Annotated in this window: 53 protein-coding genes, 1 tRNA gene, 1 rRNA gene and 1 pseudogene (1 of these 56 cut by a window edge); 38 read left to right on the forward strand and 18 right to left on the reverse strand. The window is 62.5% G+C overall.

What is annotated here, in order from left to right:
• From rrf to AAZQ98_RS14370, 12 genes and pseudogenes are all read left to right on the forward strand, one after another.
• A 5S ribosomal RNA gene (rrf, locus tag AAZQ98_RS14315) occupies positions 1 to 90 on the forward strand; the annotation flags it as partial.
• A gap of 390 nt (positions 91 to 480) precedes the next feature.
• Positions 481 to 1635: pseudogene (locus AAZQ98_RS14320) on the forward strand (hypothetical protein); the annotation flags it as partial.
• A 105-nt stretch (positions 1636 to 1740) separates the two neighbouring features.
• On the forward strand, positions 1741 to 2601 hold the full coding sequence (locus AAZQ98_RS14325) for a hypothetical protein (protein ID WP_434693579.1): 861 nt from the start codon (positions 1741 to 1743) through the stop codon (positions 2599 to 2601).
• 48 nt (positions 2602 to 2649) lie between these two features.
• Entirely contained in the window at positions 2650 to 3657 is a 1008-nt protein-coding gene (locus AAZQ98_RS14330; protein WP_434693206.1) for an HAD-IIA family hydrolase, read from the forward strand.
• A 2-nt stretch (positions 3658 to 3659) separates the two neighbouring features.
• Positions 3660 to 3833, forward strand: coding sequence for a hypothetical protein (locus AAZQ98_RS14335; RefSeq protein WP_332487355.1), 174 nt, complete (start codon positions 3660 to 3662; stop codon positions 3831 to 3833).
• Positions 3830 to 4618: a TlyA family RNA methyltransferase gene (locus AAZQ98_RS14340; protein WP_400290589.1), complete on the forward strand. Its 789-nt coding sequence runs from the start codon at positions 3830 to 3832 to the stop codon at positions 4616 to 4618. Before AAZQ98_RS14335 ends, AAZQ98_RS14340 begins: the two co-directional genes overlap by 4 nt.
• A 74-nt stretch (positions 4619 to 4692) precedes the next feature.
• Positions 4693 to 5718 carry an NAD kinase gene (locus AAZQ98_RS14345; RefSeq protein WP_105659026.1) on the forward strand — a complete coding sequence of 342 codons (1026 nt, stop codon included), beginning with the start codon at positions 4693 to 4695 and terminating at the stop codon, positions 5716 to 5718.
• 117 nt (positions 5719 to 5835) lie between these two features.
• Positions 5836 to 7590, forward strand: coding sequence for a DNA repair protein RecN (gene recN, locus AAZQ98_RS14350; RefSeq protein ID WP_434693208.1), 1755 nt, complete (start codon positions 5836 to 5838; stop codon positions 7588 to 7590).
• A gap of 107 nt (positions 7591 to 7697) precedes the next feature.
• Entirely contained in the window at positions 7698 to 9377 is a 1680-nt protein-coding gene (locus tag AAZQ98_RS14355) for a CTP synthase (protein WP_332487349.1), read from the forward strand.
• A gap of 120 nt (positions 9378 to 9497) precedes the next feature.
• Positions 9498 to 10142 (forward strand): NUDIX domain-containing protein, encoded by a 645-nt coding sequence (locus AAZQ98_RS14360; RefSeq protein ID WP_434693210.1) that lies wholly within the window; start codon positions 9498 to 9500, stop codon positions 10140 to 10142.
• Positions 10139 to 11062 (forward strand): site-specific tyrosine recombinase XerD, encoded by a 924-nt coding sequence (gene xerD / locus AAZQ98_RS14365; protein WP_434693213.1) that lies wholly within the window; start codon positions 10139 to 10141, stop codon positions 11060 to 11062. The genes AAZQ98_RS14360 and xerD overlap by 4 nt, the downstream gene beginning before the upstream one ends.
• Positions 11062 to 11568: an 8-oxo-dGTP diphosphatase gene (locus AAZQ98_RS14370; RefSeq protein WP_434693216.1), complete on the forward strand. Its 507-nt coding sequence runs from the start codon at positions 11062 to 11064 to the stop codon at positions 11566 to 11568. Before xerD ends, AAZQ98_RS14370 begins: the two co-directional genes overlap by 1 nt.
• A gap of 14 nt (positions 11569 to 11582) precedes the next feature.
• On the opposite strand, the gene AAZQ98_RS14375 is transcribed toward AAZQ98_RS14370, so the two are convergent.
• From AAZQ98_RS14375 to AAZQ98_RS14400, 6 genes are all read right to left on the reverse strand, one after another.
• Entirely contained in the window at positions 11583 to 11795 is a 213-nt protein-coding gene (locus AAZQ98_RS14375) for a helix-turn-helix domain-containing protein (RefSeq protein ID WP_105659032.1), read from the reverse strand.
• Entirely contained in the window at positions 11795 to 12292 is a 498-nt protein-coding gene (locus AAZQ98_RS14380) for a DUF2975 domain-containing protein (RefSeq protein ID WP_105662543.1), read from the reverse strand. Before AAZQ98_RS14380 ends, AAZQ98_RS14375 begins: the two co-directional genes overlap by 1 nt.
• A gap of 180 nt (positions 12293 to 12472) precedes the next feature.
• Positions 12473 to 13612: a bifunctional 2-methylcitrate synthase/citrate synthase gene (locus AAZQ98_RS14385; RefSeq protein WP_434693219.1), complete on the reverse strand. Its 1140-nt coding sequence runs from the start codon at positions 13610 to 13612 to the stop codon at positions 12473 to 12475.
• A gap of 95 nt (positions 13613 to 13707) precedes the next feature.
• Positions 13708 to 14637: a methylisocitrate lyase gene (gene prpB / locus AAZQ98_RS14390; RefSeq protein ID WP_332487338.1), complete on the reverse strand. Its 930-nt coding sequence runs from the start codon at positions 14635 to 14637 to the stop codon at positions 13708 to 13710.
• Position 14638: 1 nt separating this feature from the next.
• Complete coding sequence (locus AAZQ98_RS14395) at positions 14639 to 16156, reverse strand: MmgE/PrpD family protein (RefSeq protein WP_434693221.1); 1518 nt, start codon at positions 16154 to 16156, stop codon at positions 14639 to 14641.
• The gene (locus AAZQ98_RS14400; RefSeq protein ID WP_105659037.1) at positions 16153 to 16806 is read right to left on the reverse strand and encodes a GntR family transcriptional regulator; all 654 of its coding nucleotides are present in this window, start codon (positions 16804 to 16806) and stop codon (positions 16153 to 16155) included. The genes AAZQ98_RS14395 and AAZQ98_RS14400 overlap by 4 nt, the downstream gene beginning before the upstream one ends.
• Before the next feature lie 187 nt (positions 16807 to 16993).
• Here AAZQ98_RS14400 and AAZQ98_RS14405 point away from each other — a divergent pair, with 187 nt between their 5' ends.
• Positions 16994 to 18910, forward strand: a complete 1917-nt coding sequence (locus AAZQ98_RS14405; protein ID WP_434693224.1) for an AMP-binding protein — start codon at positions 16994 to 16996, stop codon at positions 18908 to 18910.
• A 13-nt stretch (positions 18911 to 18923) separates the two neighbouring features.
• On the opposite strand, the gene AAZQ98_RS14410 is transcribed toward AAZQ98_RS14405, so the two are convergent.
• Positions 18924 to 19652 (reverse strand): response regulator, encoded by a 729-nt coding sequence (locus tag AAZQ98_RS14410; protein ID WP_434693580.1) that lies wholly within the window; start codon positions 19650 to 19652, stop codon positions 18924 to 18926.
• A 35-nt stretch (positions 19653 to 19687) separates the two neighbouring features.
• The gene (locus tag AAZQ98_RS14415) at positions 19688 to 21394 is read right to left on the reverse strand and encodes an ATP-binding protein (protein WP_434693226.1); all 1707 of its coding nucleotides are present in this window, start codon (positions 21392 to 21394) and stop codon (positions 19688 to 19690) included.
• Between the two features lie 167 nt (positions 21395 to 21561).
• Between AAZQ98_RS14415 and AAZQ98_RS14420 the strand changes: the two genes are divergently transcribed.
• From AAZQ98_RS14420 to AAZQ98_RS14430, 3 genes are all read left to right on the forward strand, one after another.
• Positions 21562 to 22860: a cation:dicarboxylate symporter family transporter gene (locus tag AAZQ98_RS14420; protein ID WP_434693228.1), complete on the forward strand. Its 1299-nt coding sequence runs from the start codon at positions 21562 to 21564 to the stop codon at positions 22858 to 22860.
• Positions 22861 to 22975: 115 nt separating this feature from the next.
• Positions 22976 to 23587 (forward strand): GDSL-type esterase/lipase family protein, encoded by a 612-nt coding sequence (locus tag AAZQ98_RS14425; RefSeq protein WP_434693231.1) that lies wholly within the window; start codon positions 22976 to 22978, stop codon positions 23585 to 23587.
• A 9-nt stretch (positions 23588 to 23596) separates the two neighbouring features.
• A complete protein-coding gene (locus tag AAZQ98_RS14430; RefSeq protein WP_434693233.1) occupies positions 23597 to 24040 on the forward strand; it encodes a cytidine deaminase family protein in 444 nt (147 codons plus the stop codon).
• A gap of 16 nt (positions 24041 to 24056) precedes the next feature.
• On the opposite strand, the gene AAZQ98_RS14435 is transcribed toward AAZQ98_RS14430, so the two are convergent.
• Positions 24057 to 24407 carry a VOC family protein gene (locus AAZQ98_RS14435; RefSeq protein WP_434693235.1) on the reverse strand — a complete coding sequence of 117 codons (351 nt, stop codon included), beginning with the start codon at positions 24405 to 24407 and terminating at the stop codon, positions 24057 to 24059.
• A gap of 284 nt (positions 24408 to 24691) precedes the next feature.
• Complete coding sequence (locus AAZQ98_RS14440; protein ID WP_434693237.1) at positions 24692 to 25072, reverse strand: hypothetical protein; 381 nt, start codon at positions 25070 to 25072, stop codon at positions 24692 to 24694.
• A gap of 186 nt (positions 25073 to 25258) precedes the next feature.
• On the opposite strand from AAZQ98_RS14440, the gene AAZQ98_RS14445 reads away from it, so the two are divergent.
• From AAZQ98_RS14445 to abc-f, 10 genes are all read left to right on the forward strand, one after another.
• A complete protein-coding gene (locus tag AAZQ98_RS14445; protein WP_013348536.1) occupies positions 25259 to 26155 on the forward strand; it encodes a ParA family protein in 897 nt (298 codons plus the stop codon).
• Complete coding sequence (locus AAZQ98_RS14450; RefSeq protein WP_434693238.1) at positions 26155 to 27057, forward strand: segregation and condensation protein A; 903 nt, start codon at positions 26155 to 26157, stop codon at positions 27055 to 27057. The genes AAZQ98_RS14445 and AAZQ98_RS14450 overlap by 1 nt, the downstream gene beginning before the upstream one ends.
• On the forward strand, positions 27050 to 27640 hold the full coding sequence (gene scpB / locus AAZQ98_RS14455) for an SMC-Scp complex subunit ScpB (RefSeq protein ID WP_434693240.1): 591 nt from the start codon (positions 27050 to 27052) through the stop codon (positions 27638 to 27640). The genes AAZQ98_RS14450 and scpB overlap by 8 nt, the downstream gene beginning before the upstream one ends.
• A gap of 101 nt (positions 27641 to 27741) precedes the next feature.
• On the forward strand, positions 27742 to 28863 hold the full coding sequence (locus tag AAZQ98_RS14460; protein ID WP_434693243.1) for a pseudouridine synthase: 1122 nt from the start codon (positions 27742 to 27744) through the stop codon (positions 28861 to 28863).
• A gap of 3 nt (positions 28864 to 28866) precedes the next feature.
• Positions 28867 to 29967 (forward strand): prephenate dehydrogenase, encoded by a 1101-nt coding sequence (locus AAZQ98_RS14465; RefSeq protein WP_434693245.1) that lies wholly within the window; start codon positions 28867 to 28869, stop codon positions 29965 to 29967.
• Positions 29949 to 30644, forward strand: coding sequence for a (d)CMP kinase (cmk, locus tag AAZQ98_RS14470; RefSeq protein ID WP_434693247.1), 696 nt, complete (start codon positions 29949 to 29951; stop codon positions 30642 to 30644). Before AAZQ98_RS14465 ends, cmk begins: the two co-directional genes overlap by 19 nt.
• A gap of 65 nt (positions 30645 to 30709) precedes the next feature.
• Positions 30710 to 32242 carry a ribosome biogenesis GTPase Der gene (gene der, locus AAZQ98_RS14475; RefSeq protein WP_105659051.1) on the forward strand — a complete coding sequence of 511 codons (1533 nt, stop codon included), beginning with the start codon at positions 30710 to 30712 and terminating at the stop codon, positions 32240 to 32242.
• Positions 32243 to 32343: 101 nt separating this feature from the next.
• A tRNA-Pro gene (locus AAZQ98_RS14480) sits at positions 32344 to 32417 on the forward strand.
• Positions 32418 to 32517: 100 nt separating this feature from the next.
• A complete protein-coding gene (locus AAZQ98_RS14485) occupies positions 32518 to 33360 on the forward strand; it encodes a PhzF family phenazine biosynthesis protein (protein WP_434693250.1) in 843 nt (280 codons plus the stop codon).
• A gap of 209 nt (positions 33361 to 33569) precedes the next feature.
• Positions 33570 to 35276: a ribosomal protection-like ABC-F family protein gene (abc-f, locus tag AAZQ98_RS14490; protein ID WP_434693253.1), complete on the forward strand. Its 1707-nt coding sequence runs from the start codon at positions 33570 to 33572 to the stop codon at positions 35274 to 35276.
• Here abc-f and AAZQ98_RS14495 read toward each other — a convergent pair.
• Together AAZQ98_RS14495 and AAZQ98_RS14500 are read right to left on the reverse strand one after the other, a co-directional pair.
• Positions 35269 to 36675, reverse strand: coding sequence for an FAD-binding oxidoreductase (locus AAZQ98_RS14495; protein WP_434693255.1), 1407 nt, complete (start codon positions 36673 to 36675; stop codon positions 35269 to 35271). The genes abc-f and AAZQ98_RS14495 overlap by 8 nt on opposite strands.
• On the reverse strand, positions 36672 to 37427 hold the full coding sequence (locus AAZQ98_RS14500; protein WP_434693257.1) for an SDR family oxidoreductase: 756 nt from the start codon (positions 37425 to 37427) through the stop codon (positions 36672 to 36674). The genes AAZQ98_RS14495 and AAZQ98_RS14500 overlap by 4 nt, the downstream gene beginning before the upstream one ends.
• 82 nt (positions 37428 to 37509) lie before the next feature.
• Here AAZQ98_RS14500 and AAZQ98_RS14505 point away from each other — a divergent pair, with 82 nt between their 5' ends.
• The 4 genes from AAZQ98_RS14505 (at position 37510) to AAZQ98_RS14520 (ending at position 41847) form a co-directional block, all read left to right on the forward strand.
• Positions 37510 to 37977, forward strand: a complete 468-nt coding sequence (locus AAZQ98_RS14505) for a MarR family winged helix-turn-helix transcriptional regulator (RefSeq protein ID WP_434693260.1) — start codon at positions 37510 to 37512, stop codon at positions 37975 to 37977.
• Between the two features lie 118 nt (positions 37978 to 38095).
• Entirely contained in the window at positions 38096 to 39037 is a 942-nt protein-coding gene (locus AAZQ98_RS14510) for an NADP-dependent oxidoreductase (protein ID WP_434693262.1), read from the forward strand.
• 24 nt (positions 39038 to 39061) lie between these two features.
• A complete protein-coding gene (locus AAZQ98_RS14515) occupies positions 39062 to 39745 on the forward strand; it encodes an NADPH-dependent F420 reductase (protein WP_434693265.1) in 684 nt (227 codons plus the stop codon).
• 212 nt (positions 39746 to 39957) lie between these two features.
• On the forward strand, positions 39958 to 41847 hold the full coding sequence (locus AAZQ98_RS14520; RefSeq protein ID WP_332487301.1) for an FAD-binding monooxygenase: 1890 nt from the start codon (positions 39958 to 39960) through the stop codon (positions 41845 to 41847).
• 237 nt (positions 41848 to 42084) lie between these two features.
• On the opposite strand, the gene AAZQ98_RS14525 is transcribed toward AAZQ98_RS14520, so the two are convergent.
• A complete protein-coding gene (locus AAZQ98_RS14525; protein WP_434693268.1) occupies positions 42085 to 42447 on the reverse strand; it encodes a DUF488 domain-containing protein in 363 nt (120 codons plus the stop codon).
• A 267-nt stretch (positions 42448 to 42714) separates the two neighbouring features.
• On the opposite strand from AAZQ98_RS14525, the gene AAZQ98_RS14530 reads away from it, so the two are divergent.
• The 4 genes from AAZQ98_RS14530 to AAZQ98_RS14545 all read left to right on the forward strand — a co-directional run bounded on the left by AAZQ98_RS14530 (position 42715) and on the right by AAZQ98_RS14545 (position 45356).
• A complete protein-coding gene (locus AAZQ98_RS14530; RefSeq protein ID WP_105659058.1) occupies positions 42715 to 43167 on the forward strand; it encodes an FHA domain-containing protein in 453 nt (150 codons plus the stop codon).
• Positions 43168 to 43241: 74 nt separating this feature from the next.
• Positions 43242 to 43997 carry a transcriptional regulator FtsR gene (ftsR, locus tag AAZQ98_RS14535; protein WP_434693270.1) on the forward strand — a complete coding sequence of 252 codons (756 nt, stop codon included), beginning with the start codon at positions 43242 to 43244 and terminating at the stop codon, positions 43995 to 43997.
• 40 nt (positions 43998 to 44037) lie between these two features.
• Complete coding sequence (locus AAZQ98_RS14540; RefSeq protein WP_434693272.1) at positions 44038 to 44520, forward strand: bifunctional nuclease family protein; 483 nt, start codon at positions 44038 to 44040, stop codon at positions 44518 to 44520.
• A gap of 242 nt (positions 44521 to 44762) precedes the next feature.
• Positions 44763 to 45356: a MerR family transcriptional regulator gene (locus tag AAZQ98_RS14545; RefSeq protein ID WP_105659060.1), complete on the forward strand. Its 594-nt coding sequence runs from the start codon at positions 44763 to 44765 to the stop codon at positions 45354 to 45356.
• Between the two features lie 93 nt (positions 45357 to 45449).
• Here the strand turns inward: AAZQ98_RS14545 and AAZQ98_RS14550 are convergent, their stop codons facing one another.
• A complete protein-coding gene (locus AAZQ98_RS14550; RefSeq protein ID WP_105659072.1) occupies positions 45450 to 46265 on the reverse strand; it encodes a ParA family protein in 816 nt (271 codons plus the stop codon).
• Positions 46266 to 46616: 351 nt separating this feature from the next.
• Here AAZQ98_RS14550 and AAZQ98_RS14555 point away from each other — a divergent pair, with 351 nt between their 5' ends.
• Both AAZQ98_RS14555 and AAZQ98_RS14560 read left to right on the forward strand, forming a co-directional pair.
• On the forward strand, positions 46617 to 50069 hold the full coding sequence (locus AAZQ98_RS14555) for a pyruvate carboxylase (RefSeq protein WP_133834490.1): 3453 nt from the start codon (positions 46617 to 46619) through the stop codon (positions 50067 to 50069).
• Positions 50070 to 50168: 99 nt separating this feature from the next.
• On the forward strand, positions 50169 to 50711 hold the full coding sequence (locus tag AAZQ98_RS14560; protein WP_434693276.1) for a hypothetical protein: 543 nt from the start codon (positions 50169 to 50171) through the stop codon (positions 50709 to 50711).
• On the opposite strand, the gene AAZQ98_RS14565 is transcribed toward AAZQ98_RS14560, so the two are convergent.
• The 3 genes from AAZQ98_RS14565 to AAZQ98_RS14575 form a co-directional block, all read right to left on the reverse strand.
• Positions 50684 to 52495 carry an AMP-dependent synthetase/ligase gene (locus tag AAZQ98_RS14565; RefSeq protein ID WP_434693278.1) on the reverse strand — a complete coding sequence of 604 codons (1812 nt, stop codon included), beginning with the start codon at positions 52493 to 52495 and terminating at the stop codon, positions 50684 to 50686. The genes AAZQ98_RS14560 and AAZQ98_RS14565 overlap by 28 nt on opposite strands.
• Before the next feature lie 113 nt (positions 52496 to 52608).
• Positions 52609 to 53043 (reverse strand): hypothetical protein, encoded by a 435-nt coding sequence (locus AAZQ98_RS14570; RefSeq protein ID WP_434693280.1) that lies wholly within the window; start codon positions 53041 to 53043, stop codon positions 52609 to 52611.
• Positions 53040 to 53813: an alpha/beta hydrolase gene (locus AAZQ98_RS14575; RefSeq protein WP_434693282.1), complete on the reverse strand. Its 774-nt coding sequence runs from the start codon at positions 53811 to 53813 to the stop codon at positions 53040 to 53042. The genes AAZQ98_RS14570 and AAZQ98_RS14575 overlap by 4 nt, the downstream gene beginning before the upstream one ends.
• A 135-nt stretch (positions 53814 to 53948) precedes the next feature.
• Here AAZQ98_RS14575 and AAZQ98_RS14580 point away from each other — a divergent pair, with 135 nt between their 5' ends.
• Entirely contained in the window at positions 53949 to 54620 is a 672-nt protein-coding gene (locus AAZQ98_RS14580) for a lysophospholipid acyltransferase family protein (protein WP_434693285.1), read from the forward strand.
• Between the two features lie 71 nt (positions 54621 to 54691).
• Positions 54692 to 56095 (forward strand): class II 3-deoxy-7-phosphoheptulonate synthase, encoded by a 1404-nt coding sequence (locus tag AAZQ98_RS14585; protein WP_105659067.1) that lies wholly within the window; start codon positions 54692 to 54694, stop codon positions 56093 to 56095.
• 71 nt (positions 56096 to 56166) lie between these two features.
• On the opposite strand, the gene AAZQ98_RS14590 is transcribed toward AAZQ98_RS14585, so the two are convergent.
• Positions 56167 to 56629, reverse strand: partial view of a protein kinase domain-containing protein gene (locus tag AAZQ98_RS14590; RefSeq protein WP_434693288.1) — the final stretch only. Its footprint extends 1754 nt past the window's final position; the window shows 463 of its 2217 coding nt (coding positions 1755-2217); the start codon falls outside the window, past its right edge; its stop codon occupies positions 56167 to 56169.

The raw sequence follows: 56629 nt of genomic DNA on the forward strand, positions 1-56629 counted from the left end.
CCCGGTCCCATACCGAACCCGGAAGCTAAGGCCCACTGCGCCGATGGTACTGCACTCGTGAGGGTGTGGGAGAGTAGGTCACCGCCGGACTTAACTTGAGTAGATGGTTTGAGGCCCTGGTACCGTTCGGTACCGGGGCCTCACCTGTTTAACCCGTCCCCTGGTAATCGACTTGCTACAGCCTATGGGTTCAGTTTCATGCTGGGCCCTTTTTGTCGTTAACCCCTTCTAGAAGAGTTGAATCTATCAAGAGGCTTCGATCGGCTACGCATGCGTCGATGGCTGGGGGACAACCTTAGGGCCGCCACTGAGTGTCTTGCCACATTGGACCCGTTTCCCTATGGTATGACTCGTGCCTCCCGTAGACTTGAATTTAGATGTACATGCCTCGAGGGCATGCTGAATAGTTAATAGTGAAGTGATTTGCAAAGGCAAACACGAAGGTTGCGGTATTGAGATAGCCGCTGAAGGGGACATTAGATGTCTAACGAATTCCGCCGTAACTCCGACAACGGACGAGGCGACTTCCGGAACTCAGATTCAAACCGCAACAACTCCCGCGATGGCTTCAAGCGTCGCGACGACCGTAGTGATTTCAAGCGCAGCGACGATAACCGTGGTGGCTTCCGCGGTGACCGTAATGCTGACCGCGGCGGTGACTTCAAGCGCGACGACAACCGCGGTGGCGGCTTCAAGCGTGATGACAACCGTGGCGGTGGCTTCAAGCGTGATGACAACCGCGGTGGTGGCTTCAAGCGCGATGACAACCGCGGTGGTGGCTTCAAGCGCGATGACAACCGCGGTGGTGGCTTCAAGCGCGATGACAACCGTGGTGGCGGTTTCCGCAATGATGACCGTGGCGGCTTCAAGCGTGATGACAACCGTGGTGGCGGTTTCCGCAATGACGATCGTGGCGGCTTCAAGCGTGATGACAACCGTGGCGGTGGCTTCAAGCGTGATGACAACCGTGGCGGTGGCTTCAAGCGTGATGACAACCGCGGTGGTGGCTTCAAGCGTGACGATAACCGCGGTGGTGGCTTCAAGCGTGATGACAACCGCGGTGGCGGTTTCCGCAATGACGATCGTGGCGGCTTCAAGCGTGACGACAACCGCAGTGGCGGTTTCCGCAATGATGATCGTGGTGGTTTCCGTGGCGAGCGTCGCGATGACAACCGCGGTGGTGGCTTCAAGCGCGATGACAACCGTGGCGGTGGCTTCAAGCGTGACGATAACCGCGGTGGCGGTTTCCGCAATGATGACCGTGGCGGCTTCAAGCGTGATGACAACCGTGGCGGTGGCTTCAAGCGTGATGACAACCGCGGTGGTGGCTTCAAGCGTGATGATAACCGTGGTGGCGGTTTCCGCAATGATGACCGTGGTGGCTTCCGTGGCGAGCGTCGCGATGACAACCGCGGTGGCGGTTTCCGCAATGACGATCGTGGCGGCTTCAAGCGCGATGACAACCGTGGCGGTGGCTTCAAGCGTGACGACAACCGTGGCGGTGGCTTCAAGCGTGACGATAACCGCGGTGGTGGCTTCAAGCGTGATGACAACCGTGGAGGTGGCTTCAAGCGTGCCGACGACCGTCGCTCGAAGGGTGAGTACCCAGCACGTGAAGACCGCTTTGCCGATAAGCGCGGTGACGCACCGCGTGCACATAATCCTGGCGATCTTCGCATCTCGAACCGTGCCGATCGTGAACAGTCCCCAGATATCGATGAGGATGTTACCGGTAAGGAGTTGGACCGCGTAGCACGCGCCCAGCTGCGTTACCTCGAAGAGCGCTCGGCAAGCTGGGTCGCAAAGCACCTGGTGATGGCTGGCCGCCTGCTGGAAGACGACCCAGAGCTGGCATACGAGCACACCCTGGCAGCATCGCGCCGCGGCGGCCGTGTCGCGGTAGTTCGCGAGGCCGTTGGCATCGCAGCCTACCACGCTGGCAAGTACGCCGATGCACTGCGCGAACTGCGTACCCACCGTCGTATTTCCGGTTCGGACTACAACCTGCCATTGATCGCTGACTCGCTGCGTGGCCTGGGCCGCCCAGAGAAGGCAATCGAGCTCGCCCAGTCCGAGGAATGCGCCAATCTGGAAAGCGCCGTCAAGGTTGAAATGCAGATGGTTGCTGCCGGTTCCTATGGTGACTTGGGCAAGCTGGATAAGGCTCTGGCTGAGCTGGAGTCGCTGGAACAGCTGAACTTCAACCGTGCCTTCTCCTTCAGCCCACGTTTGTTCACTGCCTACGCTGATCTGCTGTCGGCTGCCGGCCGAGCAGAAGACGCGAAGCGCTGGAACGCTCAGGTCGAGGTTGCAGAAAGCGCCCTGGGCATCGAGCGTGAAACCGAATCCTTCATCATGGACCTGGCTCCGGAGATGGATGAGGAAGAGGAAACCCCGCGCGCCAAGGATCTGATCGAGCCTTCCGAAGCTGAAGAAGCAGATGCCGACGCTGAAGAAGCAGATTCAGAAGCCGAGGCCGAAGAAGCAGAAGAGGGAGAAGCCGAGCAGACCGGCATCGACGAGGAAGATGACCTGAACGAAGTCATCGAATCCGACACGGAAGCTGGCGAAGCTGACGTGGAAGAAGAATCGGCGAAGTAAGCTTTGGCGTAGTAGCCAAATACCTCAAGTAGTAGGAACCACCACCGAATGCTGATTTCCGGATTTGATTCCGTCCTCTCCGACTTGGACGGCGTCGTCTATGCTGGCCCGAACGCCATTGACGACGCCGTGGAGTCGCTGAACACCCTCGCGGAAGTGAATGTCACCTTGGCGTTCATTACCAACAATGCTGGGCGTTCGCCGATGTCCGTCGCGGCCCACCTGCGCCAGCTGGGCGTGAAAACCAGCGCTGAGCAGGTTTTTGGTTCTGCCGACGCCGGTGCGGAGATGCTGGCCCGCGAATTGAATCCGGGATCCAAGGTTTTGGTGGTGGGTTCCCCCTACCTGCGCGAATGCATTGCCGTGCGCGGGTTGGAAGTCGTCGAATCCCATAAGGAAGAACCCGTAGCGGTGATCCAGGGGTTCGACCCGGACATCTCGTGGAAGAACCTGGCCGAGGCCAGCTACGCGATTAATCACGGCGCCACATGGGTTGCCACCAACACCGACCTGACGATTCCGCGCGCCGAGGGCCTGGCCCCGGGCAACGGATCGCTGGTCAATGCGGTGAAACTGGCCACGAGCGTGGAACCACGCGTGGCGGGAAAACCCGAATCCTTCCTGTTCGCGCGGGCCGCGGACCGACTGGATTCCCAGCGCCCGCTGGTCGTCGGCGACCGCCTGGATACCGACATCCTTGGCGGCTTCCGTGCCGGGTTCTCCACCGCACTGGTGCTGACCGGTGTGGACACGCCGCGCACCGCATTGGGCGCACCGGTCGAGCAGCGCCCCAACTACCTCATCAATTCGATGGCTGATCTGTACCGGCCGTACCCGACCATCAAGGTCCTGGGCTACGGCGTGCAGGTCGGCGACGCGGTCGCCAAGGTCGATAACGGCGCGATCGAAGTCTCGGGCAGCGACCAGGATCTGAATGCCTGGCGCGCCGCCTGCCATGCCTGGTGGCTGGCCCATCCGCGCCAGTCGGGGCACGAAGAACCGGAAATCCGGTTTACCGAACGCGGGCTCGATGCCCTCCGCAAGATCCGGGGCTAAGCATGCAGCCGCAGAATCCTCTTCCGAGCCCTGGCCCTCGCGGGCTGGATGATGCAGCAGTGGAGCAGGCGCTGTCCTCCCTGGCCGACCATGACATTACCGAGCATGCCGGAATCTATGAGCAACTGCTCGCCGGCCTGCAGCAAGAACTGAATCGTACGGAGCACGGCGCGTGAATCGCCTGGATCAAGAACTTGTCACCCGTGGGCTGGCGCGCTCGCGCACCGAAGCAGCCAAGCTGATCGATGCCCAGCGGGTGCTGCTGAACGGGCAGGCCGCCACCAAGGCCGCCAAGAAGGTTTCCGCCACCGATGAGCTGGCCCTGGTGCCCAGCGAAGGCGAAGAATACGTCTCGCGTGCCGGGCATAAGCTCGCCGGAGCCCTAGATGCTTTTACGACTATTGACCCCGCTGGCCTGCACTGCCTGGACGCTGGCGCCTCGACCGGCGGCTTCACCGACGTGCTGTTGCGACGCGGTGCGAAATCTGTGGTCGCAGCCGATGTAGGCCATGGCCAGCTGGTCGACGAGCTGCGCGAAGACCCCCGCGTCACGGTCCACGAAGGACTGAACGTCCGCTATCTGGCCCCCGAAGATATTGGGGGACCAGTCGACCTCGTAGTAGCCGACTTGTCCTTTATTTCGCTGCGCCTGGTGATCGACGCCTTGGCCGGGGCCGCCAAGGACGGCGGCTTCCTGCTGCTGATGGTCAAGCCGCAGTTCGAGGTCGGGCGCGAACACCTGAACCGCACCGGCGTGGTCACCGATCCCGCCCTGCGCCGCAGCTCCGTTGAAGCGGTGGTCGCCAGCGCGCAAGCCGCGGGACTGCACCTGCGCGGGCTGGCACGCAGCCCGCTGCCGGGACAAGACGGCAATGTCGAATTCTTCCTTTGGCTTGCCGCAGGAGCGGATCCACAGCCTGCCGATGTTCCACGCATCGGGCAGGATGTTGACTATTCTTAGTAGTGACGTGTTTTAGCCGTGGTCGATAACCACGGTCATTTTGCACCTCGCGATGCTGAGAGGGGCCGACCGCCTTGCGCCGAATCCTGATTTTCACCCATACCGGACGCCAAGAAGCGATCACCGCGGCCATAGAAACCTGCGCCCTGCTCAACGCCGCCGGAGCCATCCCGGTGATGCGCGGCAAGGATCAGCTGGCGATGACCGAAGCGATCGGCGCGGCTGTGCCTTCGGTACAGGTGCTCGGCGAGGATTGCCAGATCGAGGACGTCGACATGGGCGTGGTGCTCGGTGGCGATGGCTCGGTGCTGCGTGCCGCGGAATTGGTGCGGGAATCCCCGATGCCGCTGGTGGGGGTAAACCTCGGGCATGTGGGTTTCCTCGCCGAAGCTGAACGCAGCGAACTGGCCTCCACTGTGGAAGCGCTGGTCAATGAGACCTACACCGTGGAAGAACGCATGACCATGGAGGTCAAGGTGTGGCTGGACAACGTCTGCCTCGCCGAGACCTGGGCCTTGAACGAGGCCGCGGTGGAAAAGGCCAATCGCGAACGCATGGTCGAGGTCGTGATCGAGGTCGACGGCCGGCCGATCTCCACCTTCGGTTGCGATGGTGTCGTGATGGCCACCCCTACCGGTTCCACCGCGTACTCCTTCTCCGCCGGCGGCCCGGTGGTCTGGCCGGACGTGGCGGCGCTGATCATGGTGCCGATCTCCGCGCACGCACTGTTCGCCAAGCCCCTGGTCATTTCCCCGGATTCGATCATGGCCGTCGAAATGCTGACCCGCACCGATGCCGGGGCCGTGCTCTGGTGCGATGGACGGCGCACCATCGAGCTGCCGCCGGGAGCCCGTGTGGAAGTAACGCGCAGCGACCGCCCGGTGTACATGGCGCGATTGAACACGACGCCGTTTTCCGAGCGCCTGGTCAACAAGTTCGAGCTGCCCATTACCGGTTGGCGCGGACCAGCGAAGGAAGAGGCGCGCCGTCCGGCCACTACGGCACTGCCGGTGATCGGACCAGGCCTGCAAAGCGTCGATCCGCATTACCGCGATGAACCGGGCATTCCCATGGTGGGACGCCCAGAGGACCAGGACTGAATAGCGGCCTCGAAGAAAAACTTTCCACACGCTCGAACATAGTTACGAAAAATAGGGTTAGAACACATATACTAAAATCGCACGGTACGACTTGAACTCGACATTCGGGAGCAGGCATTGATTCAGGAAATCCAGATATCCAACCTTGGGGTGATCACCGAGGCCACGCTTCCGCTTGGCCCGGGACTCACGGTAGTCACCGGTGAAACCGGCGCTGGCAAGACCATGGTGATCACCGCCTTGTCCCTGCTGCTCGGGCGCCGGGCCGATGCCGGTGCGGTGCGCAACGGCGCCAAGCACGCCCTGGCTGAAGCCGTGGTGCACTTGCCGCCAGATCACCACGTGCTCGATGCCGCAGGCCAGGCAGGCGCATTCATCGAACCAGCGGGGGAGAACAGTGAACTGCTGCTTTCCCGCTCGCTCTCGGCCCAAGGCCGTTCACGCGCCACCATCGGCGGACGCAGCGCCCCTGTCGGCCTGCTGGCCGAGCTGGGGCACGATCTGGTGGCCGTCCATGGCCAGTCGGACCAGATTCGCCTGAAAGAGCCGGTAGCCCAACGAGATGCCCTGGACCGCTTTGCTGGCAGCTCGCTGTCGCGCACGCTAAGCAACTACCAGCGAGCCTACCGCCAGTGGCGATCGGCTTCCAAGGAGCTGGCGGGGCTCAAAACCGAATCGCGCAACCGTGTTCGCGAAGCAGAGAACTTGCGCCTGGCGCTGGACGAGATCGATTCCCTGGATCCGCAGCCGGGCGAGGACGAAGCCTTGCGCGAGCAATCCATGAAGCTGGGCAATGTCGAGTCCCTGCGCACCGCCGGCCGGCAGGCGCAAGCCGTCATCGACTCCGAGGATTTCGAGAACCCGGGCGTTACCACCTTGGCGGAGACCGCCCGCGGCGTGCTGGCCCAGGCCAGTGACGATGACACTGCGCTGGCCGCCTTCGCGGAGCGGGCAGCGGAACTGGGCATTCTCGCCTCGGAACTCTCCAGTGATCTTGCCGCCTACGTTGCCGACCTCGATGAGGAAGGCCCGGAGCGCTTGGCGCAGATCGAAGCCCGCCGTGCCGATTTGAACAAGCTTATGCGCAAGTACGCACCGAGCATTGATCAGGTGCTCGCCTGGGCTGCAGAATCCCGTACCCGTCTGGAAGAACTCGGTGGGGATGACTCGCGCATCGAGGAGCTGGAAACAGAAGTCGTTGAATTGGAGCACAAGGTGGCCTCGCTGGCCTCGGACCTCTCCGATGCGCGCCGCAAGGCTGCCAAGAAGCTCTCCGCCCAGGTTTCAGCCGAGCTCAAGGCCCTGGCGATGCCGGATGCCAAGCTCGTCATCGAGGTGAAGGAACTGGAAGAACCAGGTGCCTTCGGCCAGGACGCGATTTCCATGCTGCTGGCCCCGCATGCCGGAGCCTCGCCGCGACCGCTGGGCAAGGGTGCCAGCGGCGGCGAGCTCTCCCGCGTCATGCTGGCCATTGAAGTCGTCCTAGCGGCGGTCGACCCGGTGCCGACCTTCGTCTTTGACGAGGTGGACCAGGGCGTGGGTGGCAAAGCGGCGGTGGCCATTGGCGAGCGCCTGGCGATGCTGGCAAAGCATGTGCAGGTCATCGTCGTGACCCACCTGCCCCAGGTGGCCGCCTATGCGGATCGGCACATTCGTGTGATCAAGAATTCAGATGCCAAGTCGAAGGCGGGAGCTGGCTACACTGCCAGCGATGTCATCAGCTTGGATCAGGAAGCCCGCGTCAAGGAACTTGCGCGCATGCTCGCCGGCCAAGAGGAATCCGGCACGGCGCAGGCGCATGCTGAGGAGTTGCTTGAAGAAGCGCAGAACCTAGTGTCATCGCTCACCTCCAAGAAAATGGCGAAAGCCTAAAAGTCTTGGTGAGCCCCTGAATTACGGCAATGCTAGGGCATTGGCCGGAGGTGCACTAGAGTCTTATGAGGATGCGAAATATTGGAATGGTGATAGGATGAAATCCCGTGGTGCAGCGTAATTCAACTCGTGATTCTCGGTCGTCTGAAACGACAAAGCATATCTTCGTCACCGGCGGTGTGGCCTCTTCCCTGGGTAAGGGATTGACGGCATCCAGCCTTGGACATCTACTTCGAGCTCGTGGTCTCTCAGTGACCATGCAGAAGCTCGACCCGTACCTGAACGTCGATCCAGGTACTATGAACCCCTTCCAGCACGGTGAAGTCTTCGTTACTGACGATGGCGCAGAAACCGATCTGGATATCGGACACTATGAGCGTTTCCTGGATGAGAACCTTCCGGGTACCGCCAACGTGACCACCGGACAGGTCTACTCGACCGTTCTGGAACGCGAACGTCGCGGTGAATACCTCGGCGATACCGTTCAGGTCATCCCTCACATCACCGATGAGATCAAGCGTCGTATGCGCTTGGCAGCAACCGAACCAGGGGCCGGCAAGTCGGCACCTGACGTGATCATCACGGAAATCGGTGGCACCGTCGGCGATATCGAATCCCAGCCATTCCTCGAAGCAGCACGCCAGGTCCGCCAGGACATCGGCCGCAAGAACGCATTCTTCGTACACGTTTCCCTGGTTCCATTCATCGGCCCAAGCCATGAACTGAAGACCAAGCCTACCCAGCACTCCGTTGCCGCTTTGCGTTCGATCGGTATCCAGCCAGATTCGCTGGTAATCCGCTCGGACCGTCCAATCCCGGCAGAAATGCGCGCCAAGCTCGGCCGTACCTGCGATGTGGACACCGAAGCAGTGATCAACTGCGCCGATGCTCCAAGCATCTACGACATCCCAAAGGTCATCCACTCCCAGGGCCTGGACGCTTACATCGTCCAGACCTTGGAGATGAAGTTCCGCGACGTCGACTGGGCTTCGTGGGATCGCTTGCTCGAAGTCGTGCACAACCCCGCAACCGAGCTGACCGTAGCTTTGGTGGGCAAGTACATCGATCTGCCCGACGCCTACCTGTCGGTCACCGAAGCCCTGCGTGCCGGCGGGTTCGCAAACAACGCCAAGGTCAACATCCGCTGGGTACCAGCAGATGACTGCGCTACCGAAGCAGGGGCCGCCAAGGCGCTTGAGGGTGCAGAGGCGATCTGCGTCCCCGGTGGCTTCGGCATCCGCGGTCTGGAAGGCAAGCTGGGCGCGCTGCGCTTCGCTCGCGAAAACAAGCTGCCAACCCTGGGCCTGTGCCTGGGGCTGCAGTCGATGGTCATCGAATACGCCCGCAACATGGCTGGCCTCACCGATGCATCGTCCACCGAATTCGATCCTGAAACCTCGACCCCGGTCATCGCGACCATGGAAGAGCAGCTGGACATCGTTGAAGGCAAGGGCGACCTGGGCGGCACCATGCGTTTGGGCCTGTACGACGCAAAGCTGCTTGAGGGATCGGTTCTGGCTGAGACCTACGGCAAGACCGAGGTTGCGGAGCGCCATCGCCACCGCTACGAGGTCAACAACTCGTACCGCGCGCAGCTCGAAGAGGCTGGCCTGGTCTTCGCTGGCACCTCGCCAGATGGCAACCTGGTCGAGTTCGTTGAACTGCCAAGGGAAGTACACCCGTACTACGTTTCGACGCAGGCTCACCCTGAGCTTTCCAGCCGCCCGACTCGCCCGCACCCGCTGTTTGCAGGTCTGGTCGAGGCAGCTCTGGAGCTGCGCAAGTAAGTAATACAGCTTGCCGGAGGTAAAACTCTGAAGGCACTGCGAGCCGGTCGTTACTGACCGGCGCGTAGCTGTTTAAGCTGGAGAATACCGACCAGCTTTTTCTACCGAAGGACGATCCTCGTGCCGCTGCATCCGATAGCCGATGAATTCTCACCACGTGAATTGCTGAACCGTGAAACCGTGTACGAGGGACGGATCTGGGACGTCGTCCATGACACGGTGAAGCTCTCCGAATCCGGGGCGACCATTGAACGCTATTACATCAACCACCCCGGTGCGGTATGCGTTCTGGTCATGGATGCTGAAGAACGCATCTTGATGGTCAACCAGTACCGCCACCCGGTAGGCATGCGGCTGTGGGAAATCCCTGCCGGGCTGCTCGATGTGGCTGGAGAACCACCTTTGGAAGCTGCCAAGCGCGAATTATGGGAAGAAGCGGATCGTACCGCCGAGCACTGGTCGATCCTCACCGATGTCTTCTTGAGCCCGGGCTCCTCGGCCGAGGCAGTGCGAGTCTACCTCGCGCGCGATGCGAAACTGGTTGCCGCCGATCAGCGCCATGAGCGTACCGAGGAGGAAGCTGAAATGATCAGCACCTGGGTGCCGCTGGAGGAAGCCGTCGCAGCCGTGCTGGCAGGCAAGATCCATAATCCCACCGCGACAATCGCGATCCTTGCCGCTCATGCAGCCCGTACCAGCAAGTACTTGGACCTGCGCGATGCGAACGAGCCATTCGATGTGCACCCATACCTGCGCGAAGGATGAGCGGCCACTTCGAGACCCCGCTCAAGCGCTACCTGCAGCATCTGGCGATCGAGCGCGGGCTGGCCGAGAATACACTGGCTTCCTACCGGAGGGATCTGCTTCGCTACGTTGACGCGCTGCAGGCAGCCGGCGTCGCGCAACCTCAGCAGATTACCGAGCTGGCCATCAGCGGCTACCTTCAGGATCTATCCCGCGGGGACCAAGAGCATAAGCCGTTGAGCGCCCGCTCCGTCGCTCGCCATTCGGTAGCCATCCGCCAACTGCACAAGTACTGGGAGCTCGAAGGGATTTGCGCGCCTAACCCGGCCCGCGAGATCCAGCCTCCGGCTATCGGGCAATCCTTGCCCAAAGCGATCTCCATCGACCTTGTTATCAGGATCCTCGAATCGGTGAGCATTGAAACCCCTGCCGGGCTGAGGGATCGCGCGATTCTGGAATTCTTGTACTCCACCGGTGCGCGCATTTCCGAAGTCGTGGACCTGGACGTCGATGATCTGCACTTTGCCGACGATGCCGTGGTGCGCTTGTTCGGCAAGGGATCCAAGGAGCGGGTCGTTCCGGTGGGCGGTTATGCCCAGTGTGCGGTGAGCGATTATCTGGTGCGTGCCCGTCCCGGGCTAGCCGCCAAGGGCAAGGGAACTCCAGCGTTGTTCCTGAACCAGCGCGGGGGACGGCTTTCCCGCCAATCGGTGTGGCTGTTGCTTTCGAAGGCCGCTGAGCGCGCCGGGGTTTCCACCGAGGTCTCTCCGCATACGCTGCGCCATTCCTTCGCCACTCATTTGCTGGAGGGCGGCGCGGATGTGCGGGTGGTCCAGGAGCTGCTGGGACATGCATCGGTCACCACCACGCAGATCTACACCAAGGTCACCGTGGATTCGCTGCGTGAGGCCTACCAGCTGGCCCACCCGAGGGTGAACTAGTGGTCGCCGGCCACCAAGTGCGTTCTGCCAAGCAGGTAGCCCTCGTGGCGCTGCTGCAGGAGTGCGAAGGACGGCTGCACGTGTTGCTCGGACGCAAGCGTCGCGGATTCGGCAAGGGCAATATCGTGTTGCCCGGCGGCAAGATCGAGCAGGGAGAGAGCGTGCGGCAAGCGGCCATCCGGGAATTCTGCGAGGAAACCGGACTGCTCCTCGCTCCGGAGGAGCTGGAGCCTGCGGCGCAGGTCAATTTCCGGTTCCCGGCCCAGCCGGCAGCCGACATGGAATGCGCCACCTTCATTGCCTGGAAGGCATCGGGCCAGCTGCACATCACCGAGGAGCTCGAGCCGCTGTGGGCCGATCCGGACGCCTTGCCCTTGGAACAGATGTGGCAGGATTCCCCGTTGTGGCTGCCGCAACTCGTAGCCGGCGGGAAATTTACCGTCGAGATCGTGCTGGCGCAGGACAACACCTCGGTGCAGAGCATCAGCTTCGAGAACTGGGACTAGCCAGCGAGCTGCATCTAGTCCTGTTCGGTTTCGAAGATCAAAAGGTCGCCGGGTTGGCATTCCAATTCCCGGCAGAGGGCTTCAAGGGTGCTGAAACGTACGGCCTTGGCGCGCCCGTTCTTGAGCACCGCGAGGTTGGCCGGCGTAATGCCGATGCGTTCGGCCAACTCGCCGACGGCCATTTTGCGGCGGGCCAGCATCACGTCTATATCTACGCGGATTCCCATTAGATCACGCCGCCCAGTTCGGTACGGAGCGCATCGGCTTGGGCCTCGGTCATCGCCGCTTGTGCGAGCAACTGCCGCAGTACAAGCACGATGATGCTGATGCCGATCATCAGCACCCCGGCTCCACCAACAAGAAGCACGACTCCGGGTGCAATTTCCGTGCTGGCGGCGAAGATCGCTCCGAGGGCAAAAGTGGATAGGGCGCCGATCGTGAAGGCAATGATGATCGGTGTTACATAGCCCAGGGAAGCGGGATCGAAAACGGTGCCGCGTTTAACTCTCGTGGCTAGTTTCCACACGCTGTAGACGCAGGTTTCAATGATGAGCCCGGCGAGAAGCAAGTAGCCGAGGAAAGAGGCTTGGAAGAACTTGTCGGTGCCGTTGCTCGGCGACTCGTGGATCAAGATCATCGGGATCATGAACAGCTGCACAAAAAGCGTGCCCGCCAGGATCACGGCCAGAACTACCTTCAAACCGATAATGCTGAATTTTCCCATGGCAATAGACCTTATCGTTCTTCGGAATGTATCTATCGTTAAACGATAGGCCCATTGGCCTGGGACTGCAACTTCGGGCAACGACGGCAAGCCGATGCCGTTCCGCAGCTGGCACGGCAATGGCCACGGGCTGGCACGGCTGTGCCATACCCGCGGCCAATACCGGGAGTCGAAGTGTGTCTACAGCGAGCGCTGCTCCACGCCGTTATAAGCAGAAAGCGGGCGGATCAGCGCATTGGCTGCGCGCTGCTCGAAGATGTGGCTGGTCCAGCCGGTGATGCGTGCCGCGATGAAGATCGGGGTGAACATCTCGGTGTCGAAGCCCATCAGATGATAGGTAGGGCCGGCCGGGTAGTCGAGGTTCGGCTTGATGGACTTGGCCTCGTCCATGGCTGCCTCCAGGCCGTCGTACAAGCCCAGCATCTCATGGCGGCCGTAGTGCTCGATCATGCGATCCAGCGCGGCCTTCATGGTTGGCACGCGGGAGTCGCCGTGCTTGTAGACGCGGTGGCCGAAGCCCATGACCTTCTTCTTGGCGGCCAGCGCCTCTTCCATCCACGCCTTGGCGCGCTTGGCGGCATCCTCGCGGGATTCTTCCTTGTCGATGCCGATCTCGTTGAAGGTATGCATGACAGCTTCGTTGGCGCCGCCGTGCAAGGGGCCCTTCAGTGCGCCGATCGCCCCGGTGACAGCCGAGTGCAGGTCGGAGAGGGTCGAGGTGATCACGCGGGCGGTGAAGGTCGAAGCGTTGAAGGAGTGCTCGGCATAGAGCACCATCGATACGCGGAACGCGTCGACAACCTCGGGGGCTGCTTCTTCGCCGAAGGCCATCCACAGGAAGTTCGAGGAGTAATCCAGATCTCCGCGCGGTGCTACCGCGTCCTGGCCGCGGCGGCGGCGCTGGTCGTAGGCAACCACCGCGGGGAAGGCCGCGAACAGCTCCTTGGCCTTGAGCAGCTCTGCCTCGGGGGAGGAGTTCTCGGCCTCCGGGTGGTTGGCGCCGATTACCGAGACGGCGGTACGGCCCACATCCATGGGATGGCAGTCAGCTGGCAGCAGGTCGATGGCGGCCTTCACCCGCGGGTCCAGCGCGCGGTTGGCCCGCTCGAAAGCGCTGAACTCGGTCAGTTCGCTTTGCGTTGGCAGCTCGCCGTTCCAGAGCAGCAAGGCGACCTCTTCGAAGGACTTGTTCGCGGCCAGGTCCTGGACCGGGTAGCCGCGGTAGAGCAGCGAGTTGGTGTCTGGATTGACCTTGGAGACGGCGGTGTAGTCAACGACGACGCCTGCCAGGCCCTTCTTGATTTCCTCGGTGGCAGTCATTCTTGCTCCTCTTCATTGCCGGAGAATAATAATGCTTTGGGTCGCGCCGGCCGGCGGGTGCCGGCCAGCGCAGGGGGTAGTAGGTGCTTGCGAGCCTAGAGGTTCGCGCTGTTGGAATCAATGTCCAGGGTTGGGACCTGGAAGTTGAAGATTCCGGTGTCGAAGCGGTTGTAGGCCTCGTAGTCCACGAGCTCGTACAAACGTGACCTGGTCAACATGCTATCCACTTCGCGTGCCTGGGTGCCATCCTCGCTGATGGCATCCAGTACGCGTTCAGCCGCGCCCATGGCGCTGCGCAGCAAGGTGACCGGATAGATGATCAGCGCGACGCCTGCATCGGCCAGTTCCTGGCGGTTGAACAGCTCGGACTTGCCGAACTCGGTCATGTTCGCCAGTACCGGCACGTCGACCGCATTGCATACTGCCTCGAATTCGGCGACGTTCTTCATCGCCTCCGGGAAGATCGCGTCGGCACCAGCATCGACCATCGCCTTGGCGCGGTCGATCGCCGCATCCAGGCCATCGACCGCACGGATATCGGTGCGGGCCATGATCAGGAAGTTCTCATCGATGCGTGCATCAGCGGCAGCGGCGATGCGCTTGAGCATGGTGTCGGTATCCACCACATTCTTGCCATCCAGGTGCCCGCAGCGCTTCGGGTTGAACTGGTCCTCGATGTGGCAGCCGGCCAGGCCGGCGTATTCGAGTTCCTGGATGGTGCGGGCCACGTTCATCGGCTCGCCGAATCCGGTGTCGGCATCCACGATCGCCGGCAGGTCCGACATGCGCGCGATCTGCCCGGCGCGGGTTGCTACCTCGGTCAGCGAAGTCAGGCCGATATCCGGCAGGCCCAGGTCGTTGGCCAGCACGGCACCGGAGATGTAGATTCCGTCGAACTGCTTCTCGCTGATCAGCTTGGCCGAGAGCGGGTTGAACGCTCCGGGGAACTGGCGGGCAGCGCCCGGGGTGAGCATTTCGCGCAGCGCAAGGCGCTTTTCTGCGGGGGTCCTGGTCGAGTACAGCATGCTAGAACAGGCCCTTCGGTGCGGCCGCGGCGTCGATGACGCCCGCTGCGGCGGCGATGTTCAGCTGGTCCAATTCGCCGGCGGCCAGATTTTCCAGGTTTTCCGCGGCCGCGATGAAGCGGTCGATCTCGGCGTCGTCCACCAGGCCGGCGGCCAGGGTGCGGAACTTGTTGATGTACTGCTCGCGGGCGAAGGGGCGGGCGCCCAGCGGGTGCGCGTCGGCAACGGCGATTTCGTCGGTGATCACGGTGCCATCGTTCAAGGTGATTTCCACCGAGCCGCCGAAAGCCTTCTCGGCAATATCCAGCGAGTGGTAGCGGCGGGTCCATTCGGCATCTTCTTCGGTGGCCACCTTGTTCCACAGCTCCACGGTGTCGGCGCGGCCGGCACGCTCTGGCGCGTAGGAATCCACGTGGTGCCATGCGCCATCCTGCAGGGCCACGGTGAAGATGTACGGAATCGAGTGATCCAGGGTCTCGCGCGATGCGGTTGGATCGTACTTCTGCGGGTCGTTGGCTCCGGAGCCGATGACGTAGTGCGTGTGGTGGCTGGTCTTGATCAGCACCGACTTGACGTTCTGCGGGTCGGTGGCCTCCGGGTGCTCGCCATGCAGCTTGCGGGCCAGATCGATCCAGGCCTGCGCCTGGTACTCGGCCGAATGCTCCTTGGTGTAGGTGTCCAGGATGGCGCGCTTGGCTTCGCCGGCCTCTGGCAGTGGCACCTCGTAGGCGGCGTCCTTGCCGTCGAGCATCCAGGCGATCACGCCGTCTTCGCCTTCGTAGATTGGCACGGGGGAAGTCTGGCCGCGCATCGCGCGGTCGGCAGCCTCGACGGCCATCTTGCCGGCGAAGGCCGGGGCATGGGCCTTCCAGGTGGAGATTTCGCCCTTGCGCGACTGGCGGGTGGCGGTGGTGGTGTGCAGGCCCTGGCCAACGGCCTGGAAGATGGTCTCGACATCCAGCCCCAGCAGGGTGCCGATGCCGGCAGCGGCCGATGGGCCCAGGTGCGCTACGTGGTCGATCTTGTGCTTGTGCAGGCAGATGGCCTTGACCAGGTCCACCTGGATCTCGTAGCCGGTGGCGATGCCGCGGATCAGGTCCTTGCCCGAAGCTCCGGTGTGCTGGGCAACCGCCAGGATCGGCGGGATGTTATCGCCCGGGTGGGAGTACTCGGCAGCCAGGAAGGTGTCGTGGTAGTCCAATTCGCGCACGGCCACCCCGTTGGCCCACGCTGCCCATTCCGGGGAAACCTTCTCGGAAATGCCGAAGACGCTGGCGCCGGCACCGCCGGTGGATGGCGCGTGCGACAGTGCCTGGGCACGGGCGGCAACGATCGGGCCGCGGTTCAGCGAAGCGATCGCGACCGAAGCATTGTCGATGATGCGGTTAATGATCATGCCGGCCACTTCTGCGGTGACCTCTACCGGATCGGCAGCGACCGTGGCGATCTTATGTGCCAGCTGGTCTTCGCGAGCCAGGTTTTCCTCTGAGCGGTATACGCGTACGGGGTGGTTGATCATGGTAACTGCCTTTCTGATCCGGCCGCATGGGCCATGATGTGGGTGAAGGATTCGTGCAGGTGAACTGTGGTGGCCGCGGCCGCGACCTCTGGGTTTCCGCTGGCGATTGCCCTGGCGATGGCCGCGTGCTCGGAAGCGGAAGCCTTGAGCCTTTCGGGATTGTCCTTGGCCATGCGCCGCACCCGTTGCAGGTTCACCCGCAAGGTGCGCAGGGCGTTGGACAGGTAATTATTGCCAGCTGCTTCGTCGATGGACTCGTCCAGCAGCTGCACCAGCTGGTAGTAGGACTCCCGGGATCCGGGAAGCTCCACCTCCGTGAGAGCTGCTTCGAAGCGGCTGGCCAGCTGCGTGAAGGCCGATCGCTGCGCGGACTTGGCAGCTTCGCGTGCGCTGGCGCATTCCAATGCCACGCGCAATACGAACAGGTCTTCCACGTGGTCTTCGCTGACCTCGGAGACGACAGCGCCGCGTCCGCGATGCTGAACCGCCAAGCCGTCGGCGACCAGCCGGCCCAAGGCCTCGCGCACCGGAGTGCGGGAAACGCCCAGGCGCTCTGACTGTTCCACTTCGGCCAGGACGGTCCCTGGAGCCAGCCGCCATTCGACAATGTCGGCGCGGAGGCTCTCATAAACCTTGTCGCTTGCTCTCATGGCTCCAGTGTATACATGAAACCCGAAAATATGTGAGTTGCGCCAAATTCTTTTGGTATTTTTTCGAAATCTGTATACAAAGCGGTTGCGGTGATGTGATCGTACTCATACAGTTAACGCCAAGAGGACGACCTCAACCACCACACAGGTGCCGGGTGATGATGCCCGGAGCCAGGAGGAGAGAACCATGGTGCAGGAATACCGCCAGGCCTATGACCAAGCCACCAATGACCCCGCCGCATTCTGGCTGCAAGCTGCCCGGGATATCCACTGGGACAAGGCGCCGCGGATTGCGCTGGATGATTCGCGCAAGCCGCTGTATGGCTGGTTCCCGGATGGCATGCTGAACCTTTCGGCCAACGCGCTGGACCGCCACGTCGAAGCCGGACGCGGGGAGAGCACCGCCTTGGTCTACGATTCGGCCATGCTGGGCACCGCCACCACCTACTCGTACTCCGAACTGCTGCGCGAAGTGGAAATCTTCGCCGGCGTGCTGGCCGGACGCGGCGTGAAGGCCGGTGACCGCGTGCTGGTCTACCTGCCGATGATCCCGCAGGCGGCCATCGCGATGCTTGCTTGCGCACGCCTGGGTGCAATCCACTCGGTGGTCTTCGGCGGCTTCGCGCCCAAGGAACTGGCGGCCCGCATTACCGACTGCGCCCCGGTCGCGATCATTACCGCCTCCGGCGGCATCGAGCCAAGCCGCCGCATCGAATACCTGCCGGCAGTGGCCGAAGCGCTGGGCCTGGCCGAACCTGCGGTCAGGGACGTGATCGTTGCCCACCGCGATGGCTTCGAGCACGGCCTGGACGAGTACCAGGCACAGCCGGTCAACGGCCAGCAGATCAATTGGCTGGACTGGGATGAGCAGGCGAAGACCGCCTCGCCGGCCGGGCCGGTCTCCGTGCCATCCACCCACCCGCTCTACGTGCTCTACACCTCGGGAACCACCGGTGCCCCCAAGGGCGTGGTGCGCGACACCGGCGGCTACGCCACGGCCCTGCAGTACTCCATGAACGCGGTCTACGACGTGCATCCGGGAGACACCATGTTCACCGCCTCCGACGTGGGCTGGGTGGTCGGGCACTCCTACATCGTCTATGCGCCGCTGATCGCGGGGGCCACCACGGTGCTCTACGAGGGCAAGCCCATCGGCACTCCGGATGCCGGTGCGTTCGGCCGGATCATCGAGGACCACAAGGTCACCACGATGTTCACCGCGCCGACTGCGCTGCGCGCGGTGCGCAAGGCCGACCCGGAAGGCGCGATGATCGCCAGCCACGATCTGTCATCGCTGCGTGCGCTGTTCGTTGCCGGCGAGCGGCTGGATCCGGATACCTACCACTTCGCCTCGAAGCTGCTGGGCATCCCCGTGGTGGATAACTGGTGGCAGACCGAAACCGGCTGGCCGATCGCGTCCAACCCGCTGGGCCTGGAAGAGCTGCCTGCCAAGGCCGGTTCGCCGACCACCCCGGTACCGGGGTTCGACGTGCAGATCCGCGATGCGCTGGGCGAGCAGCTCGGCGCGAATCAGGAAGGCAACATCGTTGTCCGGCTGCCCTTGCCGCCCGGCGCCTTGACCACCCTGTGGGGCAACGACCAGCGCTTCATCGACACCTACCTCTCGCAGATCCAGGGGTGCTACCTCACCGGCGATTCCGGCTTCCTGGACGACGACGGCTACCTGTTCGTCATGGGGCGAACCGATGACGTGATCAACGTGTCCGGGCACCGCCTGTCCACCGGTGCCATGGAGCAGGTGCTGGCCAGCCATCCCGCCGTGGCCGAATGCGCGGTGATCGGCCTGGCCGACACGCTCAAGGGCCAACGGGCCAGCGGCTATGTGGTGCTCAAGTCCGGTGTGCAGATCCAGGAGGAAACGCTGAAGAAGGAAATCGTCGCGCTGGTGCGCCAGCACATCGGCGCGGTGGCCGACTTCCGCGAAGTCACCGTCGTGGCGGCGCTGCCCAAAACCCGTTCGGGCAAGATCCTGCGCAAGACCATGCGGCAGATTGCCGATGGCAAGGACTACTCGGTCCCGTCAACCATCGAGGACACCGCGGTGCTCGACGAGCTGGTGCCGCTGCTGCGTCCCGAAGCCTAGGGGAAACCAGGGCCTAGCTGCGCGAGGCTGCCCGGTATTCGTATTCCGGGCGGCCTCGTGTGCCGTGCCGGGGCTGCTTGACCACGGCCTTGACCTCGGCAAGATGCTCCAGATAGCGCCGGGCGGTGACCCGGGAGATGCCCAGCTCTTCTCCGAGCTCGGTCGCTGACAGGCAGGTATCGGGCTTGCTGCGCAGATGGTCGGTGATCTGCGCCAGCGTTTCCGGAATCAGCCCCTTGGGCAGGGATGCGGAAGCGCTGGTGGTGCGCAGGGCCGAGAACGCATTATCCAGCGCGGCCTGGCTGGTATCCGGGCCGGTGGAGCTGATCTCGGAAATGAACCGCCGGTGGTTCTCCAATTTCTCGGTGAACGCCGCGAAGGTGAAGGGCTTGATCAGGTACTGGGTGATTCCGGTGGCTACCGCCGAACGCACCACAGCCAGGTCCCGCACCGCGGTAATGGCGATGATGTCGGTGGTCAGCCCGCGGCCGCGCATGCGCTTGGCGACGTCGATGCCGTGCAGGTCGGGCAGGGTCATATCCAGCAGGACCAGGTCAAAGGGATCGTGGGCATCGCGGGCCGCGGCCAAGAGCCCGAGCGCCTGCTGGCCGTTGGCGGCAATGGCGCCGGTGGCGAATCCCGGAACGCGGTTGACGTACTTGGCGTGGGAGGCGGCAGTTTGCGGCTCGTCGTCGACCACGAGCACCTTGAAGCTGTGCGAGGCGGTGCCCGGCGGGGGCATGGCTGCAGTGGATTCGTGCACGGTACCCTCCTGGGCTAGTCGCTGATTCTCAAGGGCAAGGTGACGGTGAAGATGGCGCCGGCATCGTTATCAACACCCATTGTGCCACCTAGCCGCAGCACCGCCTGCTGCACCAGCGCCAGTCCCAGGCCGCGCGGCTGGCCGCCGGCCTTGGTGCTGGCCCCGAAGCGCAGCAGCTGATCGAGGAACTCGGGTTCGATGCCCGGGCCGGAATCGGCCACCGCGATGATCAGCTCGTCATCGGCCGCGGCCACTTCCACCCATACCGTCGCGTCCTGGGTGCCCGCCGAAGCATCCAGCGCGTTATCCAGCAGGTTGCCGACGATGGTGACGATGTCGGTGGCGGCAAAGGCATTGCCCGGAATCATGCCCTGCGCGTTGATATCGAGCTTCACGCCGCGCTCATGGGCTTGGGCGGCCTTGGCCACCAGCAGGCTGGACAGATAGACGTCGTCGATGGAATGCACGATCGCATCGGTGAGCTTCTGCGAATGCTGGCGGTCATCGACCGCGAAGGCCAGCGCCTTGTCGCTCTGGCCATTTTCGATCAGCGTGGCAATGGTGTGCAGGCGGTTGGCATGCTCATGGGTTTGCGCTCGCAGGGCGGTGGAGAAGGTCTTCAGCGATTGCACTTCGCCGGCCAGTTCCTGCACTTCGGTCAAATCGCGCAGCGTCATGACCTGGCCGGTCACCGGCTGGGAACCGAACCAGCGGGCCGGCAGCCCGCCGCGGCGGGGCAATCGCGCGTTGGTCAGGCGGGCCGGGCCCTGGGAAATGGACAGCACGGTGTGGGTGCCCAAATGGATTTCGTCCTTGCAGCTGCGTCCGGTAGCCATCAGGGTGCGCAGGGTTTCGGGGACCTGCACCTGGTCGAGGTCCAATCCGCCGGAAGGCACTTCCTCGGGGAAGCCGAGCAATCTGGAAGCTTCCTGGTTGTAGAGCACGATGCGGTGCCGCCGGTCCAGCAGGACCAGGCCCTCGCGAACCGAGTGCAGGGCCGAGAAGTAGAAGGCGTAGAGCCGGCGCAGCCCGTGCGGGCCGAAGCCGAGCGTGGCCTGGTTGACGTAGCGGGAGAAGGACCATGAGCTGAAACCCGCCAGCAGCAGGGCCAGTGCCGAAACGGTCATGATCTGCGGAAGTTCGCTGCGGTAGATCGACTCCAGGCTCTCCAGCGTGATGCCCGAAGAGACCATCCCCACCAGCTCGCCGTCGTGGTAGACCGGGGCGATGGTGCGCACCGAAAGGCCCAAGGTGCCCGCGGCCACCTCGTTGTGGGTTTGGCCGGCCAGCGCCTGGTTGATGCTGCCCGAATATCCCTTGCCCAGCTGCTCGGGTTCGGGGTGCGTGACGCGCAGGGCATCGGGGGTCATGATCGTAATGAAATCCACGCCTTGCCCGCGGTCCAGGATCTTGTCGGTGTAGGGCTGCAGCTGCTCGGTGGGGTGATCGCCGGCCAGGGCCTGGGACACGAAAGGATCGTTGGCCAGGGTGATGGAAATCGTGGCCACCGTGGCCTGCTTGTCATCCTGGATCACCTTCGCCTGGTGCTGGTAGGTGGCGACCGCCAAGCCGACGACGACGAAGATGACCACCAGCATCTGGGCGGCGAAGATGACTACCGCCAGGGACCAGCCGTCGCGGCTGAGCGGTGCGGGGGAAGCGGCCTCGCGGGTGGGGCGGGGCAGCGACAGGTCGGTGAAATGATCGGTCACTGCGCTCATCTCCTTGGGCTGCCTGGTCCTTGTACTGTTCACCGCGTGACCAATATGAACGCAATGGAGATGCGGATCACTTCGAACCGCACCATGGATACAGAACGATTCTACGTAATGCCGGCTGTGCGAGGGTGCACGGTTCGGTTCCATGCGCTCACAAGGGTAGGACTACCATGGCTGTCACAGACCAGATGCCGCCGGCAGGCAATTCGCCGCAGGCCGGAACGAAGAAAAAAGACAAGACCCACTGGCTGTACATCATGGTGATTGCCGCCGTGGTGCTCGGCGCAGCGGTTGGCCTGCTGGCCCCGGAGGTGGGCAAGGCCCTCAAGCCCCTGGGCACCGGCTTCGTCGCACTGATCAAGATGCTGATCGGTCCAGTCATCTTCTGCACCATCGTCCTGGGCGTTGGTTCTATTGCCAAGGCGGCAACCGTCGGCAAGGTCGGCGGCCTGGCGCTGCTGTACTTCATCACCATGTCCACCTTTGCGCTGGCCATCGGCCTGGTCGTCGGCAACATCATCCACCCGGGTTCGGGGCTGAAGCTCGAGCCCTACGAGTCGGGTTCCGGCGGCGGGGAGAACTCCACCGTGGCCTTCCTGCTGGAAATGATTCCGGGCGACATCCCCGTGCTGCCGACCCTGGTGCTGGCCCTGCTGGTCGGCTTCGCGCTGCAGTCCATGGGCAAGTCCGGTGAGCCTGTGCTCAACGGGGTCAAGCACATCCAGGCGGTGGTCTTCCGCCTGATGATGATGATCATGTGGGCTGCCCCGATCGGTGCCTTCGGCGCCATTGCCGCCGTGGTCGGCGCTACCGGCTGGGCCGCCATCGGCTCGATGGCGATCCTCATGGGTGCCTTCTACGTCACCTGCGCGCTCTTCATCGTCATCGTCCTCGGTTCCCTGTTGCGCCTGGTCACCGGCCTGAACATCTTCCTGCTGCTGAAGTACCTGGCTCGCGAATACCTGCTGATCTTCTCCACCTCATCCTCCGAGTCGGCACTGCCGCGCCTGATCGCCAAGATGGAGCACGCAGGGGTGTCCAAGCCCGTCGTGGGCATCACCGTGCCTACCGGCTACTCCTTCAACCTCGATGGCACCGCCATCTACCTGACCATGGCGGCACTCTTCGTCTCAACGGCCATGGGCATGCCCATGAGCCTGAGCGAGCAGATCGGCCTGCTGGTCTTCATGATCATCGCTTCCAAGGGCGCAGCCGGCGTGACCGGCGCCGGCCTGGCCACCCTGGCAGCCGGCCTGCAGTCGCACCGCCCGGAACTGCTGGATGGCATGGGCGTGATCGTGGGCATCGACAAGTTCATGTCCGAGGCCCGCGCGCTGACCAACTTCACCGGCAACGCCGTGGCAACCTTGCTGATCGGCAAGTGGACCAGGGAGATCGACATGGACCAGGCCAAGGCCGTACTGGCGGGCAGCCTTCCATTCGACGAGAGCAGCGTCGAAGGCCACTAGGACCTTGCTGGAAATCCGTTATCCGACACGTTCGGGTAACGGATTTTCTGCGTCTGGGCGCCTTTGGCAAGATTGGGCCTAGCCGGGCGCAGCAGCCAGCAGGCGGAAAGGCATCATGGGTTCAGCGGTACGAGTGTGCTTTGTCGGCGATTCCTTCGTCGCAGGAGTCGGCGATGAAACCCATCGCGGATGGGCAGGGCGGCTGGTCGCCCGGGGAATCGAACGGGGCCATGGGCTCACCGGCTACAACCTCGGTGTTCGCGGCGATACCAGCGCCATGATCCGGCAGCGATTCGAAGCTGAATGCGCCGCACGTTTTCCGCCAGGGGATTACGCGCCAGGCGTAGTGCTCTGCTTCGGGGTCAACGACGTGATCCGCTGGGACGCGAAGCCGCGGGTGCCCGCCGGAGAACGGATCCAGAACCTCGAGGCCATCCTGGATGCGGCAAAGAAACGCAGTTGGCCGGTTCTCATGATCGGTCCGCCGCCGATCGCCGATGATGCATTGAACGCGGAATTGCGCGTGCTGGATGCGCAAATGCGGGCACGGTGCGTGTCGAGGAATGTGCCTTATCTCAGCGTGCTCGGGGATCTCGCGGGACATGAGCTGTGGCGCCGCCAAGTGGCCGCCGATGATGGAGCGCACCCGCGCGCGGCAGGCTACGACCTGCTGGCGGAGATGGCCAGCCAGGCTTGGGACCCGTGGCTTGCGGAACTGGGCAGCTAGGCTGGAGCAATGAACGGGACACCGCACCGGCAGCAGTATCGTGCACTGGCAGACGCCGAAGAAGAACTGGTCGAGCTCGCCCGGCGGACCATTGAGGCAGCAACCGACGCGCCCGATGGCGGCGACGGAGTGCACACCATGGGCGCCGCGGTGCTGGCTGCCGACGGCGCCATGCACGCGGGCGTGAATTTCTACCACTTCACCGGAGGCCCGTGTGCAGAGCTGGTGGCCTTCGGTGCGGCCCGCGCCGCCGGGGCAGGGGATCCGCAGGTGGTGGTGGCGGTGGGCAACCAGGGGCGCGGCATCAAAAGCCCGTGCGGGCGCTGCCGCCAGGTGATGGCTGATAGCTATCCGTGGCTGCGGGTCATCGTCGATACCCCGCACGGGGCGCGCAGCATCGGCATTCGCGAGCTGCTGCCGTTGTCTTTCGACTGGTTGGCCGAGCAAGCCTGAGAGCCTGATGCCCGGCTCAGCGCGAGAGGCCGGGCAAGGGCGAAGCGAGCACCACCCGGTTGCCGTCGGGATCCTGCAGCTGCACGATCCGTGCTCCGCCGCCGGACTGCGGGCCGTGATGCCCGATGCCCGCATCCAGCAGGCGCGCGGCCTGCGCGTCGAGGTCGGCCACTTCCAGGACCAGCGTGCTGTACCCGGCACGGTCGGGCTCCGCGAAGACTTGGACTCCGAATCCCGGGGCCAGATGCCATTCGAGCAGCCCGTCCATGGGCCGCTGGTCCGGCGCCCGGTTGAAGAGCCGCGCGTACCAGTGCTCGGCCCGGGCCAAATTCGATACCGTGCAATTGCTGAGCATTCCCGTGAACATCTGCCTCGCCCCTTATGCCGCCGGATGCCGGCGCGTGTGGAACCATTCGACCACCGCAATGCGCCAGGATCAAGAACTTATCCGAATAGCCAGCGGATGATCGGGCTGGGCGCCAGGGCGCTGCCCGGCCGGGCACTCCACGGCAGGATCATCTTCCAGTGCCTGGCCGGTGGCTTGGGCCAGATCGCAGGGGTGGTCGAGCAGGTCGCGTACCGTCCAAGCGGTGCATGGCCCGGGAATCCTGGTTCATGATGATTCCGGGCTTCGGCCCAGAAGCACGCAGGTCAGTGGCCGGCCGCGGTGAGCAGGCGCTGCAGGCGCGGGCCGAACTGGACCTCATGATCCAGAGCCATCAGCTCGTCGATCGACGCGTGCAGCTGCTGCGCAGCGAGAATCGACTGGAGGTACCCCCAATAAGCGTGCAGCTCCTCGGCCCGTGTCCACCCCGGTGCCGGTTCATCCGGGCCCACCACAACCAACGCGGTGTCGCGGATTCCGGCCGGCGTCACCTGCGCCCATTCTTCGCTGCTGGACCATCCGCGGTCGTCGAGCACCACGATGAATTGCCCGTCGTCCAGTTGGGCCTGGAGGAGCACACGGACCCTTGCCTGCTTGCTGCCTGGCTCGGCTTCCGCCCAGCTGGCGAACTTTTCAATGGTGCGCATCGTGCCCTTCCCGCAAATGCCAGATTGCGTTCAGCTCGCATACAACATTAGAGCTAAGGTTCAAGGTAAAGGCTCGCCGTGGAAGAACCCAAAAAACCAAGATCTTTTGCTTCGACCGATAACCTTGAAATGAGCTTACAGCTCGAAGAATCAGGTTTATCGAACGGGAAGTGTGGTTTACCCATCGTGAGCGAGGAACAGGGAAACAAGCACCGCGGAGCGGGGATGCTCAAGGAGCCTCGCCCAGTGGGTCCTACTGGCAAGCCATTGACAGATTTCCCAGTGCCAGCACCGTTGCCATCGCACGGCCCGGCACGCGTGATCGCCATGGTGAACCAGAAGGGCGGCGTCGGCAAGACCACCTCCACCATCAATCTCGCCGCCGCGCTCGCCGAGTACGGCCGCAAGGTGCTGCTGGTGGACTTCGACCCGCAGGGCGCGCTGTCTGCCGGCTTCGGAACCAACCCGCATGAAATGGACATCACCGTCTACAACGTGCTGATGGACCGCAAGGTGAAGATCACCGATGCCATCGTGAAGACCGACGTCGAGAACATCGATCTGCTGCCAGCCAACATCGATTTGTCCGCAGCCGAGGTGCAGCTGGTCAACGAGGTCGCCCGCGAGCAGGTGCTGGAACGTGCGCTGCGCAATGTCATCGACGACTACGATGTGGTGCTCATCGACTGCCAGCCATCGCTGGGCCTGCTGACCATCAACGCGCTCACCGCCGCCCATGGCGTGATCATCCCGCTGACCGCAGAATTCTTTGCGCTGCGTGCGGTGGCATTGCTGATGGAAACCATCGACAAGGTCAAGGACCGGCTGAACCAGGTGCTGGAGCTGGACGGCGTGGTGGCCACCATGTACGACGCCCGCACCCTGCACAGCCGCGAGGTCATCACCCGGCTGGATGAGGCCTTCGGCGACAAGCTCTTCGAGACCGTTATCAAGCGCACCATCAAGTTCGCCGACGCGAACGTGGCCGCCGAACCGATTACTTCCTACGCCGCGAACCACCCGGGCGCTGAGGCCTACCGCAACCTCGCCCGCGAACTGATTTGGCGTGGTGGTGCCCCGTAATGAGCGCCACGCTCAGCGAAGAAGCCGCCACCGATTCCACCGCGCCAGCAGGAGCTGAGCAGGAATCGGCTGGCGGTTTTCGCCTTGCCCTGCAGAATTTCAACGGGCCCTTCGATGTGCTGCTGCACCTGATTACCAAACGCGAGCTGGATATTACCGAGGTCGCGTTGGCAGAGGTCACCGACGAATTCATCGCCTACCTGCGCGAGCTGCAGGCCACCAGTGCCGCCGAGGGGAGCGACGGGATGAAGGTGCTCGATGAAACCACCGAATTCCTCGTGGTCGCCTCCACGCTGCTGGATTTGAAGGCGGCCCGCTTGCTGCCGCGCGGCGAAATGGCCGATGAGGAGGACTTCGAGCTGCTCGAAGCCCGCGACCTGCTTTTCGCGCGGCTGCTGCAGTACAAGGCCTTCAAGCAGGCCGCCGAGTTCTTGGGCGAACGCTACGGAATCGAGGGAGCGCGCCATCCCCGCGAAGTCTCGCTGGAACCGCAGTTCGCGGCCCTGCTGCCGGAGCTGGTGTTCAGCATCGGGCCCGACGCCCTGGCCGCGATGGCGGCCAAGGCGCTGGCGCCGAAGCCGGAACCGGAAACAGAGGTCGGCATCGGGCACCTGCACGGGGCGAACGTCACCATTGCCGAGGAAGCCGATGCGATCACCGCCCTGCTCGAAGCCCGCGGCACGCTGGCATTCACCGAGCTGGTGGCAGACGCGGATGCGCAGCTGGTGGTGGTCGTGCGTTTTCTGGCATTGTTGGAGATGTTCAGGCAGAAAGCCATTAGCTTTGCGCAGGAAGATCCGCTCGGCCCGCTGCTGATCTCGCTGGTCCAGGAGTCCAGTTTCGATGCGCAGGCCGTGCAAGACGACTACGAGGGGAGTGGTGGTGAGGTGGATCATGAGTGAGATTGCACCCATTGACCAGCTGCCAGGAGGCCTGGAATCGGGCCTTGAAGCGGTGCTGATGGTCGCCGATATCCCCGTATCTTCGGCACGTTTGGCCGAAATCTTCGAAGTCCCCACCGCCAGGGTTGCCGCCGCTTTGGAGAACCTTGCTACCGAGTATGATAGTAAGGATCGCCCGCGCGGATTTGAACTGCGTCGCGTCGCCTCCGGGTGGCGCTTCTATTCGCGGGCCGATTACGCCGATTTCGTCTCCAGTTATGTGCTCGACGGGCAGACAGCACGCCTGTCACAGGCCGCCCTAGAAACCCTGGCTGTCATCGCTTACCGACAGCCGGTCTCGCGTGGACGTATTTCGGCGATTCGAGGTGTCAACGTCGATTCAGTGGTGCGCACGCTGCTCACCCGCGGATTGATCACGGAGTATCCGGAAGTTGGGGATGGCGGAGCGACGCTGTACCAAACCACCGAATACTTCCTGGAACGACTGGGACTGGGCTCGCTTGATGAGTTGCCTGCGCTGTCCCCGTATCTTCCCGGGGTGGCCGACCTCGAATCGCTCGATTCGGCAACCTACGACGACTAGGTAGCTGCCAGCCGGCAGCTACAACGGACCAACCACGCGTGAAGCCCCAAGACTGGCGGGCTCGCGCAGCGAACACGTAACAGCAAGGGACACAGGCAAGCATGAGCAGGGGACCATCCTCAGGCCGCAACGATCGCGGCAACAATTCAAACTTCGGCGGCAAGCCAGCAGGCGGCCGCGGCACTACCGGCGGCAAGTCCGGCGGCAAGTCCTACGGCAAGCCAAGCGGTGCAGGCCGCACCGGTGGCAAGTCCTTCGGCGAGAAGCCATTCGGCGAGAAGCCGTATGGCAAGTCCGCCTCGGGCAAGCCAGGGGAAAAGTCGAATTCGGCCAAGCGCAACACCGCAGCACCGCGCAAGAACTCCGAGCGTGCTTTCGGCAAGGAACGCTTCGGCAACTCCGTGCCGACCAACTATGCGCGCCCGACCCAGCGCGCCCGCGCCCAGGCTCGTGCCGAAAGCCAGGCAGCTCGCGAGATCAACGGCGAGCAGCAGGACGGCATCCGCCTGCAGAAGGCCATGGCCAACGCCGGGGTGGCCTCGCGCCGCGTCTGCGAGGAGATGATCCTCGAAGGCCGCGTCGAGGTCAACGGCAACCTGGTCGTCGAGCTGGGTTCGCGCGTGGATCCAGCCAAGGACCGCATCCACGTCGATGGCATGCGCATCCAGATGAACCAGGCAAACCGCTACTTCGTCTTCAACAAGCCGAAGCACGTGATGTGCACCATGGATGACCCGGAGGGCCGCCGCACCATCGCCGACTACTTCAAGAACGAGCACCACTCGCTGCGCTTGTTCCACGTTGGCCGCCTGGACTACAAGACCGAAGGCGTCTTGATCCTGACCAACGACGGCGAGCTGGCCAACCGCCTGCAGCACCCGAAGTACGAAGTCCCCAAGACCTACCTGGTGCAGATCCCCGGCCCGCTGCCGCGTGCGGTGAGCAACCAGCTGCGCGAGGGAATCAAGCTCGAAGACGGCTGGATCAAGGTCGATGACCTGAAGATCATCGCCACCACCCCGAAGCACGTGATGGTCGAGGTGACCCTGCACTCGGGCCGCAACCGCATCGTGCGCCGCATGTTCGACGCCGTAGGCCACCCGGTCCAGCGCCTGGTGCGCGTTGCCGTGGGTCCGGTGCTGCTGGGCGACCAGAAGCAGGGCACCATCCGCTCCCTGGGCAACCAGGAAGTCGGGCACCTCATGGCCATGGTGGGGATGTAGCCCATGGCGTCTTCTCACCTTGCAGGCCCGGTGCTGGTCATCGGCACCGGCTTGCTGGGCACCTCGGTGGGATTGGGCCTGCGCGCCAAGGGCGTGCACGTCTACCTGTCGGATATTTCGCCGACCGCTGCCGGAGTAGCCCAGGACATTGGCGCCGGGGTGCTGCTGGAGCACCAGCAGATCGCCCCGGAAGTGGTCGTGATCGGTGCTCCACCGGATGTCACCTCCGCCCTGGTGGGCGACGCGCTGCTGGCCTATCCGAACGCGGCCGTGGTGGACATCGCCAGTGTCAAGGGCTCGATCCTGGCCGGGGTGCTGGCGGACGAGCGGCTGGGCGAGGCCGAGACTTCCCGCTATGTGGGGACGCACCCGATGGCGGGCCGGGAGAAGTCCGGACCGGCCGCGGCCCGTGGCGAATTGTTCACCTCCATGCCGTGGGTCATCTGCGCCCATGAAGGCGCGCAGGCTTCGCGGGTCAAGGCCGCCGAATCCCTGGCCATCGACCTGGGTGCGACCATGTACCGGATGAGCGTGGCCGAGCACGATGAGTCCGTCGCGCTGATCAGCCACTTCCCGCAAGCGGCCAGCTCGATGATCGCCTCGCGCCTGCTGAACGCCGAAAGCCACCAGCTGGCCTTGGCGGGCAACGGGCTGCGCGACACCACGCGCATCGCGGCCAGCGACGAGAAGCTCTGGATCCAGATCTTCTCGCACAATGCCGCCGCTCTGGTGCCGATCCTGACCGGGATGAAGGAAGACCTGGACCGGCTGATCAGCACGCTGCAGAACCCGCAGGGCCCCGGCGCGCTGCTGGACCTCTCGCAGCTGATGACCGAAGGCAACGCCGGCAAGGCCCGGATTCCGGGCAAGCACGGCGCACCGCCGCAGGCGTTTGCGTTGGTCACCGTCGTGATCGATGACCGGCCGGGGCAGATCGCCCAGCTGCTGACCGAAATCGGCGACGCGCAGATCAACATCGAGGATTTGCGCATGGAGCACTCCGCAGGCCATCAGGTCGGCATGGTGGATGTTTCGGTCGTGCCCGGCCGGCGCGATGAATTGATAGATGTATTGACCAAGAACGGATGGAAGGTAGCCCAGTGAGCACCTTGAACAACGACAAGCTTGTTATTGCCATCGACGGCCCTAGCGGCTCCGGCAAGTCCTCGGTCTCCAAGGCCGTCGCCCGCAAGCTGGGCGCAGCCTACCTGGACACCGGTGCCATGTACCGTGCGATCACCTACTCGGTGCTCGCCGATGGCACCGATCTGTCCAACGCCGAGGCCATTGCCCAGGCCGTGCGCGATGCCAAGCTGTCCATCTCGGTCGATCCTGATGCTGAACTGGTTGAAATCGGCGGTGTGGACGTGACCGCGGCAATCCGCGAACCACGCATCTCCGAGCAGGTTTCCACCGTTGCCACCAACCTGGACGCGCGTGCCGAACTGGTCCGCCGCCAGCAGGAAATCATTGCGGCCAACACCCGCATCGTGGCCGAAGGCCGCGACATCACCACCGTGGTCGCCCCGGATGCCGATGCGCGCATCCTGCTGACCGCATCGGAAGAAGCCCGCCTGCGCCGTCGCGGCCTGCAGCTGGGCGGAACGCAGAACGAGTCGCAGCTGGCTACCCAGGTGCTGGCGCGCGATGCGAAGGACTCCACCGTGGTGAACTTCACCCAGGCTGCCGACGGAGTCATGACCGTAGACTCCTCGGACCTGGATTTCGAGCAGACCATCGACGCAGTGCTTGACGCAGTCGGCACTGCAACGAAAAACTAGCCTAAAGCTGGTGCCCATCCTCGGCGAGAGCCGATGAAGATTACGATCGCTGTGAAGGGAAAATCATGAGCGAGAACAACTCCACCCACGACGAGGAATACATCCCCGTTGGAGACGACGATATCGCCGAGCGCCTGGCCGAACTGAGCGAGGAAGAGGCCGCGGTTCGCGCCCAGGCCCTGCTCAGCGGACTGGAAGACTACGAACTGGACGAAGAGGACTCCGCCCTGCTTGCAGGCCTGGATAGCTTCGATGACGACGATGAAGACGTTGTCATTCCGCCGGTCCTGGCTGTTATCGGACGACCTAACGTCGGCAAGTCCACCTTGGTCAACCGCATCCTGGGCCGCCGCGAAGCGGTAGTCGAGGATACCCCGGGCGTCACCCGCGACCGCGTGTCCTATTCCGCCGAGTGGGTGGGACGCCCATTCACCATCGTCGATACCGGTGGCTGGGAGCACGATGCCAAGGGCATCCACGCCTCGGTTGCCGACCAGGCCGAAATCGCCGCCGACGTCGCTGACGCCATCCTCTTCGTGGTCGACTCCCACGTGGGCGCGACCGCAACCGACGAGGCTGTGGTGAAGATGCTGCGCAAGAAGGGCAAGCCGGTCTTCCTGGTGGCCAACAAGGTCGACGACTTCAACCAGGAAGCCGAAGCCGCCGCGCTGTGGGGACTGGGATTCGGCCAGCCATGGCCAGTCTCGGCCCTGCACGGCCGTGGCACCGCCGACCTGCTGGACGCTGTCATGGAGAAAATGCCGGCCCATTCGGCTTTCGGCGGCATGATCCCATCGGGCGGTCCGCGCCGCATTGCGCTGATCGGCCGTCCGAATGTGGGCAAGTCCTCGCTGCTGAACAAGGTGGCCGGCTCCGAGCGCGTAGTTGTCGACGATCTGGCCGGCACCACCCGCGATCCCGTGGACGAACTTGTCGAGCTGGGCGGCGAAGTCTGGCGCTTCGTGGATACCGCCGGTATCCGCCGCCGCCAGCACATGGCCGTCGGCTCGGACTACTACGCGTCGCTGCGTACCCAGACCGCGCTGGAGAAGGCCGAAGTCGCCGTCATCCTGCTGGCTGCCAATGAAACCATCTCCGAGCAGGACGTGCGCATCATCCAGCTGGCCATCGAAGCCGGCCGCGCGATGGTCATCGTCTACAACAAGTGGGATGAGGTGGATGAGGATCGCCGCTACTACCTGGACCAGGAGATCGAGCGCGACCTTGCCCATATCGAGTGGGCACCGCGCGTGAACATCTCGGCGAAGACCGGCTGGCACAAGGACAAGCTCGTTCCCGCACTGAATACCGCGCTGGAATCCTGGGACAAGCGCATTCCAACGGGCAAGCTGAACGCCTTCCTGGGTGAACTTGTCGCAGCCCACCCGCACCCGGTGCGCGGCGGCAAGCAGCCACGCATCCTGTTCGGCACCCAGGCTTCGGCCCGTCCGCCGCGCTTCGTGCTGTTCACCACCGGCTTCCTGGATCCAGGCTACCGCCGCTTCATCACCCGGCGGCTGCGCGAAACCTTCGGTTTCGAAGGAAGCCCCATCGAGGTTTCGATGCGAATCCGCGAGCGCCGCGGACGCAATCGCTAAATTTCGAATTTAGCCCTTCACTTGGTGTAGGCTAATAAAGGAGCTTTTCGCAGACGGCACCCTTGGTTCTCACGACTTGGGGATAACGGCTGCGAGGGCATCGGGCTATGGCGCAGCTTGGTAGCGCGCCTCACTGGGGGTGAGGAGGTCGCAAGTTCAAATCTTGTTAGCCCGACGATCCAATCGGAAAACCCCGTCGAGAGTTTCTCTCGGCGGGGTTTTGCCGTGCCTCCCCAGAATTCCACACCCACGGCGAAGATCCGGAAGATGGTCCAATGCAACGCAGATTCCAGCAGGTCGATGTCTTCGGCGCCACCCCGTACAAGGGCAACCCGGTAGGGGTGGTGCTCGACGGGCAGGGCCTGGATACCGAGTCGATGCAGGACTACTCGCTCTGGTCCAATCTCTCCGAGGTCACCTACGTACTGCCGGCCAGCGACGAGCGGGCCGACTACCGTTTCCGCATCTTTGCGCGCGATCGCGAATTCCCATTTGCCGGCCACCCGGCCTTGGGCACAGCGCGTGCCTGGCTGCATGCCGGGGGAATGCCACAGGATCCGAAGCAGCTGGTCGTCGAGTGCGAAGCTGGTTTGGTGCCGATCAGGATCGAAGGTGAAACGCTTTCCTTTGCTTCGCCGCCGGCTGTTCGAACCGGTGCCATTGCGCCGCACGAACTGAAGGAAATGATCCAGATCCTGGGCATTGAGCCCGAGCAGATTGTGGATTCGCAGTGGACGGATAACGGGCCGGGGTGGGCCGCGGTGCTGCTGGAAAACTCGCAGCAGGTTTTGGACATCGCACCGCGGATCCCCACTAAGCCAGGACGCTGGAAAATCGGGGTCTTCGGCGCACTGCCGCAGTCGTCGGCACCGGAAAAATTCGAAGTCCGAGCTCTGGCCATCGAAAACGGCTCGCTGCGCGAGGATCCGGTAACCGGAAGCCTGAATGGAGCGGCCACGCAATGGCTGATGGCCGCCGGGCACGCCACCGCGCCACTGGTCAACCGGCAGGGTGCGAAAGCCGGACGCGATGGGCATGTGCATCTGGACTTGGCCGACGGCCAGCTTTGGGTTGGCGGGGCAGCGAATGTCCTGATTGAGGGCAGTATCGAGCTGTAGTGCGCAAAACCTTGCCTGTTGTGATGGCTTGGGCTTAGCCTTGAATGGTGGGAACGTTAATTCATGGAGTCCATTTCCTCTAGGCGGTAACCAGTGTCGAGCATCGCTCCGCTGACGCCATCTTCATTGCACCTTTGTGGTGCCCGCCAACCACCAGAACCGCACCGGCCCTGATTACTCGGCGAACCGGTGCTAGGCAGGAAACTCCCATGACCCAGTCCCAAAGTATCCACACGTCTTCCCAGCATCAGCGCGAAACCGAACCGGACTACGTATGCTCCCTACAAAATATCGCCGTCAGTTTCGGCGAACGGGATGTGCTGACCGGCATCGACCTTGCAATTTCCGGTACCGACCGCATCGCAGTGCTTGGCGATAACGGTTCGGGAAAATCCACGCTGATGCGCGTGATTGCAGGGAATCTCGAACCCGACCACGGGCAGCGGAAGATGAACGCACCCGGTGCCGTTGCCTACGCTGCGCAGAACCCGAGCTTCGCTGCGAACATGAGCGTGCAACAGGTGATCGATTCCTATCATCGGCGCTTCCGTGAACTGGAAGGCTTGATGCGCGTCGTCTCGGCCAAGCTCGAAGATGCTGCAGAACCTGTCGCCGAACGTTTGATGAAGCAGCTGCAGCAGGTTACCGACCTGTACGAGGCGGCCGACGGCTATTCGCTGGCTCCGCGCCTGGATAGCGCCTTGGAGCAGCTGGGCCTAGGAGATCTGGATCGCCAGCGCCTTGTGTCCCAACTATCCGGTGGGCAGCGATCCCGGCTGTCGCTGGCCTGTGTCCTGTGTTCGGGTGCGCAATTGCTCCTGCTCGATGAACCAACGAACGACCTGGACGAGGCGGCCATGAACTGGCTGGAGCGCACCCTGGACAAGCATCGCGGTGCGCTGGTGCTGATCAGCCATGACCGGATGTTCCTCAAGCGTTTTGCCCGATCCATCGTGGAGGTTGCCGACGGGTCGATCGCGAATTACGGCAATGGCTATGACGGTTATCTGCATGCCAAGGAGCAGGAGCGCATCGCGATCCGCGTCGCCTACGAAAATTGGGTGCAGGAGCTTGAGCGTTCACAGAACTTGGTTGATAAGTATGCTTCACGCGTCAGCGCCATTCCGCGCAAGCAGGAGAAATCCAGTTTCGGACATGGAAATTTCCGGGCCCGCGATTCCAGCCATGGGTCGACCGCCAAGATCCGCCAGGCAAAATCCCGAATCGAAGACCTCGAAACCCACCGGGCACCCGAGCCGGCTGCTGAGCTGTCCTTCTTGATGCCCGGCAGTACCCAGGACCAGGCTGGTGGCGAAACCCTGCTGCAGGTGATGAACGCCCGGCGCGGCTCGGATCCGAAACTGTCCACGCCACGCTTCGACATCAAGCTCGGCGAGCGCTGGCTGGTCACCGGCCCCAATGGTGCTGGCAAATCCACATTGCTCAAAATGCTCGCCGGAGAATTGGAATGCACCGAGGGGAAGATCGAGCGCGCTGCCAACTTGCACTGCGGTTGGCTCCGCCAGGAAGTCGGCATTTTTCCTGGCAGCACCCTGGTTGAAGCCTTCGCCGCGGCCACCGGCCAGTATGTCCAGGACGCCGGTGCGTCCCTGGCCCAGCTGGGCCTGTTTGCGCCGCAGGATTTCCTGCGGCACCCCATGGCGCTTTCGGTAGGCCAGCGCCGCCGCCTGGAACTGGCTATTGCGGTCAGCACCAAAGCGCAGATGCTGTTCCTGGACGAGCCGACGAACCATCTCTCACCGGCCTTGGTGGAGCAGCTGGAGTCAGCGCTGGCGGAATATCCGGGCACCGTGGTCACGGTCAGCCACGACCGGCGCTGGCAGCAGAAAATGCGCGAGCATTCGGTGGTGCATCGGCTCGGGGTGGAAGCAGGACGCGTCGAGCTGATCAGGTAGCGCTGGAGTTCTGGCTTCTCAAGTTCAGTCCGCCATCAAAGAGGTGCTGCGGGTCAGTTCTCTCGGACAGGGCCCGCAGCCGGGTTCCGGTCTGCCCAGGCCAGGCGAGCTCGGCAGCCGAACGGCGAACGTCCGAAGAGTAGGCGCCGTACGCGCCGGTGCCCAGAACCTGCAGGGCAGCGAACGACTGGTCCTGCTCGGCGATGCCCAACGGGTGGATCCAGGTAGCTGCCAGCACTTCTTGATGCCGCGACCCCCAGGCGGTGGCGTGGGCCGGAACCCGGGCTACGGCACCGCCCAAGGCCCGCAATTCGCCGACCAGGCTGGCCCGATGGGCCAATGACTGCGCCATGGCATCGCCCAACTGCTCATCCGCCTGATCGACCAGGACATCACGCATTTTGATGCGCTGCTGACCGGCATGCGGCGAATTCGGGGCTGGCACGATCATCGGATAAGGCACTGGCTCGGTGCGCGAATCGTGAAGTTGGGCCAGGCCCAGGGCCTCGCGCAAGACCGGCGCTGCCTGGTCCTGGGCATCGCCAGCCCAGACATTGCGCGCCTGAATTGCGTGCTGTCCATCGCCCAATGCCTGCACCATCAGGAAGCTTTCCAGATCGTCAAGCGACTGGCGCACCCACTGGCCCCAATCAGCGGTGAACTGCGGCAGCGAATCGGTCAGGTAGGTCAGTTGCTGGTGGATGATGCTGGCGTCGCCGGCGGCAGTTCGCAGATCGGTGGCCGTGAACTCGAAAGCGGTGACTACTCCGGCATGGGTCGCACCTCCGCGCACGGCCCAGAACAATTCGGGCTCATGATCAGTGTCTACCCAGCGGATCGTTCCGTCGGCGGTGACCAATTTGGCCCGCACCATGGAGTCCAGCGTCAGTCCCTGTGAACGGGCGAAGTAGCCGATGCCGCCAGCCGTGGCCAGGCCGCCGACGCCGGTGTCGCCAAAGTTGCCGCTGCTGATGACCAGGTCTTCGGCGGCTAGCTGTCCGGCAATTTGTCCCCACGTGGCTCCGGCGCCCACCCGGACCAGGCCAAGTTGCGGATCGAGCATTTCGAAGTGCCGCAGGGCGGAAAGATCCAGGATGATGCCCCCGGTATTCGTCGAGGTGCCTGCGATGCCGTGGCCCCCTGAACGGATGCTGAATTCAACGCGGGTTCCCGATTGCTCCCGGAGCCGCGCTGCATAGAGCACCGTTTCCTGCACGTCCTGTTCGGTCCGGGCCCTGATGATCAGGGCCGGTGCGCCAACAGACATGTAGCTGGACCGTTCCATGGCATAGCCTGCCCGATGCTCGGTGATCGCGCGTGCGGCCAGCGTGCCCGGGAGTCCGGGCCAGCCGTCGGGCAGCACCAGGTCGTGCGTTCGTGCTAGGCGGTTGGTGTTCATGCTGCCAGTTCCTTAATCAGCTGCGTTGCGGCCTGCGTGGTGCGAAGCGTGTAGTGCGCCGAGGGGCGGTCGGGCCGGGCGGCCAGGGCCCCGGTGATCGAGCCGAGTTCTTCGTTGGTGATCCATTGCGGATCAACCCATGGGCGTTCGCGGGTTGCCACTGGTCCGAGCTCGTGGGCGAAGACGCGGCGCTGGGTTCCGGCTTCGGCGCTGAGCACCCGATGCATCATCAAGAGTCCCGCTTGTTCCATGTTGATGATCGATGCACCGGGAACCGGGGTCGTAGCGCTCCCGCCAAGGACCAGATGGTAGCTGCCTGCAGGCGCCAGCAGGGGGAGCCAGACACGCACATTTGCGACATGGGCGGTGGACAGATCGAGGTTGAAGCGCTGCCATTCCGATTCGGTGACTTCCCACAGCGGCTTTCCCTGCCACCAGCCGCCGATAGCAGCGATCACATCGGTAACGTCCCCGAATTCGCCGGTGATGCGCTGGGCCATGTCGGTTGCTGCGGTGAAACTGGTGTACTCGCCCACGACCAATTCCAGATTCGCGGTGTCGATGTTCTCGAGACGGGCCAGCAGTTCCTTGCCGCGGTTTTCGGTGCGGGTAGGAATGATGACTTCGGCACCGGCGGCCAGCCAGGAACGGACGATGCCCTCGCCGACCCGGCCGGTTCCGCCGAGGATCACCACGCGGTGCGCGCTCAATGCCGGCTGTTTGGTGCCCAGTTTGCTGTCGATGGTGGTCATTTCGGTTCCATGCCTTTCATCCGTGTACTAGAATCAATTACTGTAACTACAGATACTTTGATCCTATTCCCGGGAGGCATCCATGAACACGGAATTGAACGATCGGCAGGAGATCTGGCGCGGCCTGCTCTACGGGCAGCGCTCGATGATGCTGCGGCTATCGGTTGAGCTCAAACGGGATTTCGGGTTGAACAGTGCGCAATTCGAGGCGCTGCTGTACCTCTGGGAGGCGAAGGCGAACCGCTTGCCAGCCACCCAGCTTTCCAATCAGCTGCTCTACAGTTCCGGCTCGGGGTCCCATCTGATCAGCAGGCTTGAGCAACTCCACCTGGTGCGCCGGGACCGTGATTCCCAGGATGCGCGCATGGTCGTGGTGACGCTGACCGAAGCGGGCCTTGATCTCATAAGCCGAGCCCGAGCCGCGCACATTGAATCGCTGGCAAAGGAATTCGACCCGCTGATCGGGGATGCCGAGGTCCAGGTACTGCTGGACTTCGCGCGCCGGCTCTCCCGTCATGAAAGTGTCGCCTCGCAGCCCTATTCCGGATAGCCGCACCGCATCCCGCTGGCCCAATGGATCCGGGCTAGCGGGAATATCCTTGCAAATATATCTGTTATTACAGATATATTTGCGGAAAGCACTTGAAAGCAACGAAGGAAGGAAAACCATGAAGCAGCATTATCGCGTCGCTGTGGCCAGGCAGTTCGGCGCCCCGGAAGTCATCAGCATCGAAAACCATCCAGTGCAGCCGCTGGCTGCGGGCGAGGTCCGCGTGGCGGTACGTGCCGCGGGCCAAAACCCCGTGGATGCCCGTCGCCGGGCCGGCAATTTCGGCGGCCAGGTGCCTCTGGTCTTTGGCACCGAATTCTCCGGCATTGTCCATGAGTCGAACGACCCGGATTGGGCCGCGGGGGATGAGGTGGTGGGCTGGGGTGCCGTCGGTGCCGACGCCGATCTGGTCGTCACCTCGGGGAACAAGCTGGCGGCTAAGCCCAAGGAACTGCCGTGGGCCGTGGCTGGCGGGCTCAGTGGTGCCGGACAGACCTCCCTGACAGCCCTTGCCGCACTGAACCTGCAACCAGGAGATGTGATTCTGGTGCACGCAGCGGCAGGTGGCGTAGGAAGCATGCTGGTTCAGCTCGCGATGCATCAAGGCCTGGTCGTCATTGGTACCGCCGGAACAGGCAACCAGGAATATCTGCGTCAGCTGGGGGTTCTTCCTGTCGTTTACGGACCGGGTCTCAGCGAGCGCGTGGCCCAGGCCGCGGGAGGCCGGGCTATTGCCGCGTCCATCGATTTAGCCGGAAGCATGGAAGCCGGCGACCTGGCCCGTGAACTGGCAAGCGGTGGAGCGCAGTGCATCACGCTGGTTCCCGAGACCTGGCAATCCCATGGCCTGCCACTGGTGAGCGTCCGAGCCAGCGCGCAACGGTTCGCAGAGCTGGTGCGCAGCTATCGGGATGGCGGCTTGCAACTGCAGGTGAACACCCTCGATTTCAACGATGTCGTGCAGGCCCATCGCCAGATGGATGCCAAGCATTCACGCGGAAAGCTCGTCTTGGAAATGAGCGATAACCCCTACCTCGCCAACAGCGGCGACGCGGCCTAGCTGCCGCTCAAGAAAGGCATGAACATGGCTTCAATAGCACTGATCGGACCGGGGCGGCACGGAACCGCCATCGCAGAACTCTTCGCCTCCCACGGGGTGAGCGTCGTGATCTACCACCACAATGCCGCCAAGGCGGAGGCAGCGGCGCAAAAGGTTCGACAGGCCGCGGTGGACGCGCAGGTGCAGGTGGCCGCGGACCTGGCCTCAGCTGTGGAAGGCCAAGAGGTCGTTGTCTTGGCCACGCTCTGGGACCAGCCGCAACGCAAGGTCCTGGCCGAGCTGGGCTCCAGGCTGGCAGGCAAGGTGCTGCTCGATGTTTCGAACCCCTTGGACGTGACACCAGCGGGCATTGTTCCGCGCTCGCCGGCCGAAGGCTCGGCAGGCCAATTCGTGGCTTCATTGCTGCCGCACGGTGCAGGGCATGCCAAGGCGTTTTCGAACTTGGCCACTGCGTTCATCCGCGAGGGAGCGGATCGGGAACCACCGGCGATCTTGCCATTTGCCGCGGACTGCGCTGCCACGGCCAGCATCATCCGCCCTTATCTGTCGGCTACCAAGTGGAAGCCGTGGCTGGTCGGAGATATCTCGTCCTCGCGCGACTTGGAGATTGGCGGGAAGTTCAACGCGGTGCACGGAGCCTATGGGCGTTCGCAACTTAATGAAGAGCAGATGCTGGAGTATGCCGGACCCGAGTGGGAGCATCGGTAGCAGCTGGCATCAGTGATGGGCCCCGGCGCGAGGTTATTGCGCCGGGGCTTCTGCCCATCTGCGGCTTAGGGGTGGCCGGCGCAGCGTGCGTGAACTTGTGCCTGAGCTCACAGATTGTATATGATTAGTGTGCGATAAAAGATCATGCAGTTCTAATATCGAACATTATATTTATTGACTGAGGTCATCACAGGGAATTGGGGGATGAAACGGTGCAGTTTCACCACAACGGATACATTTCAGCCGATCCACGAGTGCAGCCAGCGGCTGGCGTGGGCATAAACCGTCCCATGGAGATGCCCGATGTCATGGATGTGCTGATCGTCGGTGCCGGTCCCGCAGGCATCATCACCGCCGCCCAGCTTTCCCAGTTCCCTGATGTGCACACCCGCATCATCGATCGACGCCCCGGCCGCCTGGAAATCGGCCAGGCCGACGGGATCCAGTCACGCACGGTGGAGACGTTCCAGGCTTTCGGTTTTGCCGAGCGCATCACCGCCGAGGCCTACATCATCAAGGAAACCACCTTCTGGAACCCTGATCCGCAGAACCCGGATCAGATCATCCGCACCGACCGCACCGCCGATGATCCAACCGGCGTCAGCGAATTCCCGCACCTCGTGGTCAACCAGGCGCGCGTTATCGACTATTTCGCTGATTTCGCGGCGAACTCCCCAGCTCGCACCGTCCCGGACTACGGGTGGGACTTCAAGGAACTGGTCGTTGAAGACGGCGAAGAGTACCCGGTGAAGGTCACCCTGATCGGCTGCGGCGAGAGCAATGACGGCATTGAGCGTGTAGTGCGTGCCAAGTACGTGGTCGGTTCCGATGGGGCTAGAAGCAATGTCCGCCGCTCGATCGGCGCGAAGCTCTCCGGTGACAAGGCCAATCACGCTTGGGGCGTCATGGACACCCTGGGCCTGACCAACTTCCCGGATGTGCGCACCAAGTGCGCCATCCATTCCAAGGCTGGTTCGATCCTGCTGATTCCGCGCGAAGGCGGGCAGCTCTTCCGCCTCTACGTCGACCTGGGTGAAGTTCCGGAAGGGGATAACGGCAAGGTCCGCGAGACTCCGCTGGAAGAAATCATCGAGCGCGCCAAGGCGATTTTGAATCCCTATACCCTCGAGGTCAAGGACGTCGCGTGGCACAGCGTCTACGAAGTAGGCCACCGGCTGGCTGACCGCTTCGATGATGTGCCGGTTGAAGAGATCGGTACCCGCGAGCCGCGCGTGTTCATTACCGGCGATGCCTGCCACACCCACTCGGCCAAGGCCGGCCAAGGCATGAACGTATCCATGCAGGACGGGTTCAACCTGGCCTGGAAGATCGGCTATGTGCTCTCGGGCCAAGCTCCGGAAAGCCTGCTGCGCACCTACTCGGACGAGCGCAAGGTGATCGCCAAGGACCTGATCGACTTCGACAAGAAGTGGTCCTCCATCATGGCTGCTACTGCGAAGGAGCTTGAAGGCCAAGAAGGCGTTGCCGAGTTCTATGTACGCACGGCCGAATTCCCTGCCGGCTTCATGACCGAGTACGCGGCATCTGCGCTGGTCGCCGGCAAGGAGCACCAGGAGCTGGCCGCCGGATTCCCCGTGGGCAAGCGCTTCCGCTCTTCGGAAGTCATGCGCTTGGCCGATGCCAACCCAACGCACCTGGGCCACCACCATCGTGCCGACGGCCGCTACCGCATCTACGTCTTTGCTGATCAGCAGCCGGTGGGACAGTCCCAGAAAATTGCCGCTTTGTCGAGCTGGCTGCTGGAGAATGAGCGCTCGCCACTGGTTCGCTTCACGCCGAAGGGTGCCGACGCCGACGCGCTGTTCGATGTCAAGGTGGTCTACCAGCAGGACTACACCACGATGAACGTGAATGACGCGCCGAAGGTGTTCCGTCCGGACACCGGCGTATTCGGCCTGATGGATTACGAGAAGGTCTACACCGCATTGGACGGCTCGGACATCTTCGAGGAGCGCCAGATCTCCCGCGATGGCGCGATCGTGATCGTCCGTCCGGATATGTATGTTGCCAGCATCCTGCCCTTGGATGCGGCCAACGAGCTGGCCCGTTTCTTCGAGCCGATCCTGCTGGAGCAGAACTAGGTAGCGCCCTCGCTCCACACATCACCGATGGCACCGCGAGTATCTCGCGGTGCCATCGGTTTCCCTGCGCAGGGCGTCGCGTGGAAGTGCGGAATATTTTTCGGCGCAACGCGGTTGAACCACCAAGGGACAGGACTTCGATGAAAGGTGCCACGGTGAGCCAGGAATTCAGCTTTGACCTTCAGCAGGTGGTCGATTCGGATATGGTGTGTGCCGACGGCGTGTGCTTCGTGCCGCCTACGGACCAGAGAGCTGATCGAGCAGATAGTCACGCAACACCACAGCATGATTAGCCTGCTCATTTTTTGCTCCGTAGACCAAAGTGACCACGGGATGCTGGTCCAGTACTTCCAGGAAGCCATCGACAGCAGGGTTCTGATCTAGCTCTGTGCGATAGTGCTGCGCAAATTCGCCAAAGCGGTCGGCATCGTGATCCCAGCCTTTGCGAAGCCCGGTGCTCGGTGCCAAGGCCTTGGCCCAGTGATCCAGCTGAAGGGCAGCCTTGCTCTTCCCGCGCGGCCAGAGCCTGTCAACCAGGATCCTGTAGCCGTCCTCGACGCTGGGCGCGGTGTACGCGCGTTTGAGAAGTATCTTCGTCATGATTCACCTGAAAGTTCCTGATTTCTCCTTGCATCGCCTCCATCTGTGGGAAAGGATCGAAGTGCAGGCGCTGCCAAGGCATCATCGTCTCTCTTTGCATCTTGCCACACTGGCAATCCCTTGCAGCGGAAAATATGTACTTTTCTGTTATCAGTTGGGCAGTGAGTAGGCTAATCTGTAAATAGTTTGGTATTACTGACTGTGCCAACACAGAACTCAAGGTCGTCACGCACGAACTGTTAACAGAATTTTCTGGAGGACCCCATAATGTCGGAACATCGGCCGGTTGACCCGCACAACGAGTCTGCCTCTGAGACGACCAATATCGCTCTTCCTGCGGTGCACAAGGGTGCTGAACCTTCGGTCATCTACACCCTGAGTGAGGATGAGAAAAACGCAGTTAACGCCCTGCCAGCTGGTTCTGCGCTGCTGATTGCCCATTCCGGACCAAACAAGGGCGCACGCTTCTTGCTGGACACCGACGAGAGCATCGCAGGCCGCCATCCAAACGCGGATATCTTCCTGGACGATGTGACCGTTTCGCGTCGGCATGCCAAGTTCTCCCGAACGGACGCGAGGTTCACGCTCAGCGACATCGGATCGCTGAATGGTACCTACATCAACGGCGACCGTATCGACGAGATCCCGTTGAGCACTGGTGTTCAGGTTCAGATCGGCAAATTCCGCCTGAATTTCTACCAAAGCGTTCCGAACCTTTAAACTAGTAGAGTTCGAGGTTTTGTCCGCCGGCGTCTGGCACGCCGACATATCCATACATCCGAGGTGTAGACCCTTTGCCGATCTTTGACGCAGCCCGTAGCCCACGTCTCGAGGCTCAACGCCACGAGACCGTCCGGCAGGCCGCGCTGAATATCGGCGAGGTGCTCTCGGAACTCAAGGATGAGTTCCCACGTGTCACTGCGTCCAAGATCCGCTTCCTGGAAGACAAGGGACTGATCATCCCGCAACGCACCTCCGCTGGATATCGAAAGTACTCCGCGTCGGATGTGAGCCGCTTGCGTTTCATCCTTTCGGTTCAGCGCGACCAGTACCTGCCGTTGAAGGTCATCAAGGACCATCTCGACTCGGTGGATCGCGGTGAAGCGCCAGCAGCATTGCCTGGGGGAGCCCCGGTGGCGCCACAGGCGGTCAACGATGACATGGCTGAGGCCGTGGAGCGCAAGACCCGTTCGGTGTCCTTGGCTGAACTGCAGGGGCTGACCGGTGCCAGCGAGGAGCTCGTTGGCGAATTGATAAAGTTCGGCTTGATCGAACCGGTTGCTGGCCTGTTCGACGCCAGCAGCATCAAGGTCACCAAATCGGCCGTTCAGCTGGCGGGCCATGGCGTTGAACCTCGCCACCTGCGGCAGTTCCGTACCGCGGCTGATCGCGAGTTCTCGCTGATTGAATCGATTGTCGGCAACGAACTGAAGAAGCCTGAAGTCTCCGCTCGTGCCCGCGCTGCGGAAGAGGCCCAGGAAATCTCGCGCCAGTGCCTGGAAATTCACGAGGCCCTGGTGCAACGTGCTATTTCCCAACTGGATCGCTAGGCTGAATTCGAACAGGCAACAACAACTCTAAGGGGCTAGCATGCTGGAACTGGAGTTTGCCGGAATCCGTATTCAACTGCCGGCGAATCAGCCGCTGTTGCTGCTCAAATACCCTGAGCGTAATCTCTACCTTCCGCTGTGGATAGGTGCGCCCGAAGCCTCGGCCATCGCAATGTCTGAACAAGGACTCACTCCGCCTCGGCCGATGACCCATGATCTGCTGCTCAGCGTCATCGAAAGCATGGGTGTGAAGCTTGAGCGGATCGAAATAGTCTCGGTGAACAATGCCGTGTTCGTCGCGGAGCTTGTCCTTTCCAACGGCAAACGCGTAGATTCCCGTTCCTCGGATGCCGTCGCCCTCGCCGTGCGCGCCCAGTGCCCGATCATGTGCGCCGAGCACGTCCTGGAAGAAGCTGGCGTGGCCATCGAGAATGAGACTGGCGGCGAAGAAGCACCCGAAGAGCAGTTGCGCGAATTCCGTGAATTCTTGGACAATATTGATCCAGAAGATTTTTCTTCGTAGATATCGCGCGTTTGGTTTCAGTGGAATATTGGCCTTGAATTGGGTAATTCCCCAAGCCTGCGCGACACGCCTTAAAGTTAAGCTTGAAGGTCTTTGACCATTAGTCGATATCGCCGTACCGTCTTTGCATAGGGACATTTAAAAAGAGCTGTTTTTTGATGGTCATCACTCGCATCTGCGCGGTTCTCATTCGGTCCCTGGATACTCGTTTAGGAACGTGCTGACACGCAAGGAGCAATTGGATGGAGTCTCGCCAGACTGGGCCTCACTATGGGGTCGACGGTGGCAACAAGCAATCCAGCACCCAAGGATTGCTCTTCACCGATGACCTGCCTGAGCTGGATGAACATGCCGGCTACCGCGGTCCAATTGTGTGCAAGGCAGCCGGCATTACCTACCGCCAACTCGACTACTGGGCACGTACTGGCCTGGTAGAGCCGGCAGTGCGCGGAGCCAAGGGCTCCGGCAGCCACCGCCTCTATTCATTCCGGGATATCCTCGTGCTCAAGGTTGTCAAGCGGCTGCTGGACACCGGAGTATCCCTGCAGCAGATCCGTTCGGCCGTTTTGCACCTGCGTGAACGCGGTGTTGAGGACCTTGCCCAGATCACGTTGATGAGCGATGGAGCTTCGGTCTACGAATGCACCAGCGCCGATGAGGTCATTGACCTTGTCCAGAAGGGCCAGGGCGTATTCGGCATCGCCGTAGGCCGTGTTTGGCGCGAAGTGGAAGGTTCCCTTGCCCAGCTGCCTTCAGAGAGCTCGGTGCAGCAGACCCTGCCAGAAGATGAATTGGCTGCCCGTCGGGCTGCCAAGGCGGCGCGCAACGTCGGCTAGGGCCGGCAGATAATTCAACAGCTTAAGCAATTGACCGGATCTTCTTTCAAGGAAGATCCGGTCAATTGCTTAAGCTGCTATCCGTATCCGGGCCTAGGTGTTGTTCGGGCCTGCTGCGGACATGACTTCCTTGAGCAACGCGTCGAACTGCGCCAGCATCGGAGCGGTAGCTTTGGAAGGCCACTGGTGCACCGAGTACGCGGCACCTTGGATCTGCTGCCATTCCGGGTGTTCGGGAATCTCGGGCTTGACCATGGAGTCGCCGAACATCTGGCGCATTTCGCCCAAACGGAAGGTATGCTCCGCGGAGTCCTTGCGGACGCGGTTGGCGACAACGCGTACCGGTCCCAGGGAGGGAGCGAATTCACGGCGGAAGAGTTCCAATGCGCGCTGGGTGCGCTCGGTGCCGGCCACGGAGAACAGGCTGGGTTCTGCCACTAGCACGAGCTGATCCGAAGCGCTCCATGCCATGCGGGTCAAGCCGTTCAGCGATGGCGGGCAGTCGATGAGAACCAACTGGTAACCGCTGGTGCGGCTCAGGAGCTGGGAGAGGCGGCGCAGGTCGCGGGTCCGCAGATCTGGTCGATCGTAGATGCCGGTGAAAGCGTCGCCAACGGCAACATCGAGCACTGGAATGCGGGTACGGGATTTCTTCTCTGCTGCCTTGGACTGCCAAGCGCTGGCGACAACCTGATCTTGCAGGCGGGCGCGGCGAGCGTTCTTGAGCATTTGCCCAATTGGCTGCTTCCCATTAGCCCGGACTCCAAGGCCAGTGCTGGCATCCGCATGGGGATCCAGGTCAATGACGAGAGTCGGAATGCCGGCGGCAAGTGCTGCTGAAGCCAATCCGAGTGTCACGGAGGTTTTTCCTACGCCACCCTTGAGGCTGCTGATGCTCACTACGTGCACGGACCAGACCACGCCTTTCACTGTTCGTTAGTTTAAACGTCCCACCGAATTTTTAGTCTCTCATCATCATAGTGTGCCGAGCCGTGTTTCTCCGACTTTGCAACGTCAGTTTTTGCCATTAGGCACAAGTTAGTGATTAAAACTTCAAAGATCCAATTATTTCATGTGGTCTGACCACAAGGCGAAATGTTTGGACGTTCGGGAGAATCCCCGTGTAGTGTGTTTCACAGAAGTGGCAAATGCTAGCTGCTTTTCGAGACCCGACACGCTGGGATGGCGGGCCTGCACCTGAGGGGAACAGTCCTGATTGTGCCGTTGAACCAGCGTGTACAGATTCGATGTAGGGACACTATGTTTGAAAAGATCTTGGTCGCCAACCGCGGTGAGATTGCGATTCGCGCTTTCCGCGCCGGCTACGAGCTGGGCGCAAAGACCGTTGCTGTCTACCCACATGAGGATCGCAATTCGATCCACCGCCAGAAGGCCGCAGAGGCCTACCAGATCGGCGAAGAGGGCCATCCGGTCCGCGCCTACCTGGATATCGACGAGATTATCCGCGTTGCCAAAGAAGCCGGCGCGGATGCAATCTACCCGGGCTATGGCTTCCTCTCGGAAAATCCTGACCTCGCACGAGCTGCCGAAGCAGCAGGCATCAAGTTCATCGGTCCAAAGGCGGACGTACTTGAACTGGCCGGCAATAAGGTAGCGGCGCTGAAGGCCGCTCGCGAGGCAGGCATTCCGGTACTGGAATCCTCCGAGCCAAGCGATGATGTTGATTACCTGATTGCCGAGGCCGATCGCATCGGCTTCCCGATCTTCGTCAAGGCTGTAGCCGGCGGCGGCGGTCGCGGCATGCGCCGTGTCGACAAGCGCGAAGACCTGCCGGAGCTGATGGGCGCGGCAATGCGCGAAGCAGGCACCGCCTTCGGGGACCCCACCGTTTTCCTGGAACAAGCAGTGCTGCGTCCGCGCCACATCGAGGTGCAGATCCTCGCCGACGAGCAGGGCAACATTGTCCACTTGCATGAGCGCGACTGCTCGCTGCAGCGCCGCCACCAGAAGGTTGTCGAAATCGCTCCAGCGCCGAACCTGGACGAATCGATTCGCCAGGCGCTGTTCCGGGACGCCGTGAAGTTCGCGCAGACCCTGGGCTACCAGAACGCAGGCACCGTCGAATTCCTCGTTGATACCGTGGGCGACCGCGCCGGGCAGCACGTATTCATTGAAATGAACCCGCGCATCCAGGTTGAGCACACGGTGACCGAAGAGGTTACCGACATCGACCTGGTGCAGGCGCAGATGCGCATCGCTGCTGGCGAGTCGCTGAAGGATCTGGAAATCAGCCAGGACACCATCCAGGTGCGTGGCTGGGCCTTGCAGTCCCGCATCACCACCGAAGATCCAGCCAATGGCTTCCGTCCGGATGTTGGAACCATTACCGTCTACCGCTCCGCCGGCGGCTCGGGTGTCCGCCTGGATGGCGGCACGATCTACACCGGCGCCGAGGTGTCCCCGCACTTCGACTCGATGCTGGTCAAGCTCACTTGCCGTGGCCGTGACTACCAGACGGCTGTGGCTCGCGCCCGCCGTGCGCTGGCCGAGTTCCGCGTGCGCGGTGTGGCCACCAACATCCCGTTCATCCAGAATGTGCTCAGTGATCCGCAGTTCCTGGCCGGTGATGTCGCTACCGACTTCATCGACTCCCGCCCGGATCTGCTCACCGGCAATGAATCCCAGGACCGCGGTACCAAGGCGCTGAACTTCCTGGCCCATGTCACGGTGAACCAGCCAAATGGCAGCCGTGTCGAGGGCATCGACCCGCGCAAGAAGCTTCCTGCTTTCCCGGGTGACAAGACCGACGAGCCAGAGCGTTCGCCATTCGATGGCCCCTCCAAGTCCGCCGTGCCGGCCGATGGCTGGCGCCAGAAGCTGCTGGATCTCGGTCCGGAAGGATTCGCCAAGGCCCTGCGCGAGTCGAAGGCGGTGGGTATCACCGATACCACCTTCCGCGATGCGCACCAGTCGCTGCTGGCCACCCGCGTCCGCACCCGCGACCTGCTCGCGGCAGCACCGGCCTACGCGCACAACGTCCCGCAGCTGTTCTCCATGGAAGTCTGGGGCGGTGCCACCTACGATGTGTCCCTGCGATTCCTGGGCGAAGATCCCTGGAAGCGCCTGGAGCTGCTGCGTGCGGAGCTGCCGAACATCCCGTTGCAGATGCTGCTGCGCGGCCGCAACACCGTGGGCTACACTCCATACCCAACCGAGGTCACCGACGCTTTCGTGAAGGAAGCCGCGTCCGCCGGCATCGACATCTTCCGCATCTTCGATGCGCTGAACGATGTTTCGCAGATGGCTCCGGCCATCAAGGCGGTACGCGACACCGGCACCGCTGTCGCCGAAGTGGCCCTGTGCTACACCGGCAACCTGCTGGATGCCAACGAGAAGCTGTACACGCTGGACTACTACCTGGAGCTGGCACAGCAGATCGTCGACGCTGGCGCGCATATCCTTGCAATCAAGGACATGGCCGGCCTGCTGCGCCCAGCGGCAGCAACCAAGCTGGTCACGGCCCTGCGCGAACGCTTCGATCTGCCGGTGCACCTGCACACCCACGACACCTCCGGCGGGCAGCTGGCGACGTTGATGGCTGCCATCGACGCCGGTGTGGACGCCGTCGACGTGGCCAGCGCGGCCATGGCGGGCACCACCTCGCAGCCATCGGCCTCTGCACTGGTCGCAGCACTGGAATTCACCGAGCGTGATCCCGGCCTGTCACTGGATGCCGTGGCGTCGCTGGAACCGTACTGGGAAGCAGTGCGCGCCATGTACAAGCCCTTCGAATCCGGACTGCCAGCGCCAACCGGCCGTGTCTACCAGCACGAGATTCCGGGCGGCCAGCTTTCGAACCTGCGCCAGCAGGCCATTGCCTTGGGCCTGGGCGAGCGTTTCGAAGCCATCGAGTCGATGTACGCCTCGGTCAACGATATGCTCGGCAATGTGGTCAAGGTGACTCCATCGTCCAAGGTCGTCGGCGACCTGGCCTTGCAGCTGGTGGGTTCCGGAGTCCCAGCCGCGGACTTCGAAGCGAACCCGCAGAACTACGACATCCCGGATTCGGTCATCCAGTTCCTCTCGGGCGAGCTGGGCAACCCTCCAGGCGGCTGGCCGGAACCGTTCCGCACCAAGGCGTTGCAGGGACGCAATGTCAAGGCCCATGTCGAGGACCTCTCGGCAGAGGACCTGGCAGCGCTGCAGGCGGATTCGGACACGATTCGCGGTACCCTGAACCGGTTGCTCTTCGCTGGCCCAACCCGTGACTTCGAGAAGTCGGTGGAGAACTACGGCGATTTGTCCGTCCTGCACACCCGCGACTACCTCTACGGCCTGGTTCCAGGCTTCGAGCATGTCATTTCGCTGGGTACCGGTGTTCGCCTTCTGGTCAGGCTGGTATCGGTATCGGAAGCCGACGAGAAGGGCCTGCGCACCGTCGTGGTCAACCTCAACGGCCAGTCCCGCCAGCTCAAGGTCCGCGACGAATCGGTAGAATCCACCGTGAAGTCCGCGCCGAAGGCCGATCCGAACAACAACGGCCACGTCGCTGCACCCTTCGCGGGAGCGGTGACTGTGAACGTCAAGGTCGGCGACCTGATCGAGGCCGGCCAGTCCGTGGCCACCATCGAGGCAATGAAGATGGAAGCGGGCATCACCGCCAACGCGGGCGGCGTGGTCAGCCAGGTAACCCTGAATGGCACCAGCCAGGTACAGGGTGGCGATCTGCTGCTGGTGATCGAACCCAAGTAGCATCCGCAGTACCCAGAGCACAGGGGGCTCGTGACCAAGGTTGCGGGCCCCTGCGCTCTGCCAACTAATCGTGCTAACCACAAAGCAGAAGGAGCTGTGATGCGCCCAAGCAAGATGACGCCCGGGGCTGTGCCCGCCCGGCTGAGGCAGCAGGTTGCCGAGCTGGGATCCAAGGGCCAGCCGATCACGGTACTGGTCTTCACCCTCGACACGCATCTTCCGTTCTGCGAAATCGCAGAGCACCTGGCCGAGCAATTCGGTGAATTGGATTGCAAGGCCCAGGTGGCCACGGCCGGACCGCAGCGCGTGCAATCGGTGATGGACGGCAAATTCACCGGCACCAACGTGTTGGTGGTTGTGGGCGATACCAGTGCCGACTCGGAAGACCGGCTCATGGAATTGGTCGAATGGCTGCTGGCCAATGGCCGCAAGGACCTGGCTGGGAACCTGATCTACGCGGTGCTTGGCCACGAGCACCAGAATCACGCCACCCAGGCATTCAGCCGCGTGGTATTGCCGCGCAGCTACTATGCCCGAACACAGCAAAGCGGCCTCAAGTTGCCTTGGGCCGCTTCAGCTCGCGAATCGTGGGAGCTGGCTAATGCAGTGATGGACTATGCTGTCGGCTTGGGCGCCGAGTAGATGCCTTCGATCACGGCCTCGTAGTCCTTGAGCACTACTGCACGCTTGATCTTCATCGAGGGAGTCAAATGACCGGTTTCCTCGGTGAAGTCAGCAGGCACAACGCGGAAGGACTTGATCGCCTCGGCCTTGGATACCGAGGTGTTGGCCTTGTCGATGACCGCCTGCACGGTTTCGAGCACCTTTGGATGGGTCGATAGCTCGTCCAGCGACAGGTTCTGGTCCATCTGGTGACGGGCCAGCCAACCTGGCAGGGCTTCTGGATCCAAGGTCACCAGGGCCGCAATGAACGAGCGGCCCTCGCCGATGACCACGCACTGGGAAACCAGCGCGTCGGCGCGGATCTGGTCCTCAAGCAGTGCAGGAACCACGTTCTTGCCGCTGGCGGTGACGATGATTTCCTTCTTGCGCCCGGTGATCCTCAGGAATCCGTCGGCGTCGAGTTCGCCGATATCCCCGGTGCGGAACCAGCCATCGGTGAAGGTCTCATCCTGCAGCTCTGGACGGTTGCGGTAGCCGCGCATCACGCAAATGCCCTTGGTGAGGATCTCTCCGTCCGCGGCGATGCGCACGGCGTTGCCCGGCAGCGGCTTGCCTACGGTGCCGATCTTGATCCGGTCCAGGGTGTTCACCGTGATCGGTGCGGTGGTTTCAGTCAGGCCGTAGCCTTCCAGAATGGTCACCCCGATGCCGTTGAAGAAGTGGCCCAGGCGCTCGCCCAGCGGACCTCCGCCGGAGACCGCATGGCGGATGTTGCCACCCATCGCGGTGCGCAGTTTCTGGTAGAGCAGGGCGTCGAAGAGCTTGTGCTTCAGGTTCAGCACCAGCGGAACCTTGCCCTCCTGCTTGGCGCGGGAGTATGCCACTGCAACGTCAACGCCGGCGTGGAAGATCTTGCCCTTGCCGCTATCCTCGGCCTTGAGCATTGCCGAGTTGTAGACCTTCTCGAAGACGCGTGGCACAGCGAGGATGAAGTTCGGCTTGAAGGACTGGAGGTCCTCGAGCAGGTGCTTGACATCGGGGGTGTGCCCGGTGCGGCAACCAGCGGCAATGTTGACTACCGAGATGAAGCGGGCGAAAACGTGAGCCAGCGGCAGGAACATGATGGTCGATGCGCCCGGGTAAACGGCGCCGGGCAAGGTAGCCACAGCGTTCTCCGCCAGCTCCACGAAGTTGCCGTGGGTCAGCTCGCAGCCCTTGGGGCGGCCGGTGGTGCCCGAGGTGTAGATGATCGTGGCGATGTCATCCAATGCTGCGCCCGAACGGCGGGCTTCGAGCAACTGGTCATCGACGTTCCGGCCATCTTCGGAGAGCTGTTCCAGCCCGCCATCGAACTGCCAGACGTGATCCAGTCCGTCGAGCTGTTCCTGATGGGCGGCGCGGCGCACCACGGCTTCCTGGGCGGCGGCCTCAACGACGACGGCCTTGGCACCGGAATCGGAAACGATCCAGGCAACCTGGCTAGGGGAGGACGTTTCATAGACGGGGACGGTGACGCAGCCGGCGAACCAGATGGCGAAGTCAACCAGCGTCCACTCGTAGCGGGTCTTGGCCATCAGCGCGATGCGGTCGCCAGCTTCGATGCCATTGGCGATGAACCCCTTCGCAATGGCCCGGGCGTCGGCAGCGAACTGCGATGCCGTGACATCATTCCACGTTCCCTCGGTCCCCGGCTTTGAGAACAATGCCGGGTTGGCCGCTGAATTCGCGTGGCGTAATAGCAGATCTGTAATATTCGACTGCTGTGGCGAATGAATGCGAATTGGCGAGCTGTATTCGCGCATCTGGTCTTCAACTCCTGAAACTCTGTGTGACCCCATTAGCAATAGCGGGTAATCCGCATCACATATTTATTACTATAGAGTAACCTACCGTGTGGTGTACTCAAAGCCGTTTTCTATACTTGAGCCCCATCATCTCCCGGATCGCGGTCAGTGGGAAGACGTTTGAGCAAGTAGGCGATTCCGAGCAGGGCGGCGAGTGCCAGCCCGAAATAGATGAACACCGGAGCTGAGCGGAAAAACACCACGCACAGCAGCAACCCAAGCGGACCGCCAGCGGCGCCAACCCAGGCGAGGTTCAGCATCGGATCACCCGAACCCAGCGCGGCGGGTTCTTCTGGAACGAACTCTTCCGGCGTCTGCTCAGCAACATAGTCGCGCGGTCCGCGAACCGCGGCAGGCCCGGTGTTGAAGAGCTTCTCCAGTTTCGCCGCGCGCTCGTCGGCGCTGGGTTCGCGGGGTGCCGAGGCATCAAGCTGGCGGAAATTCTCGACTAGCTCATCCCACTGCGGATCATTCTGGTTTGAAGGATGGGCATCTTCCGGATTCATGCGCGCTCCTCCTTGCGCTTCCGTTCCGTGGCGGCCAGCTGCGCGAAGAAGCGAGCGGATTCGTGGAAAATCTGCTCCGCATCGTAGTCCAGGGTGGCTACGTGCTTGGAGTGCAAGAGCATGTGGTGCTCGGCCAGGGTGCCCGAGTTCAGGCCCTCGACCAGCTCGCGCACCGACTGCTCTGAGACTACGTTGTCGACGGTGGAACGGAAGAGCTGCACCGGGGCGTTCACCAGCTCCAAGCGCCGGCGGGTCTGGGCAAAGAGCGAACGGAGTTCGGCTACGGCTGCTACCGGGGTGCGCGGGTAAGCTCCTTCATCGACGCCGCGCTTGGCGATGTCATTGCTGATTGGGGCAACGCTGCGCACTACATGCTTGAGCCAAGGAGTATAGGGGGCCAAGGGGGAGTCCACGACCAGGCCCGGATTGACCAGCGAAACACCGGCTACATTGCGACGGGTCGCCAGATGCAGGGCCAGGGCGCCGCCCATGGAAAGGCCAGCGGCGAATACCTGCTCGTGCGTGCGCGCGAGCCTGTCAAAAGCGGCTTCGGTAGCGTGGATCCACTGGCCATAACCTCGACCGACCATGTCCTGCCATTGCGTTCCGTGCCCGGGCAAAAGGGGAATGTCCGTGTCGAATCCGGCCTGCTCCAAGGAATCCGCCCATGGCTGCAGGGAAACAGCGGAGCCGGTAAAACCGTGGATCAAAAGTACTGCACATGGACGTTTGCGCTCGTCCAGCGGAGTATTGCCTGCATCAAGTTTCATCGTGAACCCTCCGGATTTCTGCCTTCACCTTCGAGCGTAGTGCACAATTGAAGGGTGCGGAGTGCGCTTCGACCAGTAAGGTCGCGGTTTCTCTTCCCGCGTAGCTGGTCAACTAGAAGAAGGAATTTTCCCGCTGTGCTGTACGACTTCCTCAAGCGTTTCGCTGTCCGGCCGCTAATACGAATTTTCTTCCGCGTCAAGATCCAGGGCATCGGCAATGTGCCTGAAACCGGTGCGGCGATCTTGGCTTCCAACCACCTGTCGGTGAGCGACTCGGTGTTCCTCCCAGCGGCGCTGGATCGTACCGTGATCTTCCTGGCTAAGGACGAGTACTTCAACGGCAAGGGCATCAAGGGCCGGATCACCGCGTGGTTCTTCCGCAATATCAACCAGCTGCCCATGGACCGTTCAGGCGGGCAGAAATCGGCTGCTTCGCTGGCCAGTGCCAAGAACGCTCTGGCGCAGGGCCAGGTGCTGGGCATCTATCCGGAAGGCACCCGTTCACCGGATGGACGGTTGTACCGGGCCAAGCTCGGCGTCGCAAAGCTCGCCCTGGAAACCGGTGCCCCGGTAATACCAATTGCAATGATTGGCACCGACAAGGTCCAGCCCATCGGCCAAAGCCTGCCGCATCCGGGCCGGATCGGGATCAAGATCGGCAAGCCGCTGACCTTCGAGCACCTGAACGGCAGGGCCGCGAATCCTGAAACGCTTCGCGCTTGTGCCGACGAAATCCGCAAGGCAATCAATGTCCTGTCAGGTCAGAGCTACGTCGACATCTATGCTCCACGCAAACCAAAGAAGTAGCAGGCCGCTATGCGCAGTGTTACGGCGACTTGTTACATTCGTCGCGGTCCTTTGAGCTGATGCCACGTAGAATGGGCAAGGTGAGCGAAGAAAACCGAACCCCATTGCCAGGCTCCTCCGTAGCCGGCCCCGCCACCGATCCGCAACTAGATTTGTGGCGTGAATTGCCAATTGCCCAGCAGCCGACTTGGCGTGAGCACAAGGACTATCAGTCCTCCATCAACGAATTGGGTTCGCGTCCGCCACTGGTATTTGCCGGCGAAGTCGACGTACTGCGCGAACGCTTGGCCGCAGCAGCCCAGGGCAAGGCCTTCTTGCTGCAGGGCGGCGACTGCGCCGAAACCTTTGCCGATGCCACCGCCGACAAGATCTCCTCGCGAGTTCGCACCATCTTGCAGATGGCTGTGGTGCTGACCTATGGCGCATCGATGCCGGTAATCAAGATGGGACGCATGGCTGGCCAGTTTGCCAAGCCGCGCTCCTCGAATGACGAAACCCGAGATGGTGTTACTTTGCCGGCATTCCGCGGCGACATCGTCAACGGCTTCGACTTCACACCCGATTCCCGTGCCCACGATCCGAAGCGCATGGTGCAGGCCTACAACACCTCATCGGCCACGCTGAACCTGATCCGGGCGTTCACCCAGGGCGGCTTCGCAGACCTGCGCAGCGTGCACTCGTGGAACAGCGGATTCATGGCCAACCCGGCGCACTCTGCCTACGAGCAGCTGGCCGGCGAGATCGACTCGGCTATCCGCTTCATGGATGCCTGCGGTGCAGACTTCGAGGCGCTCAAGCGCACCGAGTTCTTCGCCTCCCATGAAGCACTGCTGCTGGACTACGAGCGTGCGTTGACGCGTACCGATTCGCGGACCGGCTTGCCGTACGACACCTCCGGCCACTTCCTGTGGATCGGTGAACGAACCCGTCAGCTGGACCACGCACATGTGGACTTCCTCTCGCGCGTGCGCAACCCAATCGGCGTGAAGCTGGGCCCGAACTCGGATCCGGAAGACGTTCTCGCGCTGATCGAAAAGCTCGATCCGAACCGCGAACCAGGACGCCTGACCTTCATCACCCGCATGGGTGCGAAGAACATCCGCGAGAAGCTGCCAAACCTGATCGAGAAGGTCACGGCCTCCGGCGCCCAGGTGCTGTGGGTTACGGACCCAATGCACGGCAACACGGTCACCAGCCAGAACGGCTACAAGACCCGCAACTTCGAAGATGTCATGGACGAAGTCCGCGGCTTCTTCGAAGTGCACGACGCGCTGGGCACCTTCCCAGGCGGCCTGCATGTGGAGATGACCGGCGACGATGTGGCTGAGTGCCTCGGTGGAGCGGATCCGATCCGCGAGGAAGACTTCGACTCGCTGTACGAGTCGCTGTGCGACCCGCGCCTGAACCACCGCCAGTCCCTGGAGATGGCCTTCCTGGTCTCCTCGGCACTGCAGAGCCGCAGCCGAAACCGCTAGCAGCTAGAGAATAATCCGGTTCCCGACAGCGGGAACCGGATTATTTTTATGCCTGGGGAACGGAACAGGCCTCAGAAGGCGTAGATGCTGATCTCGCTGCCGCGCACGGCTTGCTGGTGCAATGGAGACTGCATGCGAACGGTCTGGCTGAAACCGCCAAAGACATTGTGCGTCCTCACGGAAAAGCCGGCGGCTTCCAGTGCAGAGATTGCTTCCTCGACGCCCATGCCGAGCACGGATGGGATCTGGACGTATTCTGGTCCTTGCGAGAGATTCACTGTCACGGTGCTGCCGTACGCAACCGTGCCCTGGGCCGGGTCCTGGACGGCGACTAGGCCTTTTTCGATCGTGGTGGAATGGACGGATTCACCGGTTTCCAGCTTCAAGCCCATGGACTCAAGCTTTTCCTTGGCCGCATCCTTGCCAAGACCAATGACCGCAGGAACAGGAACCGGAGCATGTCCCTTGGAAACAGTGAGGGTGATGATGTTCTTCCGCGGCAATTTCTTGCCGGCGGCAGGGGAGGAACTGATA

Origin of the sequence: Glutamicibacter sp. Je.9.36 (assembly GCF_051129975.1) — a bacterium.
Classification (GTDB): domain Bacteria; phylum Actinomycetota; class Actinomycetes; order Actinomycetales; family Micrococcaceae; genus Glutamicibacter.

Bases quoted from the DNA above. Each gene is read 5' to 3' on its own strand.
- AAZQ98_RS14330 (WP_434693206.1), top strand. From the start codon at position 2,650: ATGCTGATTTCCGGATTTGATTCCGTCCTCTCCGACTTGGACGGCGTC.
- AAZQ98_RS14335 (WP_332487355.1), top strand. From the start codon at position 3,660: ATGCAGCCGCAGAATCCTCTTCCGAGCCCTGGCCCTCGCGGGCTGGAT.
- xerD (WP_434693213.1), top strand. From the start codon at position 10,139: ATGAGCGGCCACTTCGAGACCCCGCTCAAGCGCTACCTGCAGCATCTG.
- AAZQ98_RS14375 (WP_105659032.1), bottom strand. From the start codon at position 11,795: ATGGGAATCCGCGTAGATATAGACGTGATGCTGGCCCGCCGCAAAATG.
- AAZQ98_RS14380 (WP_105662543.1), bottom strand. From the start codon at position 12,292: ATGGGAAAATTCAGCATTATCGGTTTGAAGGTAGTTCTGGCCGTGATC.
- AAZQ98_RS14385 (WP_434693219.1), bottom strand. From the start codon at position 13,612: ATGACTGCCACCGAGGAAATCAAGAAGGGCCTGGCAGGCGTCGTCGTT.
- prpB (WP_332487338.1), bottom strand. From the start codon at position 14,637: ATGCTGTACTCGACCAGGACCCCCGCAGAAAAGCGCCTTGCGCTGCGC.
- AAZQ98_RS14395 (WP_434693221.1), bottom strand. From the start codon at position 16,156: ATGATCAACCACCCCGTACGCGTATACCGCTCAGAGGAAAACCTGGCT.
- AAZQ98_RS14400 (WP_105659037.1), bottom strand. From the start codon at position 16,806: ATGAGAGCAAGCGACAAGGTTTATGAGAGCCTCCGCGCCGACATTGTC.
- AAZQ98_RS14405 (WP_434693224.1), top strand. From the start codon at position 16,994: ATGGTGCAGGAATACCGCCAGGCCTATGACCAAGCCACCAATGACCCC.
- AAZQ98_RS14410 (WP_434693580.1), bottom strand. From the start codon at position 19,652: ATGCCCCCGCCGGGCACCGCCTCGCACAGCTTCAAGGTGCTCGTGGTC.
- AAZQ98_RS14415 (WP_434693226.1), bottom strand. From the start codon at position 21,394: ATGAGCGCAGTGACCGATCATTTCACCGACCTGTCGCTGCCCCGCCCC.
- AAZQ98_RS14420 (WP_434693228.1), top strand. From the start codon at position 21,562: ATGGCTGTCACAGACCAGATGCCGCCGGCAGGCAATTCGCCGCAGGCC.
- AAZQ98_RS14425 (WP_434693231.1), top strand. From the start codon at position 22,976: ATGGGTTCAGCGGTACGAGTGTGCTTTGTCGGCGATTCCTTCGTCGCA.
- AAZQ98_RS14430 (WP_434693233.1), top strand. From the start codon at position 23,597: ATGAACGGGACACCGCACCGGCAGCAGTATCGTGCACTGGCAGACGCC.
- AAZQ98_RS14435 (WP_434693235.1), bottom strand. From the start codon at position 24,407: ATGTTCACGGGAATGCTCAGCAATTGCACGGTATCGAATTTGGCCCGG.
- AAZQ98_RS14440 (WP_434693237.1), bottom strand. From the start codon at position 25,072: ATGCGCACCATTGAAAAGTTCGCCAGCTGGGCGGAAGCCGAGCCAGGC.
- AAZQ98_RS14450 (WP_434693238.1), top strand. From the start codon at position 26,155: ATGAGCGCCACGCTCAGCGAAGAAGCCGCCACCGATTCCACCGCGCCA.
- scpB (WP_434693240.1), top strand. From the start codon at position 27,050: ATGAGTGAGATTGCACCCATTGACCAGCTGCCAGGAGGCCTGGAATCG.
- AAZQ98_RS14460 (WP_434693243.1), top strand. From the start codon at position 27,742: ATGAGCAGGGGACCATCCTCAGGCCGCAACGATCGCGGCAACAATTCA.
- AAZQ98_RS14465 (WP_434693245.1), top strand. From the start codon at position 28,867: ATGGCGTCTTCTCACCTTGCAGGCCCGGTGCTGGTCATCGGCACCGGC.
- cmk (WP_434693247.1), top strand. From the start codon at position 29,949: ATGGAAGGTAGCCCAGTGAGCACCTTGAACAACGACAAGCTTGTTATT.
- der (WP_105659051.1), top strand. From the start codon at position 30,710: ATGAGCGAGAACAACTCCACCCACGACGAGGAATACATCCCCGTTGGA.
- AAZQ98_RS14485 (WP_434693250.1), top strand. From the start codon at position 32,518: ATGCAACGCAGATTCCAGCAGGTCGATGTCTTCGGCGCCACCCCGTAC.
- abc-f (WP_434693253.1), top strand. From the start codon at position 33,570: ATGACCCAGTCCCAAAGTATCCACACGTCTTCCCAGCATCAGCGCGAA.
- AAZQ98_RS14495 (WP_434693255.1), bottom strand. From the start codon at position 36,675: ATGAACACCAACCGCCTAGCACGAACGCACGACCTGGTGCTGCCCGAC.
- AAZQ98_RS14500 (WP_434693257.1), bottom strand. From the start codon at position 37,427: ATGACCACCATCGACAGCAAACTGGGCACCAAACAGCCGGCATTGAGC.
- AAZQ98_RS14505 (WP_434693260.1), top strand. From the start codon at position 37,510: ATGAACACGGAATTGAACGATCGGCAGGAGATCTGGCGCGGCCTGCTC.
- AAZQ98_RS14510 (WP_434693262.1), top strand. From the start codon at position 38,096: ATGAAGCAGCATTATCGCGTCGCTGTGGCCAGGCAGTTCGGCGCCCCG.
- AAZQ98_RS14515 (WP_434693265.1), top strand. From the start codon at position 39,062: ATGGCTTCAATAGCACTGATCGGACCGGGGCGGCACGGAACCGCCATC.
- AAZQ98_RS14525 (WP_434693268.1), bottom strand. From the start codon at position 42,447: ATGACGAAGATACTTCTCAAACGCGCGTACACCGCGCCCAGCGTCGAG.
- AAZQ98_RS14530 (WP_105659058.1), top strand. From the start codon at position 42,715: ATGTCGGAACATCGGCCGGTTGACCCGCACAACGAGTCTGCCTCTGAG.
- AAZQ98_RS14540 (WP_434693272.1), top strand. From the start codon at position 44,038: ATGCTGGAACTGGAGTTTGCCGGAATCCGTATTCAACTGCCGGCGAAT.
- AAZQ98_RS14545 (WP_105659060.1), top strand. From the start codon at position 44,763: ATGGAGTCTCGCCAGACTGGGCCTCACTATGGGGTCGACGGTGGCAAC.
- AAZQ98_RS14555 (WP_133834490.1), top strand. From the start codon at position 46,617: ATGTTTGAAAAGATCTTGGTCGCCAACCGCGGTGAGATTGCGATTCGC.
- AAZQ98_RS14560 (WP_434693276.1), top strand. From the start codon at position 50,169: ATGCGCCCAAGCAAGATGACGCCCGGGGCTGTGCCCGCCCGGCTGAGG.
- AAZQ98_RS14565 (WP_434693278.1), bottom strand. From the start codon at position 52,495: ATGCGCGAATACAGCTCGCCAATTCGCATTCATTCGCCACAGCAGTCG.
- AAZQ98_RS14570 (WP_434693280.1), bottom strand. From the start codon at position 53,043: ATGAATCCGGAAGATGCCCATCCTTCAAACCAGAATGATCCGCAGTGG.
- AAZQ98_RS14575 (WP_434693282.1), bottom strand. From the start codon at position 53,813: ATGAAACTTGATGCAGGCAATACTCCGCTGGACGAGCGCAAACGTCCA.
- AAZQ98_RS14585 (WP_105659067.1), top strand. From the start codon at position 54,692: ATGGGCAAGGTGAGCGAAGAAAACCGAACCCCATTGCCAGGCTCCTCC.